The 41,671-nt window shown below is 63.8% G+C and carries 40 protein-coding genes, 1 tRNA gene and 1 pseudogene (1 of these 42 only partly in view); 25 read left to right on the top strand and 17 right to left on the bottom strand.

Annotated features, from left to right (window positions below; translation table 11 throughout):
* The 4 genes and pseudogenes from OZ411_RS02145 to dctP form a co-directional block, all read right to left on the bottom strand.
* Positions 1 to 299: pseudogene (locus OZ411_RS02145) on the bottom strand (IS110 family transposase); the annotation flags it as partial.
* 178 nt (positions 300 to 477) lie between these two features.
* On the bottom strand, positions 478 to 1,836 hold the full coding sequence (locus OZ411_RS02140) for a TRAP transporter large permease (RefSeq protein WP_282526591.1): 1,359 nt from the start codon (positions 1,834 to 1,836) through the stop codon (positions 478 to 480).
* Entirely contained in the window at positions 1,833 to 2,387 is a 555-nt protein-coding gene (locus OZ411_RS02135; RefSeq protein WP_282526590.1) for a TRAP transporter small permease, read from the bottom strand. Before OZ411_RS02135 ends, OZ411_RS02140 begins: the two co-directional genes overlap by 4 nt.
* Positions 2,384 to 3,406 (bottom strand): TRAP transporter substrate-binding protein DctP, encoded by a 1,023-nt coding sequence (gene dctP, locus OZ411_RS02130; protein WP_282526589.1) that lies wholly within the window; start codon positions 3,404 to 3,406, stop codon positions 2,384 to 2,386. The genes OZ411_RS02135 and dctP overlap by 4 nt, the downstream gene beginning before the upstream one ends.
* Before the next feature lie 322 nt (positions 3,407 to 3,728).
* Here dctP and OZ411_RS02125 point away from each other — a divergent pair, with 322 nt between their 5' ends.
* Complete coding sequence (locus OZ411_RS02125; RefSeq protein WP_130583056.1) at positions 3,729 to 3,974, top strand: pentapeptide MXKDX repeat protein; 246 nt, start codon at positions 3,729 to 3,731, stop codon at positions 3,972 to 3,974.
* A gap of 179 nt (positions 3,975 to 4,153) precedes the next feature.
* Here OZ411_RS02125 and OZ411_RS02120 read toward each other — a convergent pair whose 3' ends face one another.
* Together OZ411_RS02120 and OZ411_RS02115 are read right to left on the bottom strand one after the other, a co-directional pair.
* Positions 4,154 to 4,510 (bottom strand): DUF6481 family protein, encoded by a 357-nt coding sequence (locus OZ411_RS02120; protein ID WP_282526588.1) that lies wholly within the window; start codon positions 4,508 to 4,510, stop codon positions 4,154 to 4,156.
* Between the two features lie 269 nt (positions 4,511 to 4,779).
* Positions 4,780 to 4,995 carry a hypothetical protein gene (locus OZ411_RS02115; RefSeq protein ID WP_130580335.1) on the bottom strand — a complete coding sequence of 72 codons (216 nt, stop codon included), beginning with the start codon at positions 4,993 to 4,995 and terminating at the stop codon, positions 4,780 to 4,782.
* Positions 4,996 to 5,193: 198 nt separating this feature from the next.
* Between OZ411_RS02115 and OZ411_RS02110 the strand changes: the two genes are divergently transcribed.
* The 4 genes from OZ411_RS02110 to OZ411_RS02095 all read left to right on the top strand — a co-directional run bounded on the left by OZ411_RS02110 (position 5,194) and on the right by OZ411_RS02095 (position 7,569).
* Complete coding sequence (locus OZ411_RS02110; protein WP_165421239.1) at positions 5,194 to 5,370, top strand: hypothetical protein; 177 nt, start codon at positions 5,194 to 5,196, stop codon at positions 5,368 to 5,370.
* Positions 5,371 to 5,475: 105 nt separating this feature from the next.
* The gene (locus OZ411_RS02105; RefSeq protein WP_130580336.1) at positions 5,476 to 5,709 is read left to right on the top strand and encodes a hypothetical protein; all 234 of its coding nucleotides are present in this window, start codon (positions 5,476 to 5,478) and stop codon (positions 5,707 to 5,709) included.
* Between the two features lie 181 nt (positions 5,710 to 5,890).
* On the top strand, positions 5,891 to 6,253 hold the full coding sequence (locus OZ411_RS02100; RefSeq protein WP_282526587.1) for a hypothetical protein: 363 nt from the start codon (positions 5,891 to 5,893) through the stop codon (positions 6,251 to 6,253).
* A gap of 194 nt (positions 6,254 to 6,447) precedes the next feature.
* Complete coding sequence (locus OZ411_RS02095; RefSeq protein WP_282526586.1) at positions 6,448 to 7,569, top strand: helix-turn-helix transcriptional regulator; 1,122 nt, start codon at positions 6,448 to 6,450, stop codon at positions 7,567 to 7,569.
* A 635-nt stretch (positions 7,570 to 8,204) separates the two neighbouring features.
* Here the strand turns inward: OZ411_RS02095 and OZ411_RS02090 are convergent.
* Entirely contained in the window at positions 8,205 to 8,471 is a 267-nt protein-coding gene (locus OZ411_RS02090; RefSeq protein WP_130580339.1) for a hypothetical protein, read from the bottom strand.
* A gap of 329 nt (positions 8,472 to 8,800) precedes the next feature.
* Positions 8,801 to 9,139 carry an H-NS histone family protein gene (locus OZ411_RS02085; RefSeq protein ID WP_282526585.1) on the bottom strand — a complete coding sequence of 113 codons (339 nt, stop codon included), beginning with the start codon at positions 9,137 to 9,139 and terminating at the stop codon, positions 8,801 to 8,803.
* 255 nt (positions 9,140 to 9,394) lie between these two features.
* Here OZ411_RS02085 and OZ411_RS02080 point away from each other — a divergent pair, with 255 nt between their 5' ends.
* Positions 9,395 to 9,844, top strand: a complete 450-nt coding sequence (locus tag OZ411_RS02080) for a low molecular weight phosphatase family protein (RefSeq protein WP_282526584.1) — start codon at positions 9,395 to 9,397, stop codon at positions 9,842 to 9,844.
* Positions 9,845 to 9,939: 95 nt separating this feature from the next.
* Here OZ411_RS02080 and OZ411_RS02075 read toward each other — a convergent pair whose 3' ends face one another.
* Positions 9,940 to 10,143 carry a hypothetical protein gene (locus OZ411_RS02075; protein ID WP_130580341.1) on the bottom strand — a complete coding sequence of 68 codons (204 nt, stop codon included), beginning with the start codon at positions 10,141 to 10,143 and terminating at the stop codon, positions 9,940 to 9,942.
* A 302-nt stretch (positions 10,144 to 10,445) separates the two neighbouring features.
* On the opposite strand from OZ411_RS02075, the gene OZ411_RS02070 reads away from it, so the two are divergent.
* The 10 genes from OZ411_RS02070 (at position 10,446) to OZ411_RS02025 (ending at position 24,628) form a co-directional block, all read left to right on the top strand.
* A tRNA-Arg gene (locus OZ411_RS02070) sits at positions 10,446 to 10,522 on the top strand.
* Between the two features lie 241 nt (positions 10,523 to 10,763).
* Positions 10,764 to 11,423: a hypothetical protein gene (locus tag OZ411_RS02065; protein WP_282526583.1), complete on the top strand. Its 660-nt coding sequence runs from the start codon at positions 10,764 to 10,766 to the stop codon at positions 11,421 to 11,423.
* A 387-nt stretch (positions 11,424 to 11,810) separates the two neighbouring features.
* A complete protein-coding gene (locus OZ411_RS02060) occupies positions 11,811 to 17,018 on the top strand; it encodes an alpha-2-macroglobulin (protein WP_282526582.1) in 5,208 nt (1,735 codons plus the stop codon).
* Between the two features lie 50 nt (positions 17,019 to 17,068).
* Complete coding sequence (gene pbpC, locus OZ411_RS02055; protein WP_282526600.1) at positions 17,069 to 19,114, top strand: penicillin-binding protein 1C; 2,046 nt, start codon at positions 17,069 to 17,071, stop codon at positions 19,112 to 19,114.
* A 74-nt stretch (positions 19,115 to 19,188) separates the two neighbouring features.
* Positions 19,189 to 20,934, top strand: a complete 1,746-nt coding sequence (locus OZ411_RS02050; RefSeq protein WP_282526581.1) for a glycosyltransferase family 39 protein — start codon at positions 19,189 to 19,191, stop codon at positions 20,932 to 20,934.
* A gap of 95 nt (positions 20,935 to 21,029) precedes the next feature.
* Complete coding sequence (locus OZ411_RS02045) at positions 21,030 to 21,875, top strand: phosphatase PAP2 family protein (RefSeq protein ID WP_282526599.1); 846 nt, start codon at positions 21,030 to 21,032, stop codon at positions 21,873 to 21,875.
* Positions 21,876 to 21,956: 81 nt separating this feature from the next.
* A complete protein-coding gene (locus OZ411_RS02040) occupies positions 21,957 to 22,745 on the top strand; it encodes a glycosyltransferase family 2 protein (RefSeq protein ID WP_130580347.1) in 789 nt (262 codons plus the stop codon).
* On the top strand, positions 22,738 to 23,052 hold the full coding sequence (locus OZ411_RS02035) for a lipid-A-disaccharide synthase N-terminal domain-containing protein (RefSeq protein WP_282526580.1): 315 nt from the start codon (positions 22,738 to 22,740) through the stop codon (positions 23,050 to 23,052). Before OZ411_RS02040 ends, OZ411_RS02035 begins: the two co-directional genes overlap by 8 nt.
* A 360-nt stretch (positions 23,053 to 23,412) precedes the next feature.
* Complete coding sequence (locus tag OZ411_RS02030; protein WP_282526579.1) at positions 23,413 to 23,949, top strand: tetratricopeptide repeat protein; 537 nt, start codon at positions 23,413 to 23,415, stop codon at positions 23,947 to 23,949.
* Positions 23,950 to 24,088: 139 nt separating this feature from the next.
* Entirely contained in the window at positions 24,089 to 24,628 is a 540-nt protein-coding gene (locus OZ411_RS02025) for a protein tyrosine phosphatase (RefSeq protein ID WP_282526578.1), read from the top strand.
* 88 nt (positions 24,629 to 24,716) lie between these two features.
* Here OZ411_RS02025 and OZ411_RS02020 read toward each other — a convergent pair whose 3' ends face one another.
* A complete protein-coding gene (locus OZ411_RS02020) occupies positions 24,717 to 26,141 on the bottom strand; it encodes a PLP-dependent aminotransferase family protein (protein WP_282526577.1) in 1,425 nt (474 codons plus the stop codon).
* Positions 26,142 to 26,230: 89 nt separating this feature from the next.
* Between OZ411_RS02020 and OZ411_RS02015 the strand changes: the two genes are divergently transcribed.
* Positions 26,231 to 26,647, top strand: coding sequence for a cupin domain-containing protein (locus OZ411_RS02015; RefSeq protein ID WP_282526576.1), 417 nt, complete (start codon positions 26,231 to 26,233; stop codon positions 26,645 to 26,647).
* A gap of 25 nt (positions 26,648 to 26,672) precedes the next feature.
* Positions 26,673 to 27,128: a carboxymuconolactone decarboxylase family protein gene (locus tag OZ411_RS02010; RefSeq protein ID WP_282526575.1), complete on the top strand. Its 456-nt coding sequence runs from the start codon at positions 26,673 to 26,675 to the stop codon at positions 27,126 to 27,128.
* A gap of 198 nt (positions 27,129 to 27,326) precedes the next feature.
* On the opposite strand, the gene OZ411_RS02005 is transcribed toward OZ411_RS02010, so the two are convergent.
* The gene (locus OZ411_RS02005; protein WP_282526574.1) at positions 27,327 to 27,893 is read right to left on the bottom strand and encodes a hypothetical protein; all 567 of its coding nucleotides are present in this window, start codon (positions 27,891 to 27,893) and stop codon (positions 27,327 to 27,329) included.
* A gap of 574 nt (positions 27,894 to 28,467) precedes the next feature.
* Between OZ411_RS02005 and OZ411_RS02000 the strand changes: the two genes are divergently transcribed.
* The 3 genes from OZ411_RS02000 to OZ411_RS01990 all read left to right on the top strand — a co-directional run bounded on the left by OZ411_RS02000 (position 28,468) and on the right by OZ411_RS01990 (position 30,521).
* The gene (locus tag OZ411_RS02000) at positions 28,468 to 28,875 is read left to right on the top strand and encodes a hypothetical protein (protein WP_282526573.1); all 408 of its coding nucleotides are present in this window, start codon (positions 28,468 to 28,470) and stop codon (positions 28,873 to 28,875) included.
* A 420-nt stretch (positions 28,876 to 29,295) separates the two neighbouring features.
* Complete coding sequence (locus OZ411_RS01995; protein WP_028166833.1) at positions 29,296 to 29,541, top strand: PilZ domain-containing protein; 246 nt, start codon at positions 29,296 to 29,298, stop codon at positions 29,539 to 29,541.
* 152 nt (positions 29,542 to 29,693) lie between these two features.
* Positions 29,694 to 30,521 (top strand): tetratricopeptide repeat protein, encoded by an 828-nt coding sequence (locus OZ411_RS01990; protein ID WP_282526572.1) that lies wholly within the window; start codon positions 29,694 to 29,696, stop codon positions 30,519 to 30,521.
* 2 nt (positions 30,522 to 30,523) lie between these two features.
* On the opposite strand, the gene OZ411_RS01985 is transcribed toward OZ411_RS01990, so the two are convergent.
* The 5 genes from OZ411_RS01985 to metC all read right to left on the bottom strand — a co-directional run bounded on the left by OZ411_RS01985 (position 30,524) and on the right by metC (position 36,224).
* Entirely contained in the window at positions 30,524 to 31,813 is a 1,290-nt protein-coding gene (locus tag OZ411_RS01985) for an AAA family ATPase (RefSeq protein WP_282526571.1), read from the bottom strand.
* Complete coding sequence (locus OZ411_RS01980; protein ID WP_282526570.1) at positions 31,810 to 32,544, bottom strand: CpaD family pilus assembly protein; 735 nt, start codon at positions 32,542 to 32,544, stop codon at positions 31,810 to 31,812. Before OZ411_RS01980 ends, OZ411_RS01985 begins: the two co-directional genes overlap by 4 nt.
* 16 nt (positions 32,545 to 32,560) lie before the next feature.
* On the bottom strand, positions 32,561 to 34,012 hold the full coding sequence (locus tag OZ411_RS01975) for a type II and III secretion system protein family protein (RefSeq protein ID WP_282526569.1): 1,452 nt from the start codon (positions 34,010 to 34,012) through the stop codon (positions 32,561 to 32,563).
* Between the two features lie 14 nt (positions 34,013 to 34,026).
* Entirely contained in the window at positions 34,027 to 34,824 is a 798-nt protein-coding gene (gene cpaB, locus OZ411_RS01970) for a Flp pilus assembly protein CpaB (protein ID WP_282526568.1), read from the bottom strand.
* 206 nt (positions 34,825 to 35,030) lie between these two features.
* Positions 35,031 to 36,224, bottom strand: a complete 1,194-nt coding sequence (gene metC / locus OZ411_RS01965; RefSeq protein WP_282526567.1) for a cystathionine beta-lyase — start codon at positions 36,222 to 36,224, stop codon at positions 35,031 to 35,033.
* 317 nt (positions 36,225 to 36,541) lie between these two features.
* Here metC and OZ411_RS01960 point away from each other — a divergent pair, with 317 nt between their 5' ends.
* From OZ411_RS01960 to OZ411_RS01945, 4 genes are read left to right on the top strand one after another with little or no spacing between them, the layout of a single operon-like run.
* On the top strand, positions 36,542 to 37,558 hold the full coding sequence (locus tag OZ411_RS01960; protein ID WP_130579205.1) for an amino acid ABC transporter substrate-binding protein: 1,017 nt from the start codon (positions 36,542 to 36,544) through the stop codon (positions 37,556 to 37,558).
* Positions 37,559 to 37,576: 18 nt separating this feature from the next.
* Positions 37,577 to 38,779, top strand: a complete 1,203-nt coding sequence (locus OZ411_RS01955; RefSeq protein WP_282526566.1) for an ABC transporter permease subunit — start codon at positions 37,577 to 37,579, stop codon at positions 38,777 to 38,779.
* Positions 38,779 to 40,302 (top strand): amino acid ABC transporter permease, encoded by a 1,524-nt coding sequence (locus tag OZ411_RS01950; RefSeq protein WP_282526565.1) that lies wholly within the window; start codon positions 38,779 to 38,781, stop codon positions 40,300 to 40,302. Before OZ411_RS01955 ends, OZ411_RS01950 begins: the two co-directional genes overlap by 1 nt.
* Before the next feature lie 11 nt (positions 40,303 to 40,313).
* Positions 40,314 to 41,054, top strand: a complete 741-nt coding sequence (locus OZ411_RS01945) for an amino acid ABC transporter ATP-binding protein (RefSeq protein WP_130579200.1) — start codon at positions 40,314 to 40,316, stop codon at positions 41,052 to 41,054.
* Positions 41,055 to 41,115: 61 nt separating this feature from the next.
* Here the strand turns inward: OZ411_RS01945 and OZ411_RS01940 are convergent, their stop codons facing one another.
* Positions 41,116 to 41,671, bottom strand: the 3' portion of a protein-coding gene (locus OZ411_RS01940; protein ID WP_282526564.1) for a cysteine synthase A. The gene runs 479 nt beyond the window's last position; only the last 556 of its 1,035 coding nucleotides appear in the window; the start codon falls outside the window, past its right edge; the stop codon is at positions 41,116 to 41,118.

Here is a 41,671-nt window from a genome sequence, read left to right as displayed (position 1 = left end):
ACGAAGTTCGTGATCCCAGCCGCTTCCAGCAGCCGGTGCAGCCAGAAGCCGTCATAGCCGGCCTCGTAGCAACTCACCACCCGCGGCGCCGCGCCAAGCTTCGACGTCGCCCGGGCCCTGACCTGCTCGATCAGCGCCAGCAGCCCGGCGTGATCGCCGCCTTCCAGCTTGTGGCGCGATATCCGGTCCCGATCCGGACTGTGCAGTGTCACCAGCCACGTCTTCTGACTGAGTTCGATCGCAACGAAAATCGTGCCACAATGGCCGGCGGTGGGCGTGCTCTTGGTCGATGCTTGCATCAGACTCTCCGATGGTTCGAGTGTGGAAACCCAAACCTACCGGAAAGGGCGCGCTCACCGCCCCATGGAATCTACAACTGACCGTCGTCATTGCGAGCGAAGCGAAGCAATCCATCTCGCCGCTTGCGTCCGTGGAAGCATTGGATTGCTTCGCTTCGCTCGCAATGACGGATGAGAGTTACCGCACCCCCTCCGGCCCCATCACGAGATCCGGCAGCCACGTCGAGATCCCCGGGAAGAAGCAGAGCAGCAACACCGCCAGCATCATTAGCAGCACGAACGGCAGCGTGCCCCAGATCACCTCGCTCAAGGGGATATCAGGCGCGACGTTGCGGATGACGAAGATGTTCAGCCCCACCGGTGGATGGATCAGGCCCATCTCCATCACGATGGTCATCACCACGCCGAACCAGATGATGTCGAAATTGGCGGCGCGGAGCGGCGGCAGGATGATCGGCGCGGTCATCAGGATGATCGAGACCGGCGGCAGGAAGAAGCCGAGCACGACGACCATGAGCAGGATCGCGACGAGCAATTCCCAGCGCGGCAAGTGCATCGCGACGATCGCCTCCGCGGCCGATTGCGAGATGTGCAGGTAGCTCATCACGTAGGAATAGAGCAGCGACATGCCGATGATCATCATCAGCATGGTCGACTCGCGGATGGTGGATTTCAGGATCGGCTCGAGGTCGCTCGGCTTCCAGACGCTATAGATCACCGCGATCAGCCCAAGCGCCAACAGTCCGCCGAGGCCGGCGGTCTCCGACGGCGTCGCATAGCCGCCATAGAGTGCGATCATCACGCCGGTCAAGAGCAGCACGAACGGCAGCACCCGCGGCAGCGCGTTGAAGCGGTCGGCCATCGTGAACTCGTCGCGCTGCAGGATTGCGGAGTCCGCACCGGTCGCGTCATAGGCGGCACGCGCGGCCGCATACTCTTTACGGAAACGGAACACCGCGTAGACGCCGAACAGCGTCACCAGCAAGAGGCCCGGCCCGATGCCGGCGAGGAACAGGCGTCCCAGCGATTTCTCCGCCGCGACCGCGAACAGGATCATGGTGATCGAGGGCGGCAGCAGGATGCCGAGCGTGCCGCCGGCGGCGATGATCCCTGCGGCAAAGCCGCCAGAATAGCCGCGCTTGCGCATCTCGGGAATGCCGGCCGAGCCGATCGCCGAGCAGGTCGCGGGCGAGGATCCCGCCATCGCTGCGAACAGCGCGCAGGCGAACACGTTGGCGACGCCAAGCCCGCCGGGCACGCGATGCAGCCAGGCGTGCAGGGCCGAATAGAGATCCTGGCCCGCGCGGGATTTGCCGATTGCCGCGCCCTTCAGGATGAACAGCGGGATCGACAGCAGCGTGATCGAGGCCATCTCCTCGTAGACGTTCTGCGTCACGGTATCGAGCGAGGCGGTCGGCATGTAGATCGCCATGAACACGACCGCGACCGCCCCCAAAGCAAATGCAATGGGCATGCCCGAGAACATCGCAAACAGGGTGGCAAGCCCGTAACTGATGCCGATGCCAAGCACAGTCATCGGCGTGCGCCACCGATCAGGGGAATGATGATCTGCAGCAGGAGCTGCAGGCACAGCAGCGTCATGCCAATCGCCATCAGCACGTAGGGAATCGCGAGCGGCGGCGACCACATCGAGTTCGAGACCTGGCCGTCGACATAGGCTTCATGCGCCAATGTCCAGGACTTCCACGCAAAGAAGGCGCAGAAGGCGAGGCTAGCGACATCGACCAGCCACAGCCTGATGCGATTGGCGAGCGGCGACAGCAGCCCGACAAAGGCTTCGATGCTGACATGGCCGCGCTGGGCCTGCACATAGGCGGCCGTCATGAAGGTCGCGCCGACCAGGAGGAACACCGCGGCCTCGTCCTGCCAATAGTTCGGGCTGTGAAACAAAGCGCGGCCGAGCACGCTGTAGCTCAGGATCACGCAAGCCGCGATCAGCGCGATGGACGCGAAGACGACGATGATGTTGTTGCAGATGCCAAGCCCGCGTGACAGCGCCGCCACGAGTACATTGCCCGTGACGGCGGTCTGGCGTTCGGCTTGATCCGCGACCGGACCATGCATCATGCGGCGACGTCGCTTGCGAGCTTCAACAGGTTGGCAGCCGTCGCGGTTTTAGCACCATAGTCCTTCCAGGCGGTATCGCGCGCAATGTCGCGCCACTTGTTGACGGTGGTTGCGTCAAGCGCGCTGACCTTTGCGCCGGCCTTCTCGTAGACCTTGGCGACCTCGACATCGTCGTCCTGCGCGCCCTTCTTGCCGAAGGCCTCGAGCTCGGCGCCGACGGCAAGGATGATGTCCTGCTGCTTCTTCGGCAGCTTGTCGAAGATCGCTTTCGACATCATCAGGGGCTCCAGCATGAACCAGTAGGAGGTGCCGGCGCCCGAGGTCAGCGATTTCGCGACTTCTTCCAGGCGGAACGAGATCAGGCTGGTGGAGGAGGTGATGCCGGCGTCGCAGGCGCCGGTCTGCATCGCCGCATAGAGCTCGTTGGAAGGCACCGACAGCACGGCCGCGCCGGCCGTCTGCAGCACCATGTCCATCTCGCGCGAGCCGCCGCGCACCTTCATGCCCTTGGCGTCCTCGGGCGCCACGATCGGCTTGGAGCGGCTGGCGACGCCGCCGGCCTGCCAGACCCAGGTCAGGAGGATGATGCCCTTGTCCGCCAGGAAGTTGGAGAGCGCCTTGCCGACCGGCTCCTTCCTCCAGCGCAGGCCCTGGTCGTAGGTCGTGACCAGGCCCGGCATCAGGCCGATATTGGTCTCCGGCAGTTCGCCGCCGGCATAGGGCATCGGGTAGAGGCTGATGTCGAGCGCGCCCTTGCGCATGGCCGAGAACTGCGCGTTGGTCTTGATCAGCGAGGAATTCGGATAGATTTCGGCTGATATCTCGCCGCCCGAGCGTTTCGCCACCTCGGCGGCGAACATCCGGCACAGCCGGTCGCGGAAATCGCCCTTGTCGATGGTCCCGCCGGGGAACTGGTGCGAGATTTTCAGCGTGGTCGCGGCATGGGCGGTACCGATGCCGAAGCGCAGGACCGCGGGCGCGGCAAGCGCCGAGGCAAAGAGGTGGCGGCGAGTGAGCATAAAGTTTCTCCCATTGGAAAGGCTGTTCTTGATTGGCGATAAGGCGGAACTTGAGGGCCGCATTTAGGCGAACTTTGCCAGAATTTTCTCTAGTCTGATAGTTTGAGGCGGCCCGGTGCGTTGGCGCCAAGCGTCACACCAGGGCGGGGTATTGCTGCACCGCACACTGCGGGCGATGGCTGCGAGTGCCTGATTTTCGGGCAACTCCGGTCCGCACGCCCCTTCAAGACTTTGTGAGGGGGTAACAAGGGCCGTTCCGGCCGCGTCGAGGTGAGAGCGGCAGACGTCGCTCCATGATCAACCCTCAGCAAGGATGACCACCATGACTTTCTCGACCCGTATCGGCCTCGGCGTCTCCGCCGCTCTCGTTGCCGTCAGCGTCGCGCTCTCGCCCGCAGCCTTTGCTCAGGACAAGATGGGCAAGGACGACGCCATGAAGAAAGACACGATGTCCAAGGATGCCATGTCCAAGGATGCCATGTCGAAGCATGACGGCATGAAGAAAAGCGACGGGATGATGAAGAAGGACGATGCGATGAAGAAAGACGACGGCATGAAGAAGAACTGATCGCCGTCTCGTCTTCACCGCGCGCGGCGCGCGGCGAGGGCACTATGCCAAGGTGCGTAGCCCGGGTGGCGCGGAACGCGCAACCCGGGACATTTTCATTAAGGTCTACGAGCGGTCCCGGGTTACGCTGACGCTCCACCCGGGCTACGAGGTCTCCGCTTCACCTCGCATGCGGCGAGTTACTTCTTTTTCTTGCCGCGTTCCTTGCGGGCGGCGTAGCGCGCGTCGCGCTTGGCCTTCTGTTCGGCCTCGATCGCGGCCTGCCGCGTGGCTTCCTCTTCCTTCTCGCGAGCGATTCGCGCCACTTCCGCGGCGGCAGCCTCTTGCTCGAGTCGCTGCTGCTCGGCCTTGGCCGCCTCGCGCGCAAGCCGAGCCTGCTCCCGGCCGGCCGCGATCGCCGCGCGCTCGGCGGCGCGCGCCTGCACCGTGGGATCATCGGGCCCGGGGCGGGTGCGGAATTTATCCAGAATGTTCTGCCGGGCCTGCTGCGCCGCCTTCTGGCGGTCGGAAAAGTTCGGTTCCTTGAAGCCGCTCATCTAGAGAGCCTTGTTATCTTCACTGCTGTTGGAGGGATGACGAAAATCGGGTTCGCGCAGCACATAAGTGAACCCAGCGCAAAATGCCAGCGTCCAATTGGCATGCCAAACAGGGGAGCCATCCGTAAGCGGCAAGTTGCTGAGATTAAAGCTGACGAGTGGCGCGGCAACCACATTCCTGGTCTACGAGATGCGCAGCAGAAGTGAGCCGGTGATTGCCATGGGCAATACGGTAATTTGCGTCGAACTGCCCTAAAATTCTAGCCGAGCTAGAAGTTGTCGCGCTGACGGGAGGTTCCCAGCACCCTGGCGACCGTCTGCGCCGTGATGGCCACGCGATCGGACGTCCGCTGCGCTTCGAGCTTGTCGCGGGCCCTCTCGCGGATCAGAAGCTCGATCAATTCGAGTCGCTTGCTCTCGTCGACCGCTTCCACCAGCAGTTTTTTGTATCGATGATAGTCGTAGCCCGTTTCTTGTTTACCCATGGCACGCTCCGCACACACGCGCTTCTTGGACGGCGCCTACTTCTTGAACAGCGCGTGGACGCGCGCAACGGATTTGCGACACTTATGCCCAGACTTTGCAGATTTGATCTGAAGTTGTTGTGATCACATGGGTACTTGCGAAGCAGCTACTGCAACCACGATCTCTTTCACAGTGACGGCCCGGGAACCGACACGATCATGACAGACCCGAGGGAAGGCGGCAGCCGCCGCGGCGCGATTGCCGGTCTCGTGATTGCGGCCGCCATGCTGGCAGCCGGCTTGTGGCTGGCGCGCGAACTGACTGCGGCGAGCAAGATGCAGGACTGTCTGATGTCCGGACGGACCAACTGCAACGTGATCCAGCCGGCGCAATAGGCCGCAGGGGCCAGCGCTAAAACGCCGCGGGCAATTGTGATGCCGATCACAGGGAGAGGGGCGACTCGGTCGTATGCTCCGCGCCAACTGAACAGGAACGATCGCATGATCCACCAACTCTATAGCCGCAAGGGACTAGCGCTGCTGGCCGTCATCGTGGTGATCGGTTTTGGCGTGGCGCTGCTTTCGGCCGGCAGCCTTTCTCAGGAGACGGTGGCGAGCGCGGCGCTCGGGCCGGGGTGGCAATGCAGCCGCATCGCCTTCGTCATGACGACCTGCACCAGGGATGCAAGGCCGGAGCGCGCACGTGCGCACGCGGAACAGCCGTCGCCCGGCTAGGCTCCCCGTCGACTGACAGGTCAGCGCGCTTCGAGTGTGACCGCGGCAACATAACCGCTGTCACCATCGCTGTACCCTGAGATTCGCGCGGACCCTCCGCGTTGGCGCGAGGCGGGCTTTCGTGGTCAAATGCCGCGCATTGCACGAAGCGCCCGGCGTTCGACACTATTGGAGTTTTCAGATGAAAAAGTTTTCCAGCCTTGCTGCGGCCACCGCGGCGCTCATGTTGATGTCCTATTCCAGCTACGCACTGGCTCAGACCGCCCCGGCGACCGGAACTGACACCGCCGCGCCGGCCGCGAACACGGCACCACCTGCCGCGACCACGGCGCCGGCCGCCACGACAACGCCAGCCGCCACCCAGCCGGATACGAATCCGTCCGCCACCGAGAAGGCTGCGCCCAAGAAGAAAAAGACCGCCGCAAAGAAACGGACGCGGCAGCAGGAGATTGAGCATTCGATCGACACCGGAACCGTACCGGCCCGCTACCGCAGCTCGGTGCCGAAGCAGTACCAGCAATATATTCCGTTCGATAAGCGGTGATCGGCGCCTCACGGGGCGGCGGAGCGCGATGGGTCGTCAGTGGTTGCGGTTACCCATGCAAAGGCCGTGCAAAGGCCGTGATCGTACGGACTTGCCCGTTATCGTTTCCTGACATCCAAATGTATTGTGCGGGGCATTCCAATCCTCGTGATTGATTGCCGCGCGTTCACTCGTCGTTCGGTTTGTCGGTTCCAATGTCGCATCACCTGCTGAAGGCCATCGACGCCATCTATCAATCCGCGGCGGAACCGTCGCATTGGCCGGTGGCCTTACAGAGCATTGCCGATTGCCTCGACGATGTCGGCGCTATCCTGCTCTATGGCAGGGACGACGGAAGTTTTGGCGCGATCCAGTCCGCCTCGCTCGATGTGATCGCGGAAGAATACATGCGCGAGTGGACTTTTCGGGATATCCGCGCGATCCGTGCGCGCGAGCGCGGCTATTTCTTCAATCGTGACGTCCTGACCGACCGCGACGTCGTCTCCGACGAGGACATCGCAACCGACCCCTTCTATTCCGTGCTGCTTCGGAAACACGGCCTGAAATATTTCGCCGCTGCAACGGTCTCGCCGGATGCGAAGATCGAGGTGGCGATGAGCATCCAGCGCGCGAGCGGCAAGCCCGCCTATAGCGACGCCGAGCTTGATCTCGTGGCCCAGCTCGGCCGCCACGTCGAGCGGTCGCTTCGCCTTGGTATCCGCCTGATGGACTCCGAACTGAGCAAGCTTGGCCTCGGCGCAGCGCTGGCGAGGTTGGGAACCGGGGTCTTTGTGCTCGATTCGGTCGGCCGCGTGATCTTCTCCAACCCGAAGGCGGAGTCGCTGCTCGGGGATGGTCTCGAGATCGTGGAGGAGAAGCTTGCCGCGGGATCGTTCGCGCTGAATTCGCCGGCCTCCGCGGCCATGAAACGTCTCGCGGCGTACCGCCCCGAGGATGTTCTGGCTGGCGAAAAGCCGATCATCGTGCACCGGCGGACGTCGGGACGGCCGCTTGCGCTCTATGTCCTGCCGGTCTCGATGGCGGCCAACAGCATCAACCAGTTCCTGACCCAGGCCAGGCTGCTTATCCTCGTCGTCGACCCCGACAACAGCAGCCCACCGGACCCCTCGCTGATCCGCGATGTGCTCGGCCTGACGTTGGGCGAGGCGAGGGTGACGGCGCTGGTCGGCACCGGCCAGTCGCCGCGCGACGCCGCCGACAAGCTCGGCATCACCGAGGAGAGCGCCCGGACCATCCTCAAGCGCGTATTCTCCAAGGTGGGCGTGTCGCGGCAGGGCGAACTGGCGGCACTATTGGCGCGGCTGGTACTCAGATAGTTCGGTTGCCGGCGCAAGACTCGGCAGACCGGCCATATCGCCCTCGAACGCCAGAGAAAATCATCGGACAGTTCCCATTTGGGGAATGTCGGCGCGCCCGCGACCGGTGAAGAGATCAGGTTGACCGACGGTCGGGTGAGGCGGGCGCCAGCAACACCTCACCTCCGACGATCGCAACGAGACCAAGTTTTGGGAATTGGCGCGCCCGGGTTTTGCTCGGGGCGTGGTTGGCGGGGCCAAACCACGCGGCGGCATTGATCTTCGCCGCTCGCGTCAGCTCTGCCCCAATTTCGGCCATTGTTCCAAGGCCGCGAACGGCGGCGAATTTCACCGGCAGGACATTCCGGCTTCCATCTCGCCCCAGAAGCCGCACTGCGTGGCGGGCCTTGCGTGCAGTTCGTTCCTGAGTACGAGCAGGCAGGCCCCCACCAGAAGGGCGGCCGAGAGTGTGACAAGCAGTTTTCGCATCGAGTTCCAGTGAATCGCGGACGGGAATCTGCGAGCCGCCTTAAGGCATGCCGGCGATGGCAGCAAGGCGCTGGGCGCAAACCTGCCCGTCTCTCCCTCTGGCCGCCCCATAACCGGCGGCCCGCCTTTCACCCGGTTGCGGGTGGGGGGCGTGAAACAGGGGGTAGCTACGCCATCGACGTCAGTTGGCCCAAGCGGTCGCTCAGCGCCCGGATGGTCGATTTGAGATTGTCCCGGCGCGTCGAAAGCGTTTTGGCGAGCAGCGGATATCGCGGGTCCGCAGCGTTGCTGACCCTTCCGGTGGCTTCCTCCGTCGCGATATCGCAATCGAGGATCCGGACAGACCTTTGCAGATCCTCGAGCATTGTCTGGATGACGAGGACGTCACGTAACGCGGTGATGCTGGAATTCCCAGTCTGAGACGCGGCACCCATGGGCATTGCTCCCGCTTGATCCAACTCGGTGCAGCCCCGTCGGGGGCTGCAGTGTCGGAGCAGCGATTAGCAAGACCTTTGCCAAATTCGGCAACCAGGGATTAACCATGCCAAGGCGCCTCCCGCGTGCCTCTCCAACGGTCGCGCGAGCCGCAGAGCGTTGCCCCGGAAGATGTCTTTGCCCGAGCGCGCATCTCATCAAACGGCCCCAGGTGCGCTGGGGCCGCCAACCTTGGAGGTTTTCCTCCGGCCGGTGGGGGTAGGGGGCGTTCGACCGGAAGCTGGGATTCGACGCAACTCCCGCGGTTTCGTTCCTCGGCACGCGGACACTACGTGCTGATGCGCGCCAGGCGGACGGCGATCCGGCTCTTTTTCCGCACCTTGATTTTGAAATCGTCGATCCGTTTTCCCAACCTTAGCTGCGCGACCAGCCACCGCGGCTTCTTGCCTCGACCAGCCCAGGTTTCTGATGGCTGATCAGGATTGCGGTACTTGGGCTGTATCTCCGGATATGGCCGGCGCGCCGAAGTCGGAGTCCGCAGCTTCTTCAGACGATCTTCCAACTGCGCCTTCATCGACTGAATCTTCTGTCGCAGGACGTCAGCGAGTTCGACACGCAACGTCCACAGGCGGTCAGAACTCATCCGCTTGAGTTCGGTTCGTCTCATGACATGACTCCATCACGATCCCAACCTTATAATGATCGCTCATTATCCACCCGCATCCCGCCGGGTACGCTGCGACAAAACGTGCCTCAACAATGACGAATCCGTGTAAGGGTGCATCATCGTCTGCAAGATGATTTGATGATCAAATTCGCACCTTGCGAACCGCTCTGCAGCCGTCGCGCAATTGCGCAACAAAGCGACCATCGATATCAATCGGTGTAGCGGCGCCCTCTCTCAGCTCATGATTCTTTCGCGATGGCTCATCATCTGTTGTTCCTGTGCACAGGCAATTATTACCGCAGCCGGTTTGCAGAAGAGCTATTCAATCACCGCGCAGGGCTGGCCGACTTGAACTGGCGCGCCTTCTCGAAAGGGGCCGCGGAAAGGGGATCGCCCGACAATGTCGGCCCAATGTCGCCTTTCGCTCTCGATGGTCTCCAGGCCAGGGGCGTCCGGCCGGTCGGAAACTTGCGGTACCCTCAACCCTGTACCCTGCCTGACCTGGAGAGCGCGGATCTCATCATCGCGCTGAAGGAAGCAGAGCATCGGCCGCTCATCGAACGGCGTTTTCCGGAGATGGCGGACAGGGTGAGATACTGGCATGTGGACGACGTGGACGTCGCCAAGCCTGCCATTGCCTTGGCCTTGATCGACCACCTCGTCGCAGATCTATTGGGCTCGCTTTCGGACGCGCGTGTGTCCTGAACGGCGCGGATCGTCTTCATCGTCAGGCGTAGCGCAGCCGTCGTCGAAGGCAGCCAAACGGAGATCGATCGGCCGGCCGTCGTGGGTGTGGAAGACTAGTGCGCGGTCCGCCTGGCCTTGGTCGCCTTCTGCTGCCGGTAAGCCTTGAATTGAGTCAGTATCTGCTGCGGATTCAGCTTTTCCGCTTGCCTGACCTGCTCTCTCAACCATTCCAACTCGGCGAGCTGTTCGAGTAGATCGGGTGAAAATAGCTCTAATAGTGATCGTTGGTTCCTGGAAATCCGGAGCTTCTGCCGCAATTACGCAACTCCCATACGCACGCGTGCATTCTCTGGATACCTTCTACGCTGAGCTGTGATCGCGATATATCCGGGAAACCACTGCCACTACTTAAGGCTGAGATTCCGCGTTGCAGCGACCGGATGTTTTCGAAGCGACCGGGCATTCCGGGCTCGGGAGGCCCCTGTTGGACTTGAAGAGGCCAGGGGCCTGGTCGGGACCCCAGCCTTATGTTTTTATTGTTATTTTGCACTCTGCCATGCTGGCGACAGGCCCATGATTATACTATTGAAAGGCTTGATGGCCGATACCGCGCCAAGACGGTCCCATAGCTCAACTGGATAGAGTAGCGGATTTCTACTCCGCGGGTTGCAGGTTCGAATCCTGCTGGGATCGCCATTCGCCGAATCACCCCTTGCCATCTTCCGCACCGCCACAGTCCAGGCAGGGCGGGCCTCGCAATCCCCGGGATGCAACCGCCCAGGGCAAGCCGGCAACGCCAACCGAATTGAGCGTCGGCGCAATCTCCCTCGCGCAGTGAGGGGCGCGACCGTAATTCGCACCCGGTCGAATTGTTTCCAAATGTTTCTGACAGTAGGGAGGTGGGCACTGCCGAGAAAAGCTTGGACGGGAGGCGTCGATGACCTTGATGCAGAGAGTAAAACGCAAGCTGTTCCCGCCTCGCGAAGTCATCGAGGGCTATGAGAGCGAGGAGTTGGTCGAGACGATCTTCCAGAAGACCATCGCTTACGATCCTACCGGCGACTGGCCGCTGGTGGCCGGGATCAAGTCAGTGCTCGATTTCGGAGGCGGCGCCGGCCTGCATTACAAGCTTGCCCGCAAGCAGGCGCCGGACATCCGCTGGGCGGTGGTGGAAACGCCGGCCATGGCGCGCCGCGCGCGTCAGTTGGCGACCAATCGGCTGATGTTCTTCAGCGATATCAGCGAAGCCGCTGACTGGCTCGGAGAGATCGAGCTGATGCACTCGAACGGCGCCATCCAATACGTCCCGGAAGCAATCGAAACCATCAGGGCCTTGTGCGCCACGCGGCCGGCGGCGATGGCGTGGTATCGCGTGCCGATCAGCGACGCCAATGCCAAGGCAGAGGTGCAGACATCCTTCCTCAGCGACAACGGACCGGGAGCGCTGCCGACGTCGAAGGACAAGCTCGTCAGGTACGCGAGGAACTGGATTCCGGCGCAAGCCTTCCTCGCTGCGCACCAGGGCTATCGCGTCGCCGAGCGCAGCCCGGATCCGCGCGAGCACGGCACGCAGCAGTTCCGCTTCCTTCGACATTAGATCATGATCCGATTAGACAGAATCGGATCATGATCTAATCTCTTTGTTTGAGCATGATCGTTTCGGAAAACCGGTTTCCACTTTTCCGGATCATGCTCCAAGGCTGGGCGGCCGCCCAGCCTGCCGATGCGAAAGATCCGATTTTTCGGCGACCCGATCCGAACCATTTTCTGATATCGGGCGACAAAGGCGTGCGGGTGGAGCGCGGGTTGCGGTCCACGGTCACCGCCTGCCGCGCCGGCGCTCCGCCGGCCGGGGATAATGACTGGTTTGGCAATGCCTGTTTGCGACTCCTTCGCTACGTTGTTTCCGCGCCATCAGTCTGTCACCTTTTCGCGCCCTTTTATTCGTCACGCGGCATTCGGCTGCCGCCCCGGGAGATCCGTCATGATTGGTTTGGTTCGTGTCGCAGCTTTTTGCGCAGCGCTGGCGCTTGGCCTCGCGACGGCGCAGGCGGCTGACAAGGCGTTCAAGCGCGACGACCTCGCCGATTCCGCGATCAAGCTGGAGGCGCAGATCAAGAGCGAGGCGGGGCCGGTCGCCAAGAGCACGGCGACGCTGAAGACCGATGCGGATGCCGCTTTCAGGCGCGCCGATTTCCGCACGGGCCTGCAGATCCTCGGCCAGATCGCCGCCACCACGCCGGAGGACAGCGGCAACTGGCTGCGGCTTGCCCGCACCATCTTCCAGATCCGCACGTCGACCTCGAGCGAGCAGACCTTCCTGCTCGAGCGCGCCTCGACCGCCGCCTATATCGCCTATCAGCGTGCCGGCAACCAGGCGGAGGAGGCCGATGCGCTGGCCGTGCTCGGCCGGGCGTTCTCGGAGCGCAAATTGTGGCGGCCGGCGCTCGATGCGCTCCGGATGTCGCTCGACATGCGCGAGGTCGCCGAAGTCCGCGGCCAGTATGAGAAGATGCGCGACGAGCATGGCTTCCGGCTGCTCGACTACAGCGTGGATTCCGATGGCGCCACGCCGCGCGCCTGCTTCCAGTTCTCCGAGGAATTGGCCAAGCGCGTCGATTTCGCGCCGTTCGTGGCGCTTGCCGGCGCCGACAAGCCGGCGCTCACCACCGAAGGCAAGCAGCTCTGTGTCGATGGGCTGAAGCATGGCGAGCGCTACAACATCAACCTGCGCGCCGGCCTGCCGTCGACCGTGAAGGAAGTGCTGCCGAAGTCGGCGGAGTTCAACATCTATGTCCGCGACCGCAAGCCGTTCGTGCGCTTCACCGGCCGCGCCTATGTGCTGCCGCGCACCGGCCAGCGCGGCATCCCGGTGGTCAGCGTCAACACGCCGGCCGTGACCATCAACGTGTTCCGGATCGGCGACCGCAACCTGATCAACACGGTGATCGATAGCGACTTCCAGCGCACGCTGAGCAGCTACCAGCTCTCTGACCTCGGCGACCAGCGCGGGATGAAGGTCTGGTCCGGCGAACTCGCGACTGCTGCTACCCTGAACCAGGACGTCGCCACTGCGTTCCCGGTCGACCAGGCGCTCGGCGACCTGCAGCCCGGCGTCTACGTCATGACCGCCGCCGCCAAGGGGCCGAGCAGCGACGATGACGGCACGCTGGCGACGCAATGGTTCATCGTCTCCGACATGGGACTGACCGCGTTCTCCGGCAATGACGGTATCCATGTCTTCGTCAATTCGCTGGCGTCCACCGAGCCGGTCGCCAAAGCCGAAGTGAAGCTGGTCGCCCGCAACAACGAGATCCTGGCCAGCCGCAAGACCGACGAGACTGGCCATGTGCTGTTCGAGGCTGGGCTGGCGCGCGGCGAGGGCGGCCTGTCGCCGGCGCTGCTGACCGTGATGAGCGAGAAGGCGGACTATGCCTTCCTGAGCCTCAAGTCCAACGCCTTCGACCTGACCGACCGTGGCGTCGCGGGACGCGCGGTGCCCGCGGGCGCCGATGCCTTCGTCTTTGCCGAGCGCGGCGTCTACCGTTCCAACGAGACCGTCTATCTGACCGCGCTGCTGCGGGACGGGCAGGGCAACGCCATGACCGGCGGCCCGCTGACGCTGGTGATCGAGCGTCCCGACGGCGTCGAATTCCGCCGCGCCGTGCTGCCCGACCAGGGCGCCGGTGGCCGCTCCATGGCCGTCGCGCTCAATTCGGCGGTGCCGACCGGCACTTGGCGGGTGCGCGCCTTCACCGATCCGAAGGGCGCGTCCGTCGGCGAGACCACCTTCATGGTCGAGGACTACATCCCCGAACGGATCGAATTCGATCTGACCGCCAAGGACAAGGTCATCAAAGCTGAAGTTCCAGTGGAACTTAAGGTCGACGGGCATTTCCTTTACGGCGCACCGGCTTCCGGGCTGCAGCTCGAAGGCGACATGCTGGTGACGACGGCAGCCTCGGGACGTCCCGGCTATCCAGGCTACCAGTTCGGCGTCGCCGACGAGCAGAGCGTCAGCAATGAGCGCACCCCGATCGAGAACCTGCCGGAGTCGGACGCCAAGGGCGCGGCCGTCTTCCCGGTGAAGCTGGAGAAGGCGCCGAGCTCGACCCGGCCGCAGGAAGCGCAGATCTTCGTTCGCATGGCCGAGACCGGCGGCCGCTCGGTCGAGCGGAAGATCGTGCTCCCCGTGGCGCCGGCAAGCTCGCTGATCGGCCTCAAGCCGCTGTTCGGCGACAAGAGCGTGGCGGAGGGCGACAAGGCCGAGTTCGACGTCGTGTTCGTCGATCCCGACAGCAAGCAGCTCGCGCGCAACGGTCTGCGCTACGAACTCCTGAAGATCGAGTCGCGCTACCAATGGTATCGCCAGGGCTCGTCCTGGGACTATGAACCGGTCAAGTCGACGAGCCGCGTCGCCGATGGCGATGTCAATCTCGCTGCCGACAAGCCGTCGCGGCTGTCGTTCGCGCCGCAGCCGGGCCGATATCGCCTCGACGTCAAGTCGAACGATGCCGACGGCCCGCTGACCTCGGTGCAGTTCGATGTCGGCTGGTATTCTGACGGCAGCGCCGACACACCGGACCTCCTGGAAACCTCGATCGACAAGCCGGAATACCAGTCCGGCGACACCATGCTGGTCACCGTCAACGCCCGCTCGGCGGGGCGGCTGACCGTCAACGTGCTCGGCGATCGCCTGCTGACGACGCAGACCGCTGACGTCAAGGAAGGCACCCAGCAGGTCAGGCTCACTGTCGGCAAGGATTGGGGCACCGGCGCCTATGTGATGACGACCTTGCGCCGTCCGCTCGATACGGCCGCGCAGCGCATGCCGGGTCGTGCGATCGGCCTGAAATGGTTTGGCATCGACAAGAAGGCCCGCACGCTCGCGGTGACGCTCTCGCCGCCTCCGCTGGTCCGGCCGGGCTCGGCGTTGAAGATTCCGGTCAAGCTCGACGGACTCAATCCCGGCGAAGACGCGAAGGTCGTGGTGGCCGCCGTCGATGTGGGCATCCTCAACCTCACCAATTACAAGCCGCCGGCGCCTGACGATTACTATCTCGGCCAGCGCCGCCTCACGGCCGAAATCCGCGACCTCTACGGCCAGCTCATTGACGGCATGCAGGGCACGCGCGGCCAGATCAGGACCGGCGGCGATTCCGGCGGCGCCGAATTGCAGGGCTCGCCGCCCACGCAGAAACCGCTCGCGCTCTATTCCGGCATCGTCACCGTCGGCGCCGACGGCACCGCCGAGATCAGCTTCGACATCCCGGAATTCGCCGGCACCGCGCGGGTGATGGCGGTTGCGTGGAGCGCCACCAAGCTCGGCCGCGCCACCACCGATGTCACCGTGCGCGATTCCGTGGTGCTGACCGCGACTTTGCCGCGCTTCCTGCTCAATGGCGACCGCGGCACCATGAGCATGGATATCGACAATGTCGAGGGCGCGCCCGGCGACTACATCATCAACGTGAAGGCGTCCGGCCCGGTGAAGCTCTCGGGCAATCCCGCCACCACGGTGAGGCTCGCCGCCAAGCAGCGCACCTCGTTGTCGCTGGCACTCGATGCCGGCGGCGCCGGCGCCGGCAATCTCGACGTCGACATCACGGGCCCGAATGGCCTGACGCTGGCGCGCCATTACGCGCTCGATGTCAAGCCGGCGACGCAGGTGCTGGCACGCCGTTCCGTTCGCACGCTGGCCAAGGGCGACAGCCTGACGCTGACGTCGGACATGTTCACCGACCTCGTGCAGGGCACCGGCGGCGTGTCGGTGTCGGCGAGCCTGTCGACTGCGCTCGACGCCGCCACGATCCTCAAGGCGCTCGACCGCTACCCGTACGGCTGCTCGGAGCAGATCACGAGCCGCGCGATGCCGCTGCTCTATGTCAACGATCTCGCCGCCGGGGCGCATCTGGCGATGGACACCGCGGTCGACCAGCGCATCAAGGACGCGATCGAGCGTCTGCTCGCCCGCCAAGGCTCGAACGGCTCGTTCGGCCTGTGGTCGGCCGGCGGCGACGACGCCTGGCTCGATGCGTATGTCACCGACTTCCTGACCCGCGCCCGCGAGAAGGGCTTTGTGGTGCCGGACGTGCTGTTCAAGAGCGCGCTCGACCGCATCCGCAACGCCGTCGTCAATGCCAACGAGCCGGAGAAGGACGGTGGCCGCGATCTCGCCTACGGCCTCTACGTGCTCGCCCGCAATGGCACGGCCCCGATCGGCGACCTGCGCTACCTCGCGGACACCAAGCTGAACAACCTCGCGACTCCGATCGCGAAATCGCAGCTCGCAGCCGCGCTGGCGCTGGTCGGCGACCGGGCGAGGGCGGAGCGGGTCTATGCCGCCGCGCTCGACTCGCTCAACCCAAAGCCCGTGCTCGAGTTCGGCCGCACCGATTACGGTTCGGCGCTGCGCGATGCCGCCGCACTGGTCTCGCTCGCCGGTGACGGCAATGCGCCGCGTGCGACCATGATCGGCGCCGTCGAGCGCGTCGAGGCGGCGCGGGGGCTGACGCCTTACACCTCGACCCAGGAAAACGCCTGGCTGGTGCTGGCCGCGCGCGCGCTTGCCAAGGAAACGCTGAGCCTCGACGTCGACGGACAGCCGGTCAAGACCGCGGTGTTCCGCAGCTACAAGGCGGAGGCGATGGCCGGCAAGCCGATCAAGATCACCAACACCGGCGAGGCGCCGGTGCAGGTCGTGGTCTCCGTGTCGGGCTCGCCGGTGACGCCGGAGCCGGCCGCTTCCAACGGCTTCAAGATCGAGCGCAATTATTTCACGCTCGACGGCAAGCCGGCCGATGTCAGCAAGGCGAAGCAGAACGACCGTTTCGCCGTGGTGCTGAAGATCACCGAGGCCAAGCCGGAATACGGGCACATCATCGTGTCGGACTATCTGCCGGCCGGCCTCGAGATCGACAACCCGCACCTCGTGTCCTCCGGAGACTCCGGCACGCTCGACTGGATCGAGGACGGCGAGGAGCCCAAGCATACCGAGTTCCGCGACGACCGCTTCACCGCGGCGATCGACCGCGCCACCGACGCCAAGTCGGTGTTCACGGTCGCCTATGTCGTGCGTGCGGTCTCGCCGGGCAAATACGTGCTGCCGCAGGCCTATGTCGAGGACATGTACAATCCCTCGCGCTACGGCCGCACCGGCACCGGCACGGTCGAGGTGCGGTCGGCGAAATGAGTGGGATGGCGAACAAGCCGCGCTGGCGATGGATCAGGAAGGCGGTCGTGATGGCGACCGTCGCCGTTCTGATCTTGACGGGCGCCTTCACCGCCTGGGCCATCTCACTCGGCCCATTGCCGCTTGCAGATGCGCGAAAGCTCTCCACCACCATCGTCGACCGCAATGGAAAATTGCTGCGCGCCTACGCGATGGCGGACGGCCGCTGGCGGCTGCCGGTTGACGCGAAGACATCAGTCGATCCGACCTATCTGAAGCTGTTGCTCGGCTACGAAGACCGGCGCTTCTATTCCCATCGCGGCGTCGATCCGCTGGCGCTGTCGCGCGCCGCGTTGCAGCTCGTCACCTCCGGCCACATCGTCTCGGGCGGCTCGACCATCACGATGCAGCTCGCGCGGCTGATGGAGCCGCGGCGCGAGCGCTCGCTCTACGCAAAACTGCGCCAGATCGTGCGCGCAGTGGAGATCGAACAGCAGCTCGACAAGGACGAGATCCTCAACCTCTATCTCGCGCTGGCGCCGTTCGGCGGCAATCTCGAAGGTGTGCGCGCGGCATCGATCGCCTATTTTGGCAAGGAGCCGAAGCGGCTGACATTGGCGGAGGCGGCGCTCTTGGTCGCGCTGCCGCAATCGCCGGAGCGGCGACGGCTCGACCGCTATCCGCAGGCCGCGCGCGAGGGGCGCGACCGCGTGCTCGATCGCATGGTGGAGGAGGGCGTGCTGTCGGCGGAAGACGCCGCGCAGGCCAAATCGGAAGCCGTGCCGAAATATCGCAAGCCGATGCCGATCCTGGCGCCGCATTCGGCCGACCAGGCGCTTGCGACGATGAAGGATGCGCGCCTCATCCGATTGACGCTCGATGCCACGCTGCAGAAGAATCTCGAATCTCTCGCCCGCGATCGTGCCATCGCGCAAGGCCCGAACGTCTCGGTCGCGATCATCGCAGTCGACAATGAAAGCGGCGACATCCTCGCCCGCGTCGGTTCGCCCGATTATTTCGACGAGCGCCGGGCAGGGCAGGTCGACATGACGCGCGCGGTGCGCTCGCCCGGCTCGACGCTGAAGCCGTTCATCTATGGCCTCGCTTTCGAGGACGGTTTTGTGCACCCCGAGAGCCTGATCGACGACCGCCCGATCCGCTTCGGCTCCTACGCGCCCGAGAATTTCGACATGACCTTCCAGGGCACCGTGCCGGTGCGCAAGGCGCTGCAATTGTCGCTCAACGTGCCCGCGATCGCGCTGCTCGACCGCGTCGGCGCGAGCCGCTTGTCGTCGCGCCTGAAGCAGGCGGGCACCAGCCTCGTGCTGCCGAAAGACGAAGTGCCAGGACTGGCGATGGGGCTCGGCGGTGTCGGCATCACCTTGCAGGATCTGGCGCAGCTCTATGCCGGCTTCCCCCGGCTCGGCACCACCAAGCCGCTCCGCGAGATCATGCTTGATCAAGACGAGCGCGAGCCGATGCGGCTGATGGACCAGGTTGCCGCCTGGCAGGTCGGCAATGTCCTGATCGGCACGCCGCCGCCGGAAAACGGCGTGCACAACCGGATCGCCTTCAAGACTGGCACCAGCTACGGCTACCGCGATGCCTGGTCGGTCGGTTTCGATGGCCGCATTACCATCGGCGTCTGGGTCGGCCGTCCCGACGGCGCGCCGGTGCCGGGGCTGATCGGGCGCGGCGCGGCGGCGCCGATCCTGTTCGACGCCTTCGCGCGGACCGGCAGGATTCCGGCGGCGCTGCCGAAGGCGCCGAAGGGAACGCTGGTCGCCAGCAACACCAGGCTGCCGCTGCCGCTCCGCCGTTTCCGTCCCATGGGGGAACTCGTGCGCGCGGGCAGCGATCAGGCGCCGCACATCCAGTTCCCGATCAACGGCTCGCGCATCGATGTCGATCGCGCTGTAGGCGGCGAGGTCACGCCGATGCCGGTCAAGGTCGCCGGCGGTGTCCTGCCGTTAACCATGCTGGTCAATGGGGTCGCGGTTGGCGATCTCGATAGCCGTCGCCAGCGCCTGATCGAGCCACCGGGCCCCGGCTTTGCCCGATTGACCGTGATCGACGCGACCGGAGCCGCCGATACGGTGGTCATCCGGGTGCAGTGACCCAGAGCCCACACAGGGGACAAAACGGAACCTGTGCGGTTGTTTGGCCTACGGTTTCATCGTATGCGAAGCCCATGGTTGAGACCGTCAATGTCAGGCGTTTCGGAGCAGGGCAACAGCCTGTAAAACCTGCGCATTCCAGCCGCAGGCTGGCGCTCGCATTCGAGTTTGCGACCGCCAATCACCGGCGCTCGGTTCTGTTCCTGGTGCTGTGCTGCCTGGTCCTGTTCCTGCCCGGCTTCTTCGCGACGCCGCCGATCGACCGCGACGAGGCGCGCTTTGCCCAGGCGACCAAGCAAATGGTCGAGAGCGGCGATTTCGTCGACATCCGGTTCCAGGACGACGTCCGCTACAAGAAGCCGGTCGGCATCTACTGGTTGCAGGCCGCAGTCGTTGAAACGGCGTCCGCCCTCGGCATGCCGCGGGCGCAGACACGGATCTGGCTCTACCGGGTGCCGTCACTGATCGGCGCGATCGGCGCCGTGCTTCTGACCTACTGGACCGCGCTTGCCTTCGTCACCCGGCGCGGCGCGGCATTGGCGGCGCTGATGATGGCGAGCTGCGTGCTGCTCGGCGCCGAGGCGCGTCTGGCGAAGACCGATGCGATGCTGCTGCTATCAGTCACCGCCGCGATGGGGGCTTTGGCACGGGTGTATCTGTCCTGGCAGCGCGGCGAGGATCCCGCGCATCCGCCGTGGTCGGGGCCTGTGATCTTCTGGACTGCGCTGGCCGGCGGCATCCTGCTGAAGGGGCCGCTGATCCTGATGTTCGTCGGGCTCGCCATCGTGGCTCTGGCGATCCTCGACCGCTCGCTGGAGTGGTTCTCCCGCATGCGCCCGGTCTGGGGCCTGATGTGGTGCCTTGTGCTGGTGCTGCCGTGGTTCGTCCTGATCTTCCTGCGCGCCGGCGAAACTTTCTTCGCCGATTCCGTCGGCGGCGACATGCTGAGCAAGCTCGGCGCGCAGGAATCCCACGGCGCGCCGCCCGGGCTCTATCTCGTCCTGTTCTGGATCACGTTCTGGCCGGGTGCGCCGCTGGCAGGTATGGCGGCACCGGCGGTGTGGCGGGCGCGACGCGAGCCCGGCGCGCAGTTTCTGCTGGCCTGGCTGATCCCGTCCTGGATCGTGTTCGAGGCGGTGCTCACCAAGCTGCCGCATTACGTGCTGCCGCTCTATCCCGCGATCGCGATCCTGACCGTCGGTGCGCTGGAACGGCGCGTGCTGTCGCGCTCCGTCTGGCTGATCCGCGGCTCGGCCTGGTGGTTCGCGATCCCCGCGATCGCTGCCGTGATTGCGGTCGCCGGTGCGATCAAGCTGACCCATCAGCCCGCGTTCCCAGCCTGGCCGTTCCTGGCGGGTGCGATGATCTTCGGCCTGGCCGCCTGGTGGATGTTCGAGGACAGCCGCGCCGAGCGCTCGTTCCTGAATGCGGTGACCGCGGCGATGCTGCTTGCGATCGCCATCTATGGCCTGGTGGTGCCGTCGTTGAAGCCGCTGTTTCCGAGCGGCGAGGTCGGGTACCTCCTGCGCTACGCCAATTGCCCGGGTCCGAAGCTGGCCTCGGCCGGCTACCACGAGCCGAGCCTGGTGTTCTCGACCGACACCTCGATCGTCCTGACCGACGGTTCGGGTGCCGCGGATTTCCTGGCGCAGGGCGCATGCCGGTTTGCGCTGGTGGAGGCGCGTTCCGAGCGCAATTTCGTGCAGCGGGCGGAAGCGATCGGTTTACGCTACAACGCGGCGATGCGCATCGATGGCTATAATATCTCGCAGGGCAGGCCGATCTCCATCGGCATCTACCGTTCCGAGGACGTGCAGTAGAGCATGATCCGGAAAAGTGGGAACCGGTTTTCCGAACAGATCATGCTCCAGCGAAGAGATAGCATCATGATCCGATTCAACCTGATGGGATCATGATGTCCGCGCCGGTCGTCCGCCACGAATCCGCAAGCTATCCGGCGCGCTTGGCCACGCTGACGGGGCGGTCGCTTGCCCAGCTTGTGCGTGCGCCGTCGCATTCGCGTCGGGCCGAGGCCGGCCGGCGCGCGGCGCGGCACGGGCTGTCGCTGATCGCGATCATCGGCGCCGCCATCATTGTGCTGATGCTTGCGTTCGATGTGCCCGAGATCAAGCTGATGCCGCCGCGCGGCACTGCAAGCCTGTGGTGGGTCCGCATCCTCACCGATTTCGGCAAGGATGCCTATGTGCTGTGGACCGTGGCCGGACTGTTGATCCTGGTTGCGATCATTGCGCCGGCGTTGCACGGCATTCGGCGATCCCTGCTGCTTGGAATGGGAACGCGGTTGCAGTTCCTGTTCTTCGCGGTCTTGTTCCCGGTGCTGGTCGGCGACCTCCTGAAATGGATCGTCGGGCGCGGCCGGCCGTTTGTCGGCGGCGAGCCCAACGCCTTCAACTTCTCGCATTTCGCCGGCAGCGAGGCCTATGCCAGCTTTCCCTCCGGGCATGCGACCACCGCCTTTGCGCTGGCCTTTGCGATCTCGGCACTGTGGCCGCGGGCGCGGTTCGTGATGCTGATTTATGCGCTGGTGATCTGCGCCACCCGCCTGGTATTGCTGGCACATCACCCGAGCGACGTGGTCGGCGGCGCGCTGGTCGGCGTGATCTGCGCCATGGCGGTGCGCTACTGGTTTGCGGCCCGGCGGCTCGGGTTTGCGATCCAGCGCGACGGCACGATCTACCCCCTTGCCGGTCCCTCGCTGGACCGCCTCAAAAGGGTTGCCGGGGGCGCTTCCGCCCCATAAAAGCGGCGCCGTCCCGCCGTATCAGGCGGTTCCGGCCGTAAGGCCGTCCAGAGAGCCAAAAATCCAGCCAAGAGTGCCGAATTGCCTCCTTCCGACCAGACCGCGGTGGCCGTCTCCATCGTTGTGCCCGTGCGCAACGAGGCCGAGAACATCGCGCCGCTGATTGCGGAGATCGCCGCCGCGCTCGGCCGCCGCTGGGTCTACGAGATCATCTATGTCGATGACGGTTCGACCGATGCGACCGCATCGCGGATCGGCGCGGCCATGAAGGAGCGCTCCAACCTGCGCCAGCTCCGGCACACGGTCTCTTCGGGGCAATCGGCGGCGGTGCGCAGCGGCGTCCGTGCCGCGCGCGGCGCGATCGTCGCGACGCTCGATGGCGACGGCCAGAATGATCCTTCTTTCCTGCCGGATCTGATTGCCGCGGTCGAGAGCGGCAGCGGCCGCATCGGGCTTGCCGCCGGCCAGAGGGTAGGGCGCAAGGACACCGGCTTCAAGAAAGTGCAATCACGCATCGCCAATGCCGTGCGCGGTGCGATCCTGCGCGACGGCACGCGCGACACCGGCTGTGGACTGAAGGCATTCCCGCGTGAGGTGTTCCTGATGATGCCCTATTTCGACGGGCTGCATCGCTTCCTGCCGGCGCTGGTCCGCCGCGAGGGTTTTGAGATCGCCTATGTCGACGTGGTCGACCGTCCCCGCCATTCTGGCGTCTCGAATTACGGCTTCTTCGACCGGCTCTGGATAGGGATCATGGATCTCGCCGGCGTCTGGTGGCTGATCCGCCGTAAGAGGCCGACGCCCGTGGTCACGGAAGTGACCGAGGTCACCGAAGTGACCGAAGCGACCAAGGTGACGCCCAATGAATGACTTGCTGAACTACCTGCACGACGTCTTCGTCGTGAAATTCGACGCCTGGGTCGTGCTCGGCTTCATCGCGCAGGGCTTGTTCACGATGCGCTTCGTCGTGCAGTGGATCGCGTCCGAACGTGCGCGCAAGAGCGTGATCCCGGTGGCGTTCTGGTTCTTCTCGGTCGGCGGCGGCGCGCTGCTTCTGGTCTACGCGCTCTACCGCCGCGACCCCGTCTTCATCGCTGGTCAGGCGCTGGGCTTGCTGGTCTATTTCCGCAATCTCTATTTCATCATGCTGAACCGTCCCTCGGTGACGTCGGAGTAATGGTCTCCTCGGTCCACGGAGCCTGGCCGACGGCTGACAGAGCCTGGCTAGGCCGTGTACTCAAGGACGCGATGGGGCACGCTTGTGTCCACGGCAGTAGCGTCACATTACAGAGATAACGAAGCGCAAGCTTTGAAATCCTTTAGGTCGGTTATGAAATCAAGAGCGCTTCTACGCGCAGCTACCCTATGGCTTATCGTCGGATTTGTCGGAGCGGTCGGATTTTCCGGTATAGCCGCCGCTGGCAATTTGGTGACTTCTCCCGAAGCATCCCGAAAAAACTTGGACTCGACAGCCACCTCGGCTTGTATGGCGCCGCCTCCTTCCGGTCCAACCTATGAGGCCTGGCACAAAAGCGCGATGATCTACAATAGCGGGGTCGAATCTCATAAGCAGAAGGATAACGATCGAGCCGCCGCCCAGTTCGATACTGCAATCAAGCTCTATCCGAACAATGCCTTGGCTCACGTGGGAAGGGGCGAAATATACAGAGCCGAGCGAAAGTATGATCGTGCTATCGATGAATTTAGCCGAGCGATCAAAGTCGCACCAAGCTGCTTCGTAGCCTTTAACAGTCGTTGTTACTCTCGCGCAATCAGAGACGATTTACAAACCGCGCTAACCGATTGCAATGAGGCGCTGCGACTGAACCCGGGGAACGCCGGGATGTTGGACAGTCGTGGATTCGTTTATCTCAAGATGGGCGATCTCGATAAGGCAATTGCGGATTACGACGCCGCGTTGCAGATCGACCCGAATTTAGCGTACGCCCTGTTTGGACGCGGAAAGGCGAGGCTGCTGAAGGGGGACGAACCGCGCGGCTCTTTCGACATAACGGTGGCGAAACGTATCAAGCCGGAAATTGCCGACGAGATGTCGCGTTACGGCGTAAAATAACGAGAAATTTCAAGAGCCAGCCCCAATGTGGCGCGCCAATCATCTGCGTGACGTCGGTCGCGAGCGAAAAAACGTATCTGCCGCCAGGAACTCAAAGACCAGCTCTCGATTTGTTTTTCACACTTGATGGAGCCTTGGCATGGCAGACGGCCGCTACAATGTGCTCTTTCTCTCGAATCGGAACTCGGCGCGTAGCATTTTCGCCGAAGCGGTGTTGAACCGCATTGGGCGCGAACGCTTCACTGGCTTTAGCGCCGGGTTGCGCCCGGCCAGCCAGCTCGACGAACTGGCAATCGACGTTCTGAGGGTCGCGGAATACCGCCCTGAGGGATTGCATCCGAAGCATTGGAAAGAGTTCGCGAAGGCCGACGCTCCGCCTTTGGATTTTGTGTTCACGCTGTGCGATATCGAGGCCGGAGAGCCGCTGCCGCATTGGCCGGGCCGTCCGGTAACCGGCGACTGGCGTTATCCCGACCCTGCGAGGTACTCCGACCAGCGCGAACGGCGTACGGCCCTCGCCGCCACGCTTGGTGGTCTTGAACGACAGATACTGGCCTTCATGCAACTCCCTTTCCGGTCACTCGATGAAATCAGCCTGCGCGAGCGACTGAAAGAGCTTGGCCAGGGTATCAGCTTCGATGATCATGCGTCGGGCCCAAATATGGCTCGGAAGGCGTAGCTCGGTGCGGGACACCATTCTCGCCGTTCGCAGCTCTTCGTCGTGCCCGAGGATGGCAACCATCTTTCGCTATCGGCGGAAACGCGATTCAGGACCGGCATGAGCCGAAGCGCTCGATGATCCCGCAAAGACGGTCGCAGGATCTCGCCAGATGCTTGTTTGGTACCGTCGCGATGCCCAGAAGAAGCCCCGATCGTCCGGAAGCCGGCCGCGCGTACCAGGTCGACAAAGGCGCTGGTGCCATTCCAAACGCAAGCGTTTCCCTGGCGATGGATGTGTCTGGCGCGCCGTCGGGCAATCGCAGCAGCACAGCCAATCCCGCTGTTGCGATGCTGGCAGCTTCGACGTGCGGCCGCAGGCACTCCAGCAAGGCGTCGCGCTGAGCGGAGTAGGCTCGCTTGGTGCGCCGAAGATGGCGCAGGTAGTGGCCTTCGCGCATGAACTCGGCGGTCGCGAGCTGCACGGACGGCCCGGGCGGCGGCGCAAGGCACGCGGCGACCTCCGCGAAGCGGGACAACAGCGAAACGGGCGCGACGAGAAAGCCGAGCCGCAACGTGGGACTGATGGTCTTGCTGAAGGAGCCGATGTGGATGACGCGCCCAGCGCGATCAAGTGAGGCGAGCGCCGGCGCGGCTCTCCCCCTGAGCTGCAGTTCGCTCAGATAGTCGTCTTCGACCACCCATACGCTTGCCTGAGCGGCCCAATCGAGCAGGCGCAATCGGCGTTCCAGCGATAGAGTAACCCCGAGCGGCGCCTGCTGCCCGGGGGTCACGACAACCAGCTTGGCGTCCGGGGCGTGGCGCAGCCCATGGTCGACATCGATGCCGCTGTCGTCGACCGGTATTGGTACAAGCGATAATCTTGCGAGCTCGAGGCCTCGACGGGTGAACGGGAAGCCGGGGTCCTCGGTCCAGGCTTTCTGTCCCTCGAGGCCAAGCACGCGGAGCGCCAATCCCAGGCCGCCGCTATATCCCCCGGTGATGATGACCTGCGAGGCCGAACATTCGATGCCACGGGCAATGGCAAGATAGGCGGCGATTTCCCGCCGTAGTTCAAGTTCGCCGCGAGGGTCCGGGTAAATAGGTGCTGCGCGCGCCTCAGTGCGAATGGCATGGGCGCGGATTCGCGCGAGCAGCGTGGCCGGAAATGTTTCCTTTGCCGGTACCCCCATCTGAAAGATGGCCGGTCCCTGGGTCATCTCCCGATACATCTCCATGAACGAGCCCGGATCGGGTGGCTGTTCGGAGCGGATGGCTGCGCGAGGCCGCTCCGCGACATGGGTTCCGGTGGCCCGCGATGCGACGATGAGCTGCGCTGCGGACAGCTTTTCGTAAGCCGCGCGCACGGTGCCGCGGGCGACGCCAAGCTGCGCCGCAAGGTCCTGCCAGGACGGCAGGCGCGCGCCGGGTGCGAGCACGCCACTCTCGATCGCCGCGCCGATACCCTTTCGGATCTGCTCAGCCAGCGACGCCTTCGCAGAGCGGTCGAGCTCCAATTTGAGCGGCCTAGTCACGTGCCCTGTAGTACACGATTTCTGTGCGTTCTTGGTGCTTTTTTCCGACCCAAGAGGAGGACATCTAATCGAGGAGAAGGAGAAGAGCCATGAAGATACGAACTGTCATCGGCGCAGCATACGCCGCCATTGCCATTGCATCTGCTTCGCCCACTTCGGCCCAAGATATCGGCGGCAAGGTCACGACGAACTTCGAGCAGACGATACCCAACATTCCCGGCAAGTCGCTGATCGCCGTGGTCGTCGACTATCCGCCGGGCGGAGCCTCGGCTCCACATACCCACGCAAAATCGTCGTTCATCTATGCCTACGTCATTTCCGGAAGCGTCGAGTCGAAGGTGAACGATGGGACGACACGGGTCTACAAGGCAGGCGAGAGTTGGTCCGAACCACCCGGCGCCAGCCACCCCATCAGCCGCAATGCCAGCAAGACCGAGCCGGCCAAGCTGCTCGCGGTCTTCGTCGTCGATACCGACGACAAGGCACTGACCACACCCGTCAAATAAGACCTGAAGATCAAGGAGAATAACAATGACCAAGCGTCTCGATTACAACCAAGTCGCGCCGAACGGCGTAAAAGCCCTTGGCGGCGTCTATGGCTATATCATGCAAAGCGGTGTTCCCGCCGAGCTGGTTGATCTGGTTTACCTACGGGTTTCGCAGATCAACAACTGTGCCTATTGCCTCGACATGCACACCCGCGACCTCATCAAGAGGGGTGTGAAGATCGAGAAGCTCGCGCTGGTGCAGGCCTGGGCGGAAGCTGGCCATCTCTTCAGCAAGCGTGAGCGTGCCGCGCTTGCCTGGGCCGAAACGGTGACACGTGTGTCGGAGACCGGCATACCGGATCAAGCGTTCCAGGCGGCGCGCGCTGTCTTTGAGGAAAAGGAACTGGTCGATCTCACGATCGCGATCGGCCTGATGAATGCCTACAACCGGTTGGCCATCGGCTTCCGGAACACGCCACAGGCAGTACTCGAAAGCTAACAGGTCGCGCGCGAGCGTCGGAGCGTAATCTGTTTCAAGTGTAGCCACGTACGTCGCGGTCCGACTCGGCTCAGCGCCAGCATCGGACATTTATGCCTTCTGCGGAGGAGTACCGGCAGAAAAGGAGCCCTGCTGTTGGGCAAGGCTCTCGTTCAGTGATTGACACCCGGTGGTCGACACCGGGCATCGAGGTACGTGTTATTTGATTTCCCACGACGTGTTGTGCGGGATGTCCATCGCAAAATAGTCACCCGGGCCGGCCAGCGCAGGCATAGAGATGCAAGCAAATGGTTCGCTCCCGGTGATCCCCTTATACTTCCCGGTACCGCCGGTGATGATATGAGTGCCGCAATCCAACTTCGGCTGGGACTTGTCGAGATCGCGCGTATCGAAGGTCGAGAAAATCTTGTCACCGTCGCTGTCGGCCAGCACGCAGGCGCCGTCAATGTACTTCTTGTCGCCGGACGCGACGTTCAGCGCCACGCAACGTGCTGACATCTTGTCCAGCATCTTCTCTCCCTTCATATTTTGCGTGGTCCCGACTGCCTCCAGCGTAGTGGCTTTACCGAGCTCAGCGGTGTCAATTGTCATCAATGGCCGAAAAATAAAATGCGTGAGGTAGGGGGTGGTCCCCTTCTTTTCAATCGGGTCTCCCGCGACAGCCATGGGAGCAAAGGACATGAGCACCGCAGCAAGGGCCGTGGTCTTTGCGAGTCTCATCGCTGCGGCGGATGTGGCGAGTATGTTCAGGTTAATGAACTTCATCGGTTCCTCCTTCAAATCAAGCGGCGGTTTCAGGACTCTGCCGTGAACTGCCGCAAAGTTGGAGACGGACCTGCATATGCCTTTCGTTGCAAACGTCGAATTGCGCGCCGGCGCTGAACGCCGACGCGATCATCGTCTAATGATGCTTCGCCTCAGATCGACGAAGTATGTGGGGGATTGCGGCTCCGATCATCGGCGCATGACCTCGACACAAGGCATAACTCACGATCCGAGCGATCGGGACGGTACCATGGGGCGTGGCGGACGTCAGCCGTTCATATTCGCAAAGAGCAGCACGTATTGTCAGTTGTCCTGACGTTATTGCACCATGCGGAATCTGACGCTCTCATCGGATGAAATTACGTCGGACATGGTGCGTCAGGTCACGTAGAATGTAGTTGCCCTCCAAGCGGGACGTCCGAAATCACCGTCCGGGGCGAACGAGGAGCACTGGTGCTATCGGCAGGCACTCTCTCTTGAGAGACCGATCTTTTTTCGGTTTCGCACCACCATTCACCACGAACTTGCGCGCCGCTTTTGCGGCGGCTCGTTGCGCAACGTCGGGAGAAAAGCGATGAGCAAGATCGATCGAAGGTCCGCGCTGGCAATCGGGTTGGCGGCGGCTTCGGCGGCTATGATGAAGCGAGCCGCCGCTCAAACCACGAGCTACAAGGACACCACGCCGTGGCCAGGTGTCGTGGTCCGTGCCTACGATGGTGAGACACCATCCATCATTCCCGGCTTTAAGACCGTCTCAATGCGCGATGTCATTATGCAGCCGGGATCGAAGACGATGGGCCCCCCGATGATGAATGCCATGATCTGTCATATCCCGGAGGGGGAGCTTCGGATTGAGCAGGAAGGAAAGACCTTTACGGCCAAGAAAAACTTTGTCTGGACCTGCAACAAGGACACAAAAGAGCAGGCGTACAACGATGGGAATGTGGTCGCGATTATGCGGATCACGGACCTCAAGGCTTAAGGCTCGCTTGTTCGCCACAGGCTGTTGTCGTGCGCTCCGCCGCAACCGCTTGTTCGCGCCAAAACACCTGCCTGTGGTTATGGGTGCTTTCGCAGGGACGACGCCGGTGCGATGCGCTCTTGTCCAACCCGGCCTACCGCGGCGTCGGTTGTGCGACAGTCCCCGGCGGCGTTCGCCGGCTGAGACGGTCCCGGCATCGGTGACGGAGCAGATGTGCGAATGGAGGCAGGAATTCACCCGCGCCTCGGCCCCCGTTTGCCTGAGATTGCGTCATTTCGGGGAAAAGGCCCGCAGAGCCGGTAAATGGAGTTTGAAGACGACGCTTCAACTGCGAGCAGTCCTGCTAGCCAGATTCCAACGATTTCTCGCTACAGCAGATGCAGAAGCGGGCTAATCAATGAGTAGGGGCCGGGGGTCGACATGTTCGTCAATCGACGTAAGAGCGAGCGTCGTCTGTGCAGGAGTCTGGCCAAGATCCAGTTCGGCACCGGCACTCTGCCGCGGGACTGCATGATCACGGACATCTCCGATGGCGGCGTCAAGGTGATCGCCGAATATGCGGAAATTCCCTCTGAATTCACCATCATCCTGTCGAACGGCAGCCCGCGCCAATGCCGTCTCGCCTGGCGGATCGGCTGCGAGTTCGGCGCTCAGTTCGTCGATTAGGCGCAACGCGCGCGCCACGGCCAATGAGATTCTCCGGCGGCGAGGTGCGCGGCAGGATCGATCGATATCTGCCGCGGAGGGATCTCTCTTAACCCGGATTTAGGGTTAAGCTGCGAAGCATTCTGGGCAATCGCCGACCGTGGTCAGGGTACATGTCCCAGAAGTTGCTTCACCGATCTTCCGCCGCAAGGCTTTTCGTCGGCGCGGCAGCATCGGCGGCCCTGGTGCTGGCGCTTAGCGGCTGCCAGACATCCAGCCCTTCCGACATCACGGGATCGCTCGGTGACACGGTCGAGGCCAGCCGGCCAACCGCTGACCCGCGGCGCGACCTTGAGACCTACCAAGAGCGCTTCAAGGCCAATCCGAAGGATGCCGCAGCAGCGTTGCAATACGCCAAGGCGCTTCGCGCCACCGGGCAGCGCGCGCAGGCGGTCGCCATCCTCGAGCAGGCCTCGATGACCCAGCCGAACAACAAGGCGCTGCTCGCCGGCTATGGGCGGGCGCTCGCCGACAACGGTAATTTCCAGCAGGCCTTCGACGTGCTCGGCCGCGCCCACAGCCCGGATGATCCGGATTGGCGGATCCTGTCCGCGCAGGGGGCGGCGCTCGATCAGCTCGGACGCCACGACGAGGCGCGGCAATACTATGCGAGCGCGCTCAAGATCGCACCCGACGAGCCGTCGGTGCTGTCCAATCTCGGGCTGTCCTACGTGCTGTCGAAGGAATTGCCGCAGGCCGAGGAGACGCTGCGCAAAGCCCGCAGCCGCGCGCCGAACGATCAGCGGATCAAGGCCAATTTGGCCCTCGCCGTCGGCCTGCAGGGTCGCCTCAGTGAGGCGGAGAGCATCGTGAAGGCGGATGTGCCGCCGGAGGAAGCCGCCGCCAATGTCGCCGCATTGAAGCGTGTGCTGGCTCGCAAGGAAGGGCCGCGGGGCGGCGGTGAGAAGATGCCGGTGGCGGCGGCTGGCGGCTCCGATTGACGCTAGGCCGACGAGGCTTTCGATCGGGCGCCGACCGCGCGCAATTTCTTGATGATCGGCGACAACAGCGAATTGCGCTGAGCCCTTGTGTCGGCGCGCCCGGTCATCCGCTGCGCGATCTGCAGGAACGTCTTGGTGATGCGATGATTGCTGGCGATCTCCGCGATCATCTGGCCGTTATTGGCGGCGGTGCCGAACAGCTTCGAATCGAAGGGGATGGCGGCGATCGGCTGGCTGTCGATGGTCTTGGCGAAGGCGCGCACCTCGATCTCCGGCCGCTTGGTCATGCCGACCTGGTTGAGGCAGTACAGCGGGGGACGGTCGTTGGGCCGCGCCGCCTTCAGCGTGTTCATCATGTTCTTGGTGTTGCGCATGTTGGCCAGATCGGGCTCGGCGACGATCAGGATGTCGTCGGCGCCGATCAGGGCGCGGCGCGTCCAGGCGGTCCATTGGTGGGGCACGTCGAGCACGATGCAGGGCGTCGTCATGCGCAGCGTGTCGAAGATGGCGTCGAAGGCGTCGGCGCCGAAATCATAGACCTGCTCCAGCGTCACCGGCGCCGCCAGCAGGCTGAGATGGTCGGTGCATTTCGCAAGCAGGCGCTCCATCAGCGCGCTGTCCGGGCGCTCCGCCTGGAACACCGCATTGGCGATGCCCTGGACCGGGTCCTGATTGTAATCGAGGCTGGCTGTGCCGAACGCGAGGTCGAGATCGATCACGACCGAATCAAGCCCGACGTCGCGCGCGATCGCCCAGGCGATGTTATGCGCGACCGTGGACGCGCCGACGCCGCCCTTGGCGCCGCAGACCGCGATCATCCTGCCGACAGTGATTGCCTCGGACGCCGAGAACAGGCCGCAGATCGAGCGCACCACGTCGAGCACCTCGACCGGGCCGACCACATAGTCGTTGACGCCGCGGCGCACCAGTTCGCGATAGGGCGCCTTGTCGTCGGCCCTGCCGATCACGACAACGCGGGTGCCGGCGTCACAGACGGTTGCGAGCTCGTCGAGGCCGGCGAGGAAGTCGCTGCCGCTCTCGGTCTCGAGCAAGATCACGTTCGGGGTGGGGGCCGTATGATAGGCGTCGATCGCTCCGGCGATGCCGCCCATATGCACCGAGAGATGCGTCTTGGCGAGGCGGCGGTCCTCGCTCGCGGCCTTCACGGTTGTCGCGGTCGCCACTGTCGCGCAGAACGCCTGCACCGACACGCGCGGGGCAGCGGCGATATAGTCGTCCGCATGCGGCGCGGCGTCGGTCTCGTGGTCTGGATGTTTGGCGCGGCTGATCATTTGCCTGTATTGCTGAGCTTGGCGTTGTCGGCTTCGGGATAGGTGGTGGTGGTCGAAACACCCTTTCGGTACTTCTCGAACGCCACGTCACGCCGCGGCGAGTAGGCCGGCGTCTCGGCGCGGGGCTGTTCGAGGTCGGCGGGATTGTCGATCATCGCCGCCAGGTTGCGCTGGCTCGCGCAACCCAGATTGTAGTAGGGCTTGTTCTGGTTGTAGCCGTAATTGTCGATCGAAGGGCCGAGATCCTCCGGCCACAACCCGCAGGGACCAGCGACCGCGGTGATCTTCGGATAGCTCAGGCGGATCGTCGCCAGCGTGCGCGGATCGTCGGGATGGTAATTGCGCAGCGTGATGGAGCGCGCGGGCACGCCCCCGGCCGCGAGCAGCGAGCGGATTTCCTGATAGGTCGCGCCGGCCGCCCGCGCATTCGGCGTGTCGACCGGCACCTCGGCGATGATCGCGCCGGTGCCTTCGCGGGTCCACGTTCGCGCCAGTCCCATCACATCGGCGCGCTGCGGAGCGGTCAGGCCGGCCCGGCCGTGCCCGACAAAGATGACCATCGAGCGATCGGCTTCGGTGACGGCAATCGGATGCCGCAGACGGTAGTCGTTGGGAACGGTCGCGGTCGTGAGGTCATCGCCACCACTGCGGCAGGCAGCAAGCGCGACCGACAGGCCGACGAGGGCGCCCAGCCGGTACAATATGCGATGGTGATCTGCTCTGCCCGTCATCGTCGCGCCCCCAAGCTCAGTCAATGATGAAGCCGAAATTGGCGGGATAGGCTCCGACCGGCTCGGCGCGCGCCGCCACACCGTAGATGCGGTTGATGCGGGCGAGCAGCGTCGATTGCGAATCGGCCGCCGGCGCGAACCCGTCATCGGGCCGCGACAATTCCTTCTGGGCGACCGCACGCACGACATAGGGCGTCACCAGCACCATCAGCTCGGTCTCGTTGTTGACGAAGTCCTGGCTCCTGAACAGCGCGCCAAGGATGGGCAACTGGTCGACGCCGGGCATGCCGTTGATGGCCTGCTTGGTCTTCTGCTGGATCAGGCCGGCCATCGCCATCGAGCCGCCGGAGGGGATTTCCAGCGTGGTCTCGGCGCGGCGGGTGGTGATCGAAGGAACGGTCAGCGACGTGCCGCCCTGGTTCAGCGTGATGGCATTGTCGGTGGAGAGCTCGGACACTTCCGTCATGACGCGCAGGCTGATGCGCCCCTCGGTCAGCACCACCGGGGTGAAGTTGAGGGAGATGCCGAACTTCTTGAACTGGATCTGGGTCGTGCAGACATGCGTGACCGGATCGCAGGAATAGCCGGCGGGGATCGGAAATTCGCCGCCGGCGATGAAGGTCGCCGATTCCCCGGAGATTGCGGTCAGGTTGGGCTCGGCCAGCGTCCGCGCCACGCCCGCGCTTTCCATCGCGCGCAAGGTGGCGGTGACGGTCGGGAGGCCCTTGGCGACCGCGGCGACAGTGCCGCCATTGTCTGGCACCAGCGGGCGGCCAAAGGCCGTAAACGGGTTGGAGTTGTTGAAGTTCACGATCGCCGTGCCGTAGTTCATGTTGGCCGAAAGATCGACGCCCATCTGCTTGACGATGTCGCGCCGCACTTCGGAAACATTGACCTTCAGCATCACCTGGTCGCGGCCGCGCACTATGATGGAGTTGACGACTTTGTCGGCGCCGCCGACCAGCCGCGCCGCGAGGTCGCCGGCCTGCTGGGCCTCGATCGGAGACGACACCGAACCGGTCAGGATCACGCCGTCGCCGACGCCTTCGATCTGGATGCCCGGCAGCGTCTGCTTCAGCGCGGCGCGCACGCCGTTGAGGTCGCGCTTCACCGCGATGTCATAGGCGGCGACCTGCTGGCCGTCGGCATCGAAGAACACGACGTTGGTCTGCCCGACCGCCGCGCCGATGATGTAGGCACGCTGCGCGGAACGAACGACGGCGTTGGCGATCTTGGGGTCGGCGACCAGGACGTCCTTCACGTCGCGCGGCAGGTCGACGATCACGGATTTGCCGACGCCGAGCGCCAGGAATCGGGTCTTGGCCGGCGAACTGGCAACCGGTTGCGCGCCTTGGGTCTCGGAATCGGCGGCAATGACCGGCGAGAACGCCAGTGCGGCCGCGGCCGAAAGCAAGAGGATGCGGACCAGCGAAGACCGCATCGCAAATCTGGTTCGACCGCATTTCATGGCAGGCGTCCTTCTCACTTCTGTGTCGTTGTCGAGCTCGGGACGCCGTAGCGAACCACGTTGATGCTCTGGCCCCGCTTCGGGGGCTGGTCTTGGGAGGCGCTGTCGGCGACGTTGACGTCCGCGATGCTGCGCAGCGCGAGCGACAGGACGCCGGATTGGCGCGACCGCGCCAGCGTCTCGGTCTGCTCGGGCTTGAGTTCAAGCGTGACGGTCTTCCCGAGCAGGGAATTGGCACCGTCCTTTTCCTTCGGCGCCTGGTCGATGGCGAGCACGCGGATATTGCTCAGGATGATCTCCGAACGGACGAGATCCGCGCTGTGCTGGTCCGGGTTCTTCTCGCGCCTGCTGAGGATGACGTCGACGCGGTCGTTCGGCAGGATGAAGCCGCCTGCAGCGGTCTCTGCCGAGATTTCCGTCGAGACCGCGCGGCTGCCTGGGGGCAGGATCGCCGCCATGAAGCCCGATCCGTCCGCCTTGACGAGCTTCTGCTCCCGGATCGGCTCGCCGGCGATGAGCGGCGCGCGCGCGATCGAGCCGATCACGTCCTTGAGGGCATCTGGCCGGTCCTTGCGGCGGATGAAATTGCTGCTCGCGGTCGCGGCCGGCCAAGCCTGCCATTGCAGGTTCTCCTGCTTGACCGATTGGCCGAGGCCGATATCGGACTGCGCCACCAGAACTTCGACGGTCGGCAGTTGCTGCGCGACCGGCTCGGCCGGACCGGGCTTGGCCTCAGGCTGGCCGGCCAAATAGGCGGCGACGCCGCCAGCACCAAGCGCGATGGCCAGGACGACGATTTGTGCGGTCTTCATACGCTTGACTGCTTACGCTTACCCCAGACCGCCGACGCCGCAGGGCGATGGCAGCCCAACCCGGGCGCATGACTAAGGCAGCAAAGGTGTAAGGGAACTTGATGAGCGGGCTGATTTGCCTGACGAGGATTTGGAGTTCTTCGTCATGGTGAACACGCGGTTATTTGGTCGCGCCGAAAGCCCGCAAAATCCCGGTACTTGTGCGCTTACATCGCCGCCTTGAGCGCGGCAAAGCCGCGATCGAGATCGGCCTTGAGGTCGTCGATGTTTTCGAGCCCGATATGGAGCCGCAGCGTCGGACCGCCCGGCGCCCATTTCGTGGCTGTGCGATAGTCGCTGCAGTCGAAGGGGATGACCAGGCTTTCGAAGCCGCCCCAGGAATAGCCCATGCCGAACAGCTTGACGGTGTCCAGCAGGGCGTCGACCGCTTTCTGCGGGGCCGGCCTCAATACGATGCTGAACAGGCCGGAGGCGCCGGTGAAATCGCGCTTCCAGATCGCGTGGCCGGCATCGCTCTCGATCGCGGGGTGCAGCACCCGCGCCACTTCGGGACGCGCTTGCAGCCAGCGCGCCATCTCCAGTCCGGAACGGTAATGCTGCGCCAGCCGGACCGACAGCGTGCGGACGCCGCGCAGCGCCAGATAGACGTCATCGGGCCCGGCGCAGACGCCGAGCAGGCGGATGCCCTCGGCGAGCAGCGGCCACGCCTCGGCATTGGCCGAAATGGCGCCGAACATGATGTCGGAATGGCCGCCGATATACTTGGTCGCCGCCTGGATGCTGATGTCGACGCCTTGCTCCAGCGACCGGTGATAGAGCGGGGTCGCCCAGGTGTTGTCGTCGATCACGAGCGCGGTGCGCGCATGCGCGACGGCAGCGATCGCGGGAATGTCAGGCATTTCGAAGGATTGCGAGCCCGGCGCTTCGACCAGCACCGCGCGCGTGTTCGGCTTGAACAGCGCTTCGATGCCAGCGCCCACGAGCGGATCGAAATAGGTGGTCTCCACCCCATAGCGCGCCAGCAGGCCGTTGCAGAAATTGCGCGAGGGGCGGTAGACGTTGTCGCAGACCAGGAGATGGTCCCCGGCCTTGAGCACCGACAATAGCGCCGTGCTGATCGCCGCGAGGCCCGATGGCGTCAGCCCGACGCCAGCGCATTGCGGCCCCTCCAGCGCCATCAGCACGTCCTGCAGCGCCCGCGTCGTCGGCGTGCCGTGGCGGCCATACTGATATTCGCCGCGATGGGCATGGAGGTCGTCCGCGGTCGGATAGAGCACGGTGGAACCGTGGACAACCGGCGGATTGACGAAGCCCTTCTGGGCCTCAGTGTCCCGGCCCGCGGTCACCAAGCGGGTTTCGGGCTGTTGTGGGGGGACCGGTCCGTCGTTGGAAAAGCTCATGCGCTCGCCGTTAAAGACTTTTTGCCGCAGCAGCCGTGACGCGTCGGAAGAAGCGGGCCCGGGCCGGGTTTTTAATAACAGGACAGGGAAGAGCTACGTCAACCCCTTGACCCGGCTCGCCAGTCACTATGTGATGCGCCCAACTTCAAGTCGCCGCACGTTGAGGGGCCTGCCGCGACCTTCGATCCAACGCTTGGCTGATTGGCACGCAAGATGCAGGCCAGTTCGGCGATTCGCTGGGGATCATCGGTCGGTCCGTTAACGTTTGAGGCGACCGCACGCAAACCTTCCCGGACGACCCCTTGAAAGGCCCTGCCATGAAACGCGTATCGCTGGTTCTCACACTTGCCCTTGCCGCCGGCCTCTCGGCGCAGGGCGCTTCGGCGCAAACCCTTAAGACGGTCAAGGACCGGGGCATGCTGTCCTGCGGGGTCAGCCAGGGCCTGCCCGGATTCTCGTCCCCCGACGACAAGGGGAACTGGACCGGGCTTGATGTGGACGTCTGCCGCGCAATCGCGGCGGCGATCTTCAACGATGGCACCAAGGTCAAGTTCGTGCCGCTGTCGGCGAAAGACCGCTTTACCGCGCTGCAGTCCGGCGAGATCGACGTGCTGTCGCGCAACACCACCTGGACGCTGTCGCGCGATACCTCGCTCGGCGCCAACTTCACCGGCGTGACCTATTATGACGGGCAGGGCTTCCTGGTGAAGAAGTCGCTGAAGGTCAATTCAGCGCTGGAGTTGAACAGCGCCTCGGTTTGCGTGCAGACCGGAACCACGACCGAGCAGAACCTCGCCGACTACTTCAAGGGCAACAACATGAAGTATGAGGTGATCGCGTTCGCCTCTGCCGATGAGACGGTGAAGGCCTATGAATCCGGCCGCTGCGACGTCTTCACTTCCGACGTCTCACAGCTTTACGCCGAGCGCCTGAAGCTCGCCAATCCCGCCGACCACGTCGTCCTGCCTGAGGTGATCTCCAAGGAGCCGCTCGGCCCGATGGTCCGCCATGGCGACGACCAATGGTTCGACATCGTGAAATGGACGCTGTTTGCGATGGTCGATGCCGAGGAACTCTCCGTCACCCAGAAGAACGTCGACGAGATGGCCAAATCTGACAAGCCGGAGCTGAAGCGCGCCTTCGGCACCGACGGCAATCTCGGCGAACAGCTCGGCCTGACCAAGGATTGGTTCGCGCGGATCGTGAAGTCGGTCGGTAATTACGGCGAGGCGTTTGATCGCAACGTCGGCGCGGGCTCGAAACTCGGCATCGCCCGCGGTCTCAATAACCTCTGGAATAAGGGCGGTATCCAGTACGCGCCGCCGATCCGCTGATCCGACAGGCGTGCGGCGATGGCCATCGAGCCCCGGAAACCACCGTCGCAGTTTGTGCTCAAGCTGCAACGCGCGCTCGGCGGTCGCGCAGGGTGGGGAGGATTCGTCCTCCAGCTCCTGTTCGTCGCTGTGCTCGCCTGGATTGCCTATGAGATCGTGGCCAATGCCCGCGCCAACCTTCAGGCGCAGCGGATCACCGCAGGCTTTGGCTTCCTGCAGAACACCGCTGGCTTTGACGTCAGCCAGAACCTGATCCCATACACGGGCTCGGACACTTATACGCGCGTCTTCTTCGTGGGACTGGTGAATACGCTGCTGGTCTCGGTGATCGGCATCTTCTTCGCCACCGTGATCGGCTTCATGGTGGCGCTCGGGCGGCTGTCGCCGAACTGGCTGTTGTCGCGGATTTCCGGCGCCTATGTCGAACTGGTGCGCAACCTGCCGATCTTGTTTCAGATACTGTTTTGGTATCTGGCGGTGCTCGCGGCTCTGCCCAGTCCGCGGCAGAGCGTCTCCGTGTTCGGCATGTTCTTCCTCAACAACCGCGGCCTGGTGATTCCAAGGCCGATTGGCAATCCCGGCTTCGAACCGTTTGTCGTCGCGGTCTTGGTTGCGATCGTGGCGGCGCTGGTGCTTTGGCGCTACGCGCGGCGGCAGCTCTACCAGTATGGCAGGATGATCACGATCTGGCCCTACCTGCTCGGCCTTCTGATCGGGCTGCCGCTGGTGACGTCGCTGATCTTCGGCGCGCCGGTTACCTTCGAGATGCCAGTGCTGAGGGGCTTCAATTTCGCCGGCGGCTCGCGCCTGATTCCGGAGTTCGTGGCGCTGACGCTTGCGCTGTCGACCTACACCGCCGCTTTCATCGCCGAGATCGTGCGCGCCGGCATCCTGTCCGTGCACAAGGGACAGATGGAGGCCGGCTCCTCGCTCGGGCTGCACCGCGGTGAGGTGCTGCGGCTGATCGTGATCCCGCAGGCGATGCGCGTGATCCTACCGCCGCTCACCAACCAGTATCTCAACCTCACCAAGAACTCCTCGCTCGCGGTCGCGATCGGCTATCCCGACCTGGTGTCGGTGTTCGCCGGAACGACGCTGAGCCAGACCGGCCAGGCGATCGAGATCATCGGCATCACCATGGGCGTCTATCTCCTGATCTCGCTGGTGACGAGCGCGATCATGAGCTTCTATGGCTGGCGGATCAGTCGGAGCATGGGCTGATGAGCGATTTCGCCGTTTCCAATTTCGTCCGCGAGGAACTCGTTCCGCAGCGGCCCGCGCCGGTGAAGACCACGGGTCTCGTGGGCTTCCTGCGCACGCGGCTGTTCAATTCGCCGACCAACATCCTGATCACGATCGTCAGCGTGCTCCTGCTGTGGTTCGTGCTCGTCCCCACGGTCAAATTCCTGTTTGTGGATGCAGTCTGGACCGGCACGGACCGCGCCGCGTGCCTGGCCGAGACTGCTGGGCATCCGGTCGGCGCCTGCTGGCCGTTCATCCAGGCCAAGCTCAGCCAGTTCATCTATGGATTCTATCCGGAGCCGGAGCGCTGGCGGGTCAACCTGACCTTCTTCCTGGCGGCTGTGCTGCTGTTGCCGCTGTTGATTCCTCGGCTCCCGGCCAAGGGCATCAATGCCAGCCTGTTCTTCCTGGCTTTTCCGGTGGTCGCATTCTTCTTGCTGCGCGGCGGCGGGCTCGATGGTTTTGCCGTGAGCTGGATCACGTCGCTATTGTCGGGATTCAACGACAGCATCGGCGACGGCGGGCGCAAGCTCGCCGCGGCCGGCGAAGCCGCCGCCGTGATCGGGCCGGCGCTCTGGGGGCTCGGAAAGCTGATCGTCCTGATCAGCACGGCGATCTCCTGGGTGCTGTTGCCCCTGCAATGGCTGCTCGACCAGATCCAGAGCGCAGGCCAGCCGGTCTGGATCGATTTCGCGATCACCGCCGTGATCGTCTCGCTGCTCCTGTTCTTCCTCGGTGGCGGTTTCCGCACCGGCTGGCGGCCGCTGGTCGTCAGTCTCGCGACCTTTGCCGGGATTGGTCTGGTGATATCAGTCATGAAGCTCGACCGCGGCGGCTTCCCCGTGGTCGACACCCGGCTGTGGGGCGGCTTGCTGGTGACGCTGGTCGTTTCGGTGACGGGCATCGTCACTTCGATGCCGGTCGGCATTGCGCTGGCGCTCGGCCGACGCTCGACCATCCCCTTGATCCGTATTTTCTCGATCGCCTTCATCGAGTTCTGGCGCGGCGTGCCGCTGATCACGGTGCTGTTCTTTGCGACCTACATGCTGCCGCTGTTCGTGCCGACCGGCTTCACCATCGATGGTCTGGTGCGCGCGCTGATCGGCATTGCGCTGTTCGCCGGCGCCTATCAGGCCGAGGTCATCAGGGGTGGGCTGCAGGCGATCCCGCGCGGGCAGGGGGAGGCGGCAAGCGCGCTCGGCCTGTCCTGGTGGAAGACGACGGCGCTGATCGTCCTGCCGCAGGCGCTGCGCCACGTCATTCCCGGCCTCGTCAACAGCTTCATCGCGCTGTTCAAAGACACCTCGCTGGTGTCGATCGTCGCGCTGTTCGACCTGCTCGGCCAATTGCGCGCTTCCTTCAGCGATCCCACCTGGGCGACGCCGACCACGGCTTTCACCGGCTTTGCCTTCACCGGGCTGATCTATTTCGTCTTCTGTTTCGGCATGTCGCGCTATTCTCTGTTCGTCGAGAACAGGCTTAACGCGCACCGGCGCAACTGAGTGCATTCGCCATGAGTTCGAATCCGATCGTCAGCATCAAGGGCCTCAACAAGTGGTACGGCGAGTTCCACGTGCTGCGCGACATCAATCTCGAAGTCGGCCGGGGCGAGCGCATCGTGATCTGCGGCCCTTCGGGCTCCGGCAAGTCGACGCTGATCCGCTGCATCAACGCGCTGGAGGAGTTTCAGGAAGGCGAGATCATCGTCGATAACATTGAACTCGGTCCGAACTTGCGGCGCGTCGACGAGGTCCGGCGCGAGGTTGGCATGGTGTTCCAGAGCTTCAACCTGTTTCCGCATCTGACCGTGCTCGACAACTGTACGCTGGCGCCGATCTGGGTGCGCAACATCCCGAAGAGGGACGCAGAGGCCTCAGCGATGAAGTTCCTGGAGCGGGTAAAAATCCCGCATCAGGCCAGCAAATATCCGGGCCAGATGTCCGGCGGCCAGCAGCAGCGCGTCGCGATCGCGCGTGCGCTCACGATGAACCCGAAGGTGATGCTGTTCGACGAGCCGACCTCGGCGCTCGACCCGGAAATGGTGAAGGAAGTCCTGGACACCATGGTCGACCTCGCCAAAGAGGGCATGACCATGCTGGTCGTCACCCACGAGATGGGATTTGCCCGCGAGGTCGCCGACCGCGTCATCTTCATGGACGCCGGCCAGATCATCGAGTCGAACACGCCGAAGGAATTCTTCGCCCATCCGCAGCACGCGCGGACGAAGCTGTTCCTCAGTCAGATTTTGAGATGAGCGAAATAGCGAATGGCGAGTAGCGAATAGGGCAATCCATTCGCTATTCGCTACTCGCGTCCTAAACAAACGGCACGTCGATCTTGGTGCGCTTCTCGAGCCATGCCGGCACCGGCAGGTTCTTCGAGCGCATGAAATCCGGATTGAACAGCTTGGACTGATAGCGGTTGCCGGAGTCGGCGAGGATCGTCACGATCGTCTTCCCGGGCCCGAGCTGCTTTGCCAGCCGGATCGCGCCGGCAACGTTGACGCCGGTCGAGCCGCCGAGGCAGAGACCCTCGTGCTCCAGCAGTTCGTAGATCACGGTGACCGCTTCCTCGTCCGAAATCAGGAAGGCGTCGTCGACCTTGGCGGTCTCGATGATGGACGTGACGCGGCCAAGACCGATGCCCTCGGTGATCGAGTCGCCCGGCGTCGACTTGGCCTCGCCATGCTTGAACAGTTCGTACATCGCAAAGCCGTGCGGATCGGCGCAGGCGGTGACGATGCCGTTGTTCTTTTCCTTCAGGGCGCGGCTGGTCCCGGCGAGCGTGCCGCCGGTGCCGACCGAGCAGATGAAGCCGTCGACCTTGCCGCCGGTCTGCTGCCAGATCTCCGGGCCGGTCGAGTCGTAGTGC

Origin of the sequence: Bradyrhizobium sp. Arg237L (genome assembly GCF_029990105.1) — a bacterium.
GTDB lineage: Bacteria > Pseudomonadota > Alphaproteobacteria > Rhizobiales > Xanthobacteraceae > Bradyrhizobium.
This window is presented reverse-complemented; position numbering and strand designations above follow the sequence as displayed.

What these genes read in the sequence shown, in the direction of transcription:
- OZ411_RS02140 (WP_282526591.1), bottom strand. Translation starts at nt 1,836, where the DNA reads ATGACTGTGCTTGGCATCGGCATCAGTTACGGGCTTGCCACCCTGTTT.
- OZ411_RS02135 (WP_282526590.1), bottom strand. Translation starts at nt 2,387, where the DNA reads ATGATGCATGGTCCGGTCGCGGATCAAGCCGAACGCCAGACCGCCGTC.
- dctP (WP_282526589.1), bottom strand. Translation starts at nt 3,406, where the DNA reads ATGCTCACTCGCCGCCACCTCTTTGCCTCGGCGCTTGCCGCGCCCGCG.
- OZ411_RS02125 (WP_130583056.1), top strand. Translation starts at nt 3,729, where the DNA reads ATGACTTTCTCGACCCGTATCGGCCTCGGCGTCTCCGCCGCTCTCGTT.
- OZ411_RS02120 (WP_282526588.1), bottom strand. Translation starts at nt 4,510, where the DNA reads ATGAGCGGCTTCAAGGAACCGAACTTTTCCGACCGCCAGAAGGCGGCG.
- OZ411_RS02115 (WP_130580335.1), bottom strand. Translation starts at nt 4,995, where the DNA reads ATGGGTAAACAAGAAACGGGCTACGACTATCATCGATACAAAAAACTG.
- OZ411_RS02110 (WP_165421239.1), top strand. Translation starts at nt 5,194, where the DNA reads ATGACAGACCCGAGGGAAGGCGGCAGCCGCCGCGGCGCGATTGCCGGT.
- OZ411_RS02105 (WP_130580336.1), top strand. Translation starts at nt 5,476, where the DNA reads ATGATCCACCAACTCTATAGCCGCAAGGGACTAGCGCTGCTGGCCGTC.
- OZ411_RS02100 (WP_282526587.1), top strand. Translation starts at nt 5,891, where the DNA reads ATGAAAAAGTTTTCCAGCCTTGCTGCGGCCACCGCGGCGCTCATGTTG.
- OZ411_RS02095 (WP_282526586.1), top strand. Translation starts at nt 6,448, where the DNA reads ATGTCGCATCACCTGCTGAAGGCCATCGACGCCATCTATCAATCCGCG.
- OZ411_RS02090 (WP_130580339.1), bottom strand. Translation starts at nt 8,471, where the DNA reads ATGGGTGCCGCGTCTCAGACTGGGAATTCCAGCATCACCGCGTTACGT.
- OZ411_RS02085 (WP_282526585.1), bottom strand. Translation starts at nt 9,139, where the DNA reads ATGAGACGAACCGAACTCAAGCGGATGAGTTCTGACCGCCTGTGGACG.
- OZ411_RS02080 (WP_282526584.1), top strand. Translation starts at nt 9,395, where the DNA reads ATGGCTCATCATCTGTTGTTCCTGTGCACAGGCAATTATTACCGCAGC.
- OZ411_RS02065 (WP_282526583.1), top strand. Translation starts at nt 10,764, where the DNA reads ATGACCTTGATGCAGAGAGTAAAACGCAAGCTGTTCCCGCCTCGCGAA.
- OZ411_RS02060 (WP_282526582.1), top strand. Translation starts at nt 11,811, where the DNA reads ATGATTGGTTTGGTTCGTGTCGCAGCTTTTTGCGCAGCGCTGGCGCTT.
- pbpC (WP_282526600.1), top strand. Translation starts at nt 17,069, where the DNA reads ATGGCGACCGTCGCCGTTCTGATCTTGACGGGCGCCTTCACCGCCTGG.
- OZ411_RS02050 (WP_282526581.1), top strand. Translation starts at nt 19,189, where the DNA reads ATGGTTGAGACCGTCAATGTCAGGCGTTTCGGAGCAGGGCAACAGCCT.
- OZ411_RS02045 (WP_282526599.1), top strand. Translation starts at nt 21,030, where the DNA reads ATGTCCGCGCCGGTCGTCCGCCACGAATCCGCAAGCTATCCGGCGCGC.
- OZ411_RS02035 (WP_282526580.1), top strand. Translation starts at nt 22,738, where the DNA reads ATGAATGACTTGCTGAACTACCTGCACGACGTCTTCGTCGTGAAATTC.
- OZ411_RS02030 (WP_282526579.1), top strand. Translation starts at nt 23,413, where the DNA reads ATGATCTACAATAGCGGGGTCGAATCTCATAAGCAGAAGGATAACGAT.
- OZ411_RS02025 (WP_282526578.1), top strand. Translation starts at nt 24,089, where the DNA reads ATGGCAGACGGCCGCTACAATGTGCTCTTTCTCTCGAATCGGAACTCG.
- OZ411_RS02015 (WP_282526576.1), top strand. Translation starts at nt 26,231, where the DNA reads ATGAAGATACGAACTGTCATCGGCGCAGCATACGCCGCCATTGCCATT.
- OZ411_RS02010 (WP_282526575.1), top strand. Translation starts at nt 26,673, where the DNA reads ATGACCAAGCGTCTCGATTACAACCAAGTCGCGCCGAACGGCGTAAAA.
- OZ411_RS02005 (WP_282526574.1), bottom strand. Translation starts at nt 27,893, where the DNA reads ATGAAGTTCATTAACCTGAACATACTCGCCACATCCGCCGCAGCGATG.
- OZ411_RS02000 (WP_282526573.1), top strand. Translation starts at nt 28,468, where the DNA reads ATGAGCAAGATCGATCGAAGGTCCGCGCTGGCAATCGGGTTGGCGGCG.
- OZ411_RS01995 (WP_028166833.1), top strand. Translation starts at nt 29,296, where the DNA reads ATGTTCGTCAATCGACGTAAGAGCGAGCGTCGTCTGTGCAGGAGTCTG.
- OZ411_RS01990 (WP_282526572.1), top strand. Translation starts at nt 29,694, where the DNA reads ATGTCCCAGAAGTTGCTTCACCGATCTTCCGCCGCAAGGCTTTTCGTC.
- OZ411_RS01985 (WP_282526571.1), bottom strand. Translation starts at nt 31,813, where the DNA reads ATGATCAGCCGCGCCAAACATCCAGACCACGAGACCGACGCCGCGCCG.
- OZ411_RS01980 (WP_282526570.1), bottom strand. Translation starts at nt 32,544, where the DNA reads ATGACGGGCAGAGCAGATCACCATCGCATATTGTACCGGCTGGGCGCC.
- OZ411_RS01975 (WP_282526569.1), bottom strand. Translation starts at nt 34,012, where the DNA reads ATGAAATGCGGTCGAACCAGATTTGCGATGCGGTCTTCGCTGGTCCGC.
- cpaB (WP_282526568.1), bottom strand. Translation starts at nt 34,824, where the DNA reads ATGAAGACCGCACAAATCGTCGTCCTGGCCATCGCGCTTGGTGCTGGC.
- metC (WP_282526567.1), bottom strand. Translation starts at nt 36,224, where the DNA reads ATGAGCTTTTCCAACGACGGACCGGTCCCCCCACAACAGCCCGAAACC.
- OZ411_RS01960 (WP_130579205.1), top strand. Translation starts at nt 36,542, where the DNA reads ATGAAACGCGTATCGCTGGTTCTCACACTTGCCCTTGCCGCCGGCCTC.
- OZ411_RS01955 (WP_282526566.1), top strand. Translation starts at nt 37,577, where the DNA reads ATGGCCATCGAGCCCCGGAAACCACCGTCGCAGTTTGTGCTCAAGCTG.
- OZ411_RS01950 (WP_282526565.1), top strand. Translation starts at nt 38,779, where the DNA reads ATGAGCGATTTCGCCGTTTCCAATTTCGTCCGCGAGGAACTCGTTCCG.
- OZ411_RS01945 (WP_130579200.1), top strand. Translation starts at nt 40,314, where the DNA reads ATGAGTTCGAATCCGATCGTCAGCATCAAGGGCCTCAACAAGTGGTAC.